The organism is Anaerostipes sp. (assembly GCF_018381315.1).
Lineage (GTDB): Bacteria > Bacillota > Clostridia > Lachnospirales > Lachnospiraceae > Anaerostipes.
The window spans coordinates 230686-278878 of the sequence record NZ_JAGZSD010000005.1 but is presented as its reverse complement, the minus strand read 5'-3'; the positions used below and the strand labels follow the sequence as shown (position 1 = coordinate 278878).

General features: G+C 41.9%; 40 protein-coding genes and 1 pseudogene (1 of these 41 cut by a window edge). 38 read left to right on the top strand and 3 right to left on the bottom strand.

Annotated elements, in window-relative coordinates; all coding sequences use genetic code 11:
* Nucleotides 1-64: 64 nt before the first annotated feature.
* From KH180_RS06270 to KH180_RS06180, 20 genes and pseudogenes are all read left to right on the top strand, one after another.
* Nucleotides 65-265 (top strand): hypothetical protein, encoded by a 201-nt coding sequence (locus KH180_RS06270; RefSeq protein WP_290757922.1) that lies wholly within the window; start codon nt 65-67, stop codon nt 263-265.
* An 8-nt stretch (nt 266-273) separates the two neighbouring features.
* Nucleotides 274-3105 carry an InlB B-repeat-containing protein gene (locus KH180_RS06265; RefSeq protein WP_290757919.1) on the top strand — a complete coding sequence of 944 codons (2832 nt, stop codon included), beginning with the start codon at nt 274-276 and terminating at the stop codon, nt 3103-3105.
* Nucleotides 3106-3293: 188 nt separating this feature from the next.
* Nucleotides 3294-3476: a hypothetical protein gene (locus KH180_RS06260; RefSeq protein ID WP_290757917.1), complete on the top strand. Its 183-nt coding sequence runs from the start codon at nt 3294-3296 to the stop codon at nt 3474-3476.
* 25 nt (nt 3477-3501) lie between these two features.
* Entirely contained in the window at nt 3502-6291 is a 2790-nt protein-coding gene (locus KH180_RS06255) for an InlB B-repeat-containing protein (protein WP_290757914.1), read from the top strand.
* A 171-nt stretch (nt 6292-6462) separates the two neighbouring features.
* Nucleotides 6463-6648, top strand: coding sequence for a hypothetical protein (locus KH180_RS06250; RefSeq protein ID WP_290757911.1), 186 nt, complete (start codon nt 6463-6465; stop codon nt 6646-6648).
* Between the two features lie 70 nt (nt 6649-6718).
* On the top strand, nt 6719-9385 hold the full coding sequence (locus tag KH180_RS06245; protein WP_290757908.1) for an InlB B-repeat-containing protein: 2667 nt from the start codon (nt 6719-6721) through the stop codon (nt 9383-9385).
* A gap of 338 nt (nt 9386-9723) precedes the next feature.
* Nucleotides 9724-10638, top strand: coding sequence for a sugar phosphate isomerase/epimerase family protein (locus tag KH180_RS06240; protein WP_290757905.1), 915 nt, complete (start codon nt 9724-9726; stop codon nt 10636-10638).
* Nucleotides 10639-10663: 25 nt separating this feature from the next.
* The gene (locus KH180_RS06235) at nt 10664-11605 is read left to right on the top strand and encodes an ROK family glucokinase (RefSeq protein WP_290757902.1); all 942 of its coding nucleotides are present in this window, start codon (nt 10664-10666) and stop codon (nt 11603-11605) included.
* 20 nt (nt 11606-11625) lie between these two features.
* Nucleotides 11626-12699 (top strand): Gfo/Idh/MocA family protein, encoded by a 1074-nt coding sequence (locus KH180_RS06230; protein ID WP_290757899.1) that lies wholly within the window; start codon nt 11626-11628, stop codon nt 12697-12699.
* A 9-nt stretch (nt 12700-12708) separates the two neighbouring features.
* Entirely contained in the window at nt 12709-13473 is a 765-nt protein-coding gene (locus tag KH180_RS06225) for an amidohydrolase family protein (RefSeq protein ID WP_290757896.1), read from the top strand.
* Nucleotides 13474-13759: 286 nt separating this feature from the next.
* A complete protein-coding gene (locus tag KH180_RS06220; RefSeq protein ID WP_290757893.1) occupies nt 13760-16177 on the top strand; it encodes a GH39 family glycosyl hydrolase in 2418 nt (805 codons plus the stop codon).
* A gap of 206 nt (nt 16178-16383) precedes the next feature.
* Nucleotides 16384-17031, top strand: a complete 648-nt coding sequence (locus KH180_RS06215; RefSeq protein ID WP_290757890.1) for a histidine phosphatase family protein — start codon at nt 16384-16386, stop codon at nt 17029-17031.
* Between the two features lie 25 nt (nt 17032-17056).
* Complete coding sequence (locus tag KH180_RS06210; RefSeq protein WP_290757887.1) at nt 17057-17716, top strand: YczE/YyaS/YitT family protein; 660 nt, start codon at nt 17057-17059, stop codon at nt 17714-17716.
* A 137-nt stretch (nt 17717-17853) separates the two neighbouring features.
* Nucleotides 17854-18312 (top strand): C-glycoside deglycosidase beta subunit domain-containing protein, encoded by a 459-nt coding sequence (locus tag KH180_RS06205; protein WP_290757884.1) that lies wholly within the window; start codon nt 17854-17856, stop codon nt 18310-18312.
* 21 nt (nt 18313-18333) lie between these two features.
* Nucleotides 18334-19458: a sugar phosphate isomerase/epimerase family protein gene (locus KH180_RS06200; protein WP_290757882.1), complete on the top strand. Its 1125-nt coding sequence runs from the start codon at nt 18334-18336 to the stop codon at nt 19456-19458.
* A 38-nt stretch (nt 19459-19496) separates the two neighbouring features.
* Nucleotides 19497-20603, top strand: coding sequence for a Gfo/Idh/MocA family protein (locus tag KH180_RS06195; protein WP_290757881.1), 1107 nt, complete (start codon nt 19497-19499; stop codon nt 20601-20603).
* 53 nt (nt 20604-20656) lie between these two features.
* Nucleotides 20657-22522, top strand: a complete 1866-nt coding sequence (locus tag KH180_RS06190; protein WP_290757879.1) for a glucose PTS transporter subunit IIA — start codon at nt 20657-20659, stop codon at nt 22520-22522.
* Between the two features lie 93 nt (nt 22523-22615).
* Nucleotides 22616-22864 (top strand): annotated as a pseudogene (locus KH180_RS16950) (ATP-binding cassette domain-containing protein); the annotation flags it as partial.
* Between the two features lie 52 nt (nt 22865-22916).
* On the top strand, nt 22917-23081 hold the full coding sequence (locus KH180_RS06185; RefSeq protein ID WP_290757876.1) for a hypothetical protein: 165 nt from the start codon (nt 22917-22919) through the stop codon (nt 23079-23081).
* A 223-nt stretch (nt 23082-23304) separates the two neighbouring features.
* Entirely contained in the window at nt 23305-26337 is a 3033-nt protein-coding gene (locus tag KH180_RS06180) for an InlB B-repeat-containing protein (RefSeq protein ID WP_290757873.1), read from the top strand.
* Between the two features lie 64 nt (nt 26338-26401).
* Here the strand turns inward: KH180_RS06180 and hydE are convergent, their stop codons facing one another.
* Complete coding sequence (gene hydE, locus KH180_RS06175; RefSeq protein WP_290757871.1) at nt 26402-27445, bottom strand: [FeFe] hydrogenase H-cluster radical SAM maturase HydE; 1044 nt, start codon at nt 27443-27445, stop codon at nt 26402-26404.
* Nucleotides 27446-27582: 137 nt separating this feature from the next.
* On the opposite strand from hydE, the gene upp reads away from it, so the two are divergent.
* From upp to KH180_RS06105, 14 genes are all read left to right on the top strand, one after another.
* Nucleotides 27583-28215 carry a uracil phosphoribosyltransferase gene (upp, locus tag KH180_RS06170; RefSeq protein WP_290757868.1) on the top strand — a complete coding sequence of 211 codons (633 nt, stop codon included), beginning with the start codon at nt 27583-27585 and terminating at the stop codon, nt 28213-28215.
* Between the two features lie 111 nt (nt 28216-28326).
* The gene (gene typA / locus KH180_RS06165; protein ID WP_290757865.1) at nt 28327-30153 is read left to right on the top strand and encodes a translational GTPase TypA; all 1827 of its coding nucleotides are present in this window, start codon (nt 28327-28329) and stop codon (nt 30151-30153) included.
* Nucleotides 30154-30258: 105 nt separating this feature from the next.
* Nucleotides 30259-30894 carry a single-stranded DNA-binding protein gene (locus tag KH180_RS06160; RefSeq protein ID WP_290757862.1) on the top strand — a complete coding sequence of 212 codons (636 nt, stop codon included), beginning with the start codon at nt 30259-30261 and terminating at the stop codon, nt 30892-30894.
* Between the two features lie 130 nt (nt 30895-31024).
* Nucleotides 31025-31513, top strand: coding sequence for a cob(I)yrinic acid a,c-diamide adenosyltransferase (locus KH180_RS06155; protein WP_290757859.1), 489 nt, complete (start codon nt 31025-31027; stop codon nt 31511-31513).
* A gap of 29 nt (nt 31514-31542) precedes the next feature.
* Nucleotides 31543-32427 carry a 4-hydroxy-tetrahydrodipicolinate synthase gene (gene dapA, locus KH180_RS06150; protein ID WP_290757856.1) on the top strand — a complete coding sequence of 295 codons (885 nt, stop codon included), beginning with the start codon at nt 31543-31545 and terminating at the stop codon, nt 32425-32427.
* Between the two features lie 12 nt (nt 32428-32439).
* Complete coding sequence (gene dapB, locus KH180_RS06145) at nt 32440-33195, top strand: 4-hydroxy-tetrahydrodipicolinate reductase (RefSeq protein WP_290757853.1); 756 nt, start codon at nt 32440-32442, stop codon at nt 33193-33195.
* 79 nt (nt 33196-33274) lie between these two features.
* On the top strand, nt 33275-34468 hold the full coding sequence (locus KH180_RS06140; protein ID WP_290757850.1) for a pyridoxal phosphate-dependent aminotransferase: 1194 nt from the start codon (nt 33275-33277) through the stop codon (nt 34466-34468).
* Between the two features lies 1 nt (nt 34469).
* Nucleotides 34470-35522 (top strand): histidinol-phosphate transaminase, encoded by a 1053-nt coding sequence (gene hisC / locus KH180_RS06135; protein ID WP_290757847.1) that lies wholly within the window; start codon nt 34470-34472, stop codon nt 35520-35522.
* 151 nt (nt 35523-35673) lie between these two features.
* On the top strand, nt 35674-36549 hold the full coding sequence (locus tag KH180_RS06130; RefSeq protein WP_290757845.1) for a DUF5688 family protein: 876 nt from the start codon (nt 35674-35676) through the stop codon (nt 36547-36549).
* A gap of 85 nt (nt 36550-36634) precedes the next feature.
* Nucleotides 36635-37810: a sporulation integral membrane protein YtvI gene (gene ytvI, locus KH180_RS06125; protein ID WP_290757842.1), complete on the top strand. Its 1176-nt coding sequence runs from the start codon at nt 36635-36637 to the stop codon at nt 37808-37810.
* On the top strand, nt 37807-38655 hold the full coding sequence (gene thyA / locus KH180_RS06120; protein ID WP_290757839.1) for a thymidylate synthase: 849 nt from the start codon (nt 37807-37809) through the stop codon (nt 38653-38655). The genes ytvI and thyA overlap by 4 nt, the downstream gene beginning before the upstream one ends.
* Before the next feature lie 9 nt (nt 38656-38664).
* Nucleotides 38665-39159, top strand: a complete 495-nt coding sequence (locus KH180_RS06115; protein ID WP_290757836.1) for a dihydrofolate reductase — start codon at nt 38665-38667, stop codon at nt 39157-39159.
* A 120-nt stretch (nt 39160-39279) separates the two neighbouring features.
* Nucleotides 39280-40350, top strand: coding sequence for a branched-chain amino acid aminotransferase (locus KH180_RS06110; RefSeq protein ID WP_290757834.1), 1071 nt, complete (start codon nt 39280-39282; stop codon nt 40348-40350).
* Nucleotides 40351-40547: 197 nt separating this feature from the next.
* The gene (locus KH180_RS06105; protein WP_290757831.1) at nt 40548-42524 is read left to right on the top strand and encodes a sodium-translocating pyrophosphatase; all 1977 of its coding nucleotides are present in this window, start codon (nt 40548-40550) and stop codon (nt 42522-42524) included.
* A gap of 74 nt (nt 42525-42598) precedes the next feature.
* Here the strand turns inward: KH180_RS06105 and KH180_RS06100 are convergent, their stop codons facing one another.
* Nucleotides 42599-43918 carry an MATE family efflux transporter gene (locus tag KH180_RS06100; RefSeq protein WP_290757828.1) on the bottom strand — a complete coding sequence of 440 codons (1320 nt, stop codon included), beginning with the start codon at nt 43916-43918 and terminating at the stop codon, nt 42599-42601.
* A 76-nt stretch (nt 43919-43994) separates the two neighbouring features.
* On the opposite strand from KH180_RS06100, the gene KH180_RS06095 reads away from it, so the two are divergent.
* Nucleotides 43995-44783, top strand: a complete 789-nt coding sequence (locus KH180_RS06095; protein ID WP_290757825.1) for a MerR family DNA-binding transcriptional regulator — start codon at nt 43995-43997, stop codon at nt 44781-44783.
* A 21-nt stretch (nt 44784-44804) separates the two neighbouring features.
* Here the strand turns inward: KH180_RS06095 and KH180_RS06090 are convergent, their stop codons facing one another.
* A complete protein-coding gene (locus KH180_RS06090) occupies nt 44805-46040 on the bottom strand; it encodes a peptidoglycan-binding domain-containing protein (protein WP_290757822.1) in 1236 nt (411 codons plus the stop codon).
* Nucleotides 46041-46224: 184 nt separating this feature from the next.
* On the opposite strand from KH180_RS06090, the gene rsmH reads away from it, so the two are divergent.
* From rsmH to cas6, 3 genes are all read left to right on the top strand, one after another.
* Nucleotides 46225-47280 carry a 16S rRNA (cytosine(1402)-N(4))-methyltransferase RsmH gene (gene rsmH, locus KH180_RS06085; protein WP_290757819.1) on the top strand — a complete coding sequence of 352 codons (1056 nt, stop codon included), beginning with the start codon at nt 46225-46227 and terminating at the stop codon, nt 47278-47280.
* Nucleotides 47281-47319: 39 nt separating this feature from the next.
* Nucleotides 47320-47853, top strand: a complete 534-nt coding sequence (locus KH180_RS06080; protein ID WP_290757816.1) for a ferredoxin domain-containing protein — start codon at nt 47320-47322, stop codon at nt 47851-47853.
* A gap of 331 nt (nt 47854-48184) precedes the next feature.
* A protein-coding gene (gene cas6 / locus KH180_RS06075; protein WP_290757813.1) for a CRISPR-associated endoribonuclease Cas6 crosses the window boundary here: on the top strand, nt 48185-48193 show its 5' end (the start). The gene runs 693 nt beyond the window's last position; the window shows 9 of its 702 coding nt (coding positions 1-9); the start codon lies at nt 48185-48187; its stop codon lies beyond the right edge, outside the window.

Here is a 48193-nt window from a genome sequence, read left to right as displayed (position 1 = left end):
ACATTACGATAAAACTGCCTGACATAGAAGATATTATAGAAAACTCAGAAGGGGGAAAAGAATCATGCAGAAAAAGAAAATCTGGACGGTTGTATTAGCAGGCTTTTTGACGGCAGCATTGGCAGCCGGCCAGGGAAGTCTGTTTGCCAAGGATGAGGCAGAGGGACAGCCAGAACAGGAACAGCAGGGAACGACAGAAGTAAATAATTGGGGGGGGGGGGTACGGAGAATGTACCTACAGAATTCAGCAGTACAGAAGAATTAACAGAGATTGTGAATCCTGATAAAGAGAAACAATATATCGGGCAGAAAATAAAACAATCGGATTCAGAAAAGAAACCTCAGACAAAGAGCGCAACAAGCAAGAAGAAAACATCAGAAAAAACGGAGACAGGACAGACAAAGCTGGATGTGAGCAAAGGAAGTATCCAGATCAAAACGGGAGGGGCAGTTGGAGGAGGACTGACCCAGCCAGAAGATAATCTGAATCCGGAAGGGTATTATATTACGGGTACAACAACAACTAATAAAATTGTTGTGGACCCTGGGGTGACGACGGATATAACCTTTGATAACCTTAGTATTACAAATCAAAACAGAGAAGAAAACTGTGTGACTGTTTCCCATGCAGATGTTTCGATTACTCTGATCGGAGAAAATAAGCTTCTCTGTGAGGAGACAAATTACGGTGGTCTAGTCAAAGAGGGGATGGATGAAACAGTATTAACACTAAAATGCGAATATGCGGGAGAGAAAGGGCATAAATGCAGGGAAGATATCTGCGGCAGTCTGGAAGCCGGAGGGAAAGCATCGCATGTAACTGCCATAGGAAGCATTACAGCTACCAGGCATATAAGCAGTGAAAGTGGTTTTTCAAATTTATACATAAAGGGCGGAATCATTAAAGCCTTTGCAGGTGATGATAATTGCGCCATAGGAGCTGCATGCTGCAGCTGGGGACTGGGAAAAGGATATACAAAAAACATCCATATTTCAGGAGGGATTGTTACGGCGATTGGAAGTACTTACTGTGCTGGAATCGGAAGCGGATGCTGGACTCCGACGGATGGGATATATATTACCGGAGGAACCGTTTATGCCAAAGGAGGAACTGATTCCCCGGGAATTGGATCCGGAGGCAACGATACCGGAATTGATACTAATAAAAATAAGGGTGTTCTTGATGTCTCAAATGTTGTAATTAGCGGAGGAGATACCATTGTTAAAGCGTTAGGAGATATTGATACAAACATGCCGGGTATTGGCTGCGGAAAGACATCCATAGGAGGAGAAAAAGGGATTACCAAAAATGTAACTGCATCTCCGGATGACGGATACCAAGGATATATTCAGGATGGAACAACAGAGACAGATTATGATTTTACAGATGACACTCCATTTTCCACTGACACCGCTATCTCTGTAGAAAAATATTATACAAAAATATACTTTGGCCCATACCGGGATGAAAATACCATCGCAAAAGATACGAAAGAACAGATTGGAGCCAACCATGTAGTCAGTAAGACCGGAGGAACTGGCTTTACAGAAAGTCAGCTGAAGGATTTGACCAAAGTTACTGGGAAGCAGGAGAATGGTTCCAATTTTTCGGCGGAAGAACTGACTTTCACAGATACCAGCCAGATTGAGAAAATCAACAAGGCTAAAACTGGCGGAAAGATTGGGGATTATCCACTGACGTTTACCACGCCGGATGGAACGGAAGTGACTGTGACTGTATCGCTGAGAGACAGCGGGACCGATGCTTCCAATTTTGACCCGGAGAATCCTACTCCGGTTATAGGCGCAAACGATTTTGAGAAAGATACCGGGGGAGATGCCTTCACAGAAGAACAGCTGAAAAAGTATGGGGAAGTCAAAGGAAAAGACAAAGAAGGAAACACGATTTCCCTGGAAGATTTTACAATAGATGCAGAACAGTTCAAAAAGATCAATGAGGCGAAAACTTCGGGAAAGACCGGAGTATTTGATCTGACTTATTTAGCGGCGGATGGTAACCTGGTAAAAGTTAAGGTGTCTTTAGTAAAATACGATGAGACTGTAAAAAATCCGGAGAGCGAAGAAAGTATTAAGGGAATGAATGTGATCAGCAAGACCGGAGGAGAAGGGTTCAGTGAAGCTCAGCTGAAAAATCTGACTAAAGTCCAGGCATTTGATGAAAATGGACATGAAATCCCGGCCGCAGATCTTGTTCTGTCTGATCCAGATGAGCTGGAAGCAATTAATAAGGCAAAGACTGCAGGAGAGACAGGAGATTTTTCTTTATCCTTTGAAACAGCGGGTAAAACGAAAGTGACGGTTACAGTCTTTTTAAGAGATCAAGGAACTGACGGAGCTGAGGAGAACCCGGAGAAGCCGGCAGCATCGATTGCGGCCAATGATGCAGTGCACAAGACCGGAGGAAACGCTTTTTCCAAAGAAGATCTGATCGGACTGTGTAAGGTAAAAGGAAAAGATGAAGCCAAGAATAATGTACAGATCAGCATAAAAACTGATGAGATGGATCGGCTGAATACTGCAAAAAAGGCGGGGAAAACAGGTGCCTTTTCTCTTACCTTTTCAGTCTCAGAAGGGATAGAAGCAAAGGTTACAGTTACTCTGACAGGAGAACACAAGGTAAGCTTTAACCCCAACGGAGGAGATTTTACCCCGAAAACCCAGACAGTAACCGGAGGTAACTGCGCGGTGGAACCGAAGGAGCCCGGGAGGGAAGGATATACATTTGAGGGCTGGTATTATAAAGATGAAAACGGCAAAGAACAAAAATGGGACTTTGGGACACCAGTCCACTCCGATATCTCATTGAAAGCCAGATGGACAAAAGAGCCGGAAGGAAATACATCATCTGAAAAAAAGGACAGCACAGATGGAAACAAAAACAGGAAAGACAAGACAAAAAAGAAAAACGAAAGCTATTACTGGGACAGTGAGGATATCACAAAGGATTACGGAAATAATGGATCTGTTGCAAAGACAGGAGATACAAAAAGTATGGCAGCAGTAATATTTATGATGATTGCAGGCGGCGGAGTCCTGTGTTTGCTGTACTATAAGATAAACAGGAATAGAAAAAATTATAAATAAAAATGATATTCTGAACTGCCTGTTTGAAACGGTGATAAACTGGTTTTGGGGTTAAGCCCTGAAACCAGTTTTTTTCTTAAAAGAACTCTAACCTTTGAATGGAGAGCTGGTCCTTAAAGACATTATGATAAAACTGCCTGACATAGAAGATGTCATAGCATAGAAAATGCAGAAGGGGGAAAGGAATTATGCAGAAAAAGAAAATCTGGACGGTTGTATTAGCCGGTTTTTTGACGGCAGGATTGGCAGCCGGCCAGGGAAGCCTGTTTGCTAAAGATGAAGCAGAGGGACAGCCAGAACAGGAACAGCAGGGAATGACAGAAGTAAAAAATTGGGGGGGGGGGTACGGAGAACGTACCAACAGAATTTAGCAGTACAGAAGAATTAACGGAGACTGTGAATCCTGATAAAGAGAAACAAAACATCAGGCAGGAGATAAAACAATCGGATCCAGAAAAGAAATCTCAGACAAAAAGCAAGAAGGCTTTAGGAAAAACGGAGACAGGACAGACAAAGCTGGATGTGAGCAAAGGAAGTATCCAGATTAAAGCAACCGGAGCAGTGGGAGGAGGACTCTCTAAGGCAGAAACCAGTTTAAATCCTAAGGGTTATTATATAACAGGAACAACAACGTCATATAAAATCATTGTAGATTCCGGTGTGACAACGGATCTGATCTTTGAAAATCTCAGCATTACAAATCAAAGCAGAAGTGAAAACTGTGTAACGGTTTCACACGCCAATGTGACGATAACGCTGATCGGCAAAAACACTTTATCATGTGGAAAAGAGAGATTTGGAGCTTTAGTGAAAGACGGAATGGATAATAAGACCCTGACTTTGCAGTGCGAGCATGCCGGAGAGGATGGCCATAAATGCAGGAAAGAAACTTGCGGAAGTCTGAATGCCAGCGGAACCACAACACATACAACTGCCATTGGAAGCAGTTCTGAAAAAGCATCGCAGGATAATGAAACAGGCTTTTCTAATCTGGTGATCAGAGGAGGGATTATCACTGCTACGGCAGGAGACCATAACTGTGCCATTGGGTCATCATGTAATTCTTACAATGCTAACAGAGGTTATACTAAAAATATTACAATTTCCGGAGGCATTGTAAATGCCAAAGGAGGAACTGCCTGTGCGGCTATCGGCAGCGGTGCATATACTCCGGCAGATGGTATTTATATTACAGGTGGTACAGTCTATGCAGAAGGAGGAGCGGATTCTCCAGGGATCGGATCCGGAGGACTGAAAGCAGATATATCACCTGTGGGAACAGTAAAATTGGATGTCTCAAATGTTGTGATCAGCGGAGGGGACACCGTTGTTGTGGCTGTGGGTGATATGGCAACAAATATGCCGGGAATCGGATGCGGAACATCTCCTAATGACCAGCCTAAAGGTGTTGCAAAAAATATTACAGCATCACCAGACTTTGGCTATCAGGGGTATATTCAGGATGGGACCTCTGAAGATGATTATAATTTCACAGATCACACGCCCTTTTCTTCCAATACTGCAATTTCTGTAGAAAAATACTATACAAAAATCTACTTTGGCCCATACAGGGATGAAAATACCATTGCCAAAGATACAAAAGAACAGATTGGTGCTAATCATGTCATCAGTAAATCCGGAGGAGCTGGATTTTTGAAAAGCCAGCTAAAAGACCTTACAAAAGTGAATGGGAAACAGGAAAATGGAACCAGTTTTTCTGAAGAAGATTTAACTTTTGCAGATGAAGAACAGATTGATGCCATCAACAAAGCAAAAATCTCCGGGAAGATCGGGGATTTTCCCTTGACATTCAAGACACCAAACGGAACCAAGGTAACAGTAACTGTGTCTTTGAGAGACAGCGGAACCGATGCTTCTGAGTTTGACCCAAAGAATCCTGTTCCGGTCATAGGAGCAAATGATTTTGTTCAGGATACCGGCGGAGATGCATTTACGGAAGAACAGCTGAAAAAGTATGGGGAAGTCAAAGGAAAAGATAAAGAAGGAAATACGATCTCCTTGGAAGATTTTACGGTAGATGCAGAACAGTTTCAAAAGATCAACGAGGCAAAGACATCCGGAAAGATCGGGATTTTTGACTTGACTTATACAGCATCGGACGGAAATCAGGTAAAGGTCCAAGTTTCTCTGGTAAAATATGATGAGACCGTAAAAAATCCGGAGACTCAGGAGAGTATTAAGGGAATGAATGTGATCAGCAAGACTGGTGGAGATGGATTCAGTGAAGCTCAGCTGAAAAATCTGACCAAAGTCCAGGCATTTGATGAAAACGGACATGAGATTCCAACCGAAGATCTAGTGCTGTCTGATCCGGATGAACTGAAGGCAATCAATGATGCAAAGACTGCCGGGGAGACAGGTAATTTTTCTTTATCCTTTGAAACAGCAGGTAAAACGAAAGTGACGGTTACAGTCTTCTTAAGGGATGAAGGTACAGATGGAGCAAAAGAAAACCCGGAGAAGCCGGCGGCATCGATTGCAGCCAATGATGCATCCCATAAGACCGGAGGAAAGGCTTTTACCGAGGAAGAACTGATAAAACTCTGTCAGGCTAAAGGTAAAGATGAAGCCAAAAATAATGCAGAAATTCATATTCATAAAGAACAGATGGAGAAGATTAATGCGGCGAAACAGGCTGGGAAAACCGGAGTATTTGAATTAACATTCTCTGTCACAGGAGGAAAAGAGGCCAGGATCAAGTTTACTTTGACAGGAGAGCACAGGGTAAGCTTTAATCCAAACGGAGGAGATTATACCCCGAAAACCCAGACTGTGGTTGGAGGAAAATGTGCAGTTGAACCAAAGGAGCCAAAAAGGGAAGGCTTTACATTTGAAGGCTGGTATTATAAAGATGAGAATGGAAAGGAACAGAAGTGGGACTTTGAGACGCCGGTTCATTCCGATATATCACTGAGAGCTAAATGGAAAAAAGATGCAGCAGTTAAGGACGTGTCTGATAAGGAGAATAATACAAAAGAAAACAGCCCCAAGAAGAAAAAAGAAAGTTACTATTGGGACAGCGAAGATATAACAAAAAATTATGGAGACAGCAGTTCTGCTGTGAAGACCGGAGATACAAAACATATGGAAACAGTAATTTTTATGGTGTGTGCCGGTATAGGAATCATGATTTTAATGTATGGAAAGAAGAATAAAAAGAACTAGCAGCAGTAAAATTTATTGTCAGATATATTAAATAGAAGGAAACTGGTTTTAAAGTTTAATTTTAGAACCGGTTTCTTTTTTCATATCTAACCTTTAGTCTGAGGGCTGGTCCTTAAAGACATTATGACAAAATTGCCTGTTATAGACAAATACAGAAGGGGGAAAGGAACCATGCAGAGAAAGAAAATCTGGACTGTTGTATTAGCCGGTTTTTTGACAGCAGGATTGGCAGCCGGCCAGGGAAGCCTGTTTGCTAAAGATGAAGCAGAGGGACTGCCAGAACAGGAACAGCAGGAGACAGCAGAAGTAAAAAATTGGGGGGGGGGGTACGGAGAACGTACCTGCAGAACCTTATAACACGGAACAAAAAATAAAAGGTAAGAAGAGTGTACCGGGGACTGCAGCAAAAGCGGAAACAGGACCGACGATGCTGGATGTAAGCAAAGGGAATATTAGAATCAAAACAACCGGTGCTGCCGGAGGGGGACTATCTTCAAATGAAACAGCACTGAATCCAAAAGGTTATTACATCACTGGTACAACAACAAGATATAATATCATTGTAGAAAAAAATGTGACGACGAAGATTACCCTTGACAATGTCAATATAACATGTGATACCTCAAATTATGATTGTATCAATGTATCTCATGCCAATGTGACAATCACATTGACGGGAAAAAATAATTTACTCTGCAATGCGGGAAACTCCAAGGATGGACTTTTTTCAAATCTGGGCAATGCCATTACGAAAGACGGAAAAGACGGAAGCTTGACAATCCAGTGTGAATCTGCTGATGAGGCGGGGCATCACTGTGACAGCAGCTGCGGGAGTCTGAATGCCACAGGAAATAAGTCTCTGTATCATGCAGGAGCCATTGGCAATTCTACAAGAAACTGCAGAACGGAGGGAGAGACAGGGTTTACAAATTTTACTGTCCGCGGAGGCAATATTGTTGCAGAAGCCGGATATCACAGCCCGGGAATCGGAGGTGCCTGTACCAGCAATTATGCCAATGGAAAAGTAGAAAATATAACTATTACCGGAGGGAATATAAAAGCGGTAGGCAACGTTTATTGTGCAGGAATCGGCGGAGGGAATAGTGCTGATATAAATGGGATTTATATCAGAGGAGGCTTTGTGGAAGCTGTAGGAGGAAACTCTGCTCCGGGTCTGGGAAGTGTAAATGCCTGTTTTCAAAATCTTGTTATTACCGGCGGAGATACTATTGTGGTGGCTATAGGAGACTCAGGCAGCAGCGCACCCGGAATAGGCTATGCCACATTTGGCTCAGGATCTGGTTCAGCAGCAGATATAATTGCATCGCCGAATACAGGGTATCAGGGATATATTCAGGATGGTAAATCATTGACAGATTATACTTTTATGGAAGGAACTCCTTTTGCCAAAGATACTGAGATAAATGTGGGAAAATTTTATACAAAGGTTTATTTTGGACCGTACCGCGATGAGAATGCCATTGAGAAGGACACAAAAGAACAGATTGGAGCCAATCATGTGGTCAGTAAGACCGGAGGGGAAGGCTTTACTCAAAAGCAGCTGAAAGACCTGACGAAAGTTACAGGTAAGCAGCAGGACGGAACGGATTTTCCCCCAGGTGATCTGGTTTTTAAGGATGCCAGCCAGATCGAGAAGATTAATCAGGCAAAAACTTCCGGGAAAATAGGCGATTACCCATTAACCTATACGACACCAAACGGCACAGAAGTGACGGTTACCATTTCCTTGAGAGACAGCGGAACCGATGTTTCAACATTTGATCCCCAAAATCCTGTGCCTGTAATCGGAGCTAATGATTTCGAGAAAGACACCGGCGGAGATGCCTTTACTGAGGAACAGCTGAGGGCATATGGTGAAGTGAAAGGAAAAGACAAAGACGGAAATACAATTTCTCTGGATGATTTTACAGTAGACCCGGAGCAGTTCCAGAAGATTAATCAGGCAAAAACTTCAGGAAAAGCCGGAGTATTTGATCTGATTTACAAAGCCCCGGACGGAAATCAAGTGAAGGTAAAAGTAACTTTGGTAGGGTATGATGAAATTGAAGAAAACCCTGATAATGGGGAAAGTATCAAGGGAATGAATGTGATCAGCAAAACCGGAGGAGAAGGATTTTCTGAGAAACAGCTCAAAGATCTGACAAGAGTGAAAGCATTTGATGAAAATGGACATGAAATTCCTGCCGAGGATCTTGTGCTGTCCGATCCGGAAGAACTAAAGGAGATTAATAAGGCTAAGAAGTCAGGTGAAACCGGAGACTTTTCTCTGTCTTTTGAGACTGCTCAGGGGACGAAAGTTACCGTTACCGTTTATCTGAGAGATGACGGAACTGACGGGGCGAAAGCGGATCCGGAACATCCGGAATCAATGATCGCGGCTAATGATGCGGAGCATAAGACCGGAGGAAACGCATTTACCAAGGAAGATTTAATTAAACTCTGCAAAGCAAAAGGGAAAGACGGATTTAAGAATAATATAGAACTTGATATCAGCCAGGATGAGATGGATCAGCTAAATGCGGCAAAAAAAGCGGGAAAGACAGGAACCTTCAGTCTGACTTTTTCTGTTGCAGGAGGAAAAGAGGCTAAGGTTACTGTTACTTTAACCGGAGAACATAAAGTAAGTTTTAATCCTAACGGAGGAGATTATACTCCAAAAACCCAGACAGTTCCCGGAGGAAAGTGCGCTGTGGAACCAAAAGAACCAAAGCGGGATAGCTACATATTTGAGGGGTGGTACTATAAAGATGAGAACGGGAAAGAGCAGAAATGGAATTTTGAAACGGCTGTTCACTCAGATATTTCTTTAAAGGCAAAATGGAGCAAAGTCTCAGAAAGTAATACCTTCGCTGACAATAAAGACAAAGATGAAGGAGAAAAAAATAGCAAAGATAAAAAGAAAGAAAAAAAGAATCGTTATTACTGGGATAGCCAGGATATTACAAAAAATTATGGGAAAAGTGATACTGCGGCAAAAACAGGGGATACAAAAGATATGGTTGTTGTAGTGATAATGACAGCCTCAGGTCTGGGAACGCTGTATCTATTTTATAGAAGGAGCAGGAAAGCATGATTGGTCTCGTTTTATGAACCGATCCCCATCAAGTAGACAATTGAAAAACTATAAATTTTTCCTGCCAGTGGCTAACCCCGCTGGCAGTTTTTTTTGCCGATCGTAAATAGTTCTCATTTCTCCATAGGTGTCAAGACGCCGAGATTTCTCAATAATACAGTTAGGATAAAAAAACATACTTTTTTTTGTCTTTTTCTTTTTGCTATTTCCAGCAGAAGAAAAAGAGGATAATTTTCATATATCTTTTTGATAAGAAGGCAGAAGATAAGAATCTCCTTTTGAATTAAAATGAGTTATAAGTTAAGACGCTAGTTAGAAAAGTCGAAAGGAGAAAGAATATGAAATTAGGATTTATTACAGCAATCTGCGATGGAATGACACTGGAAGAGGTTGTCGATTTTGCAGCAGAGAATCAGCTCGAATGTTTAGAAGTTGCCTGCTGGCCGCAAGGTGGAGCACAAAGAAGGTATGCAGGTGTCAGCCATATTGATGTTGTCAATCTAACAGAGGAAAAGGCTGCTGAAATAAAAGAATTGTGCGCATCAAAAAATGTAGAAATTTCTTCTCTGGCATATTACCCAAATACAATGGATCCAGACTTAGAGAAAAGGCAGGGTTATATCGAACATCTCTATCACTTGATTGATGCATCGGCAATGCTGGATGTAAATATGATAACCACATTTGTCGGGCGTGATCCCGCCAAAAATGTAGATGAGAATATGAAACTTGTAAAAGAGGTGTGGCCTCCCATTGTAAAGTATGCAGAGAAAAAGAGTGTTAAAATTGCAATTGAAAATTGTCCAATGCTTTTTACAGAAGATGAGTGGCCGGGAGGACAAAATATCATGACAACTCCTGCAAATTGGAGAAAAGTATTTGATATTATTGACAGCCCAAACTTTGGTATCAACTATGATCCGTCCCATTTTGTATGGCAGATGATTGATTATATTACGCCGATGTATGAATTCAGGGACAGGATCTTTCATGTACATTATAAAGATATCAAGATATATGAAGACAAGCTTGCTGATGTGGGAACAATGGCAACACCGCTTGAATATATGTCGCCAAAACTTCCGGGGCTTGGGGATGTTGATTGGGGCAGATATGTATCTGCATTAACAGACATTGGATATACGGGGAATACCTGCATTGAAGTAGAAGATAAAGCTTTTGAAAATAATCTTGAAGACGCGAAGAAAGCAGTCATTCTTAGTGCAAAATATCTGAGAAATTTTGTGATTTAATACTTTCGCAGAAAGGTATAAGAAAATGAATAATTATGTGTTTGGTGTTGATATCGGTGGGACAACAGTAAAAATCGGATTGTTTAAAATGCCGGAAGAGATTGTGGAAGTATGGGAAATTCCAACTAGAACAAAAGAAAAAGGAAAATATATTCTTTCTGATATTGCAAAAGAAATTTTAAGCAAGATTGAAGAAAAAGGAATCTCTAAAACAGAGGTAGAAGGAATCGGTATGGGAATTCCAGGACCAGTGAGCGCAGATGGAGAGGTTCTTAAATGTGTTAATCTCGGTTGGGGAATATTTAATGTAGAACAGGAAATGGAAAAGTTGACTGGTTTTAGGGCCAAAGCCGGGAATGATGCAAATGTTGCGGCATTAGGTGAAATGTGGAAAGGAGGAGGATGTGGATACAAAGATATCGTCATGATAACACTTGGAACAGGTGTTGGAGGAGGTATCATTATTGACGGACATATTTTATCTGGAATTAACGGTGCAGCAGGAGAAATTGGGCATATTCCAATGAAAGGCGGAGAAAAAGAAACTTGTGGATGTGGAAAAAAAGGATGCTTAGAACAATATGCATCTGCAAATGGTATCGTCCGCATCACAAAAAGATACTTAGAAGAAAATCCTGATATATACAGTAGTTTAAGAACAATGAAAACATACACATCGAAAGAAATATTTGAAGAGGCAGTAAAAGGGGATCAAGCTGCGCTTTGTATGGTAAATGAAGTGGGAAGTATGCTTGGAAAGGCATTATCAGCAATATCTTGTGCGGTGAATCCAGGGGCTTTTGTAATCGGCGGAGGTATGTCAAAAGCAGGGGATATTCTGATAAATACGATAAAAAAATATTATATGGAATACGCATTCCATGCAGCAAGGAATACGATATTTAAACTTGCCAAGCTTAGTAATAACGCAGGGATATATGGAGCAATAAAATTAGTTCTGGAATAGAACACAAGGAGGATATCATTATGAGTTATAAATATGCAGTGATAGGATATGGTTTTATTGGAAGGAGACATGTAAACACTTTAAAAGAATTTGAGGCGTCTGACTGCGTTGCAGTATGCGATCTGAATCTAAGACGGTTAAAGGAAGTACAGGAAATCTATCCGGATATGTCAGTATACGAAAGCGCAGAAGAACTTTTTGCTAATGAAAAACTGGATGGAGTGATCATTTCTGCAAATAATAAAGCACATAAAGAACTTACCATTATGGCAGCAGAACATGGATGCAATATTATTTGTGAAAAACCTGCGGCACTTACCGTTGCAGAATATGATGAAATGATGGAGGCTGTGAAGAAAGCAGGGGTGTCCTTTACCGTTCATCAACAGCGAAGATTTGATAAAGATTTTAATACAGTAAAAAAATGTTATGATGAACATCTTGTAGGGGATATTTATACCATCCAAAGTTCACTGTACGGCTTTAATGGAAACATGCATGACTGGCATATTTATAAATCTGAAGGTGGTGGAATGCTGTATGACTGGGGAGTTCATCTCATCGATCAGATTCTTTATATGGTAGAGGGAAAATTAAAGACAGTTTATGCAGATGTCCGCAATGTCATCAACAAAGAAGTAGATGATTATTTCAAAATTCTTCTTCGCTTTGAAAATAATGTGACGGCTGAAATTGAACTTGGAACCTATTTCCTAAACGATCAGCCGGGATGGTTTGAACGTCATTGGTTTGTTGGAGGCAATCAAGGTTCTATGAATGTGAATAAGTTTGATCCGGAAGGTAAGATTGTAAGAACAACAAGACTTCTTGAAAATGTAGATGAAGATCAGGATAAATCAGCAGCTTCCTATGGACCAACACGTTCCTTTGGAATCCCATCTCCTGGATTGATTGCTGCGGAGCCTTTGCCAAAAGTAAATGTAGAACAATCTGATTATTTTGTAAACTATTTTAAATCATTGGATGGAAAAGAAGAAATGTTAGTGAAACCAGAAGAAGTAAGAAGAGTCCTTTGTGTGATGGAAGCAGTACGTGAATCTGCGGAAACAAAACGAAGTGTTGACTTTGAATAGGAGAAAAACATGAGAATTGATGCACATGTACATATTGCGGTAAAAGAGGGTGAAAACCCCATGTCAAATCCAGAAAATGTCATTCGCTCTATGGATGAAAACGGGATTGATAAAATCGTCTGTTTTACATTTGGGACAGGATTAGACAACCAAAAACGTTTAGCAGATGCAGTTGCACCTTACAGAGACAGAATGATTCCATTAGCATATGTAGGTCCCAGGGAAAAGGACTGTGCAGAGCAGCTGTTGTATTGCTTAGATGAACTTGGATTTCAGGGAGTAAAGCTTCATCCTTACGTTTCAAACTTTTGTGTAGCAGATATTGAAATGTTAAGACCGATTTTTGAAATTTTAGAAAAAAAACGCTCCTACGCAGTGATTCATTGTGCAAGTGAAGATTTCAGGAATCATCCGTCGATGTTTGAGCGTCTTGGAAATTCTTTTCCACACGTATTGATCCAGATGGCACATATGGGAGAAGTGATGTCAACAAAATATGCAGTTGATGTAGCAAAACGTGTTCCAAACATTTATCTGGACACTGCGATCTGCTCCTATGCTGCAGTCAACAGAGCTTTGGCCAACTGCCCGGACAAAGTATTTATGGGATGTGATTATCCTTTTTACAAATTTGAAATGGAAATTCACAAACAACTTCTTGTTGCAAAAGATACAGGAAAGAACCAGGAAATTGAAAATATTATGGGTGGAAATTTTACTCGTATTTTTGATATTGATGAAAATAATAATATTAAACATAAACTATATACATAAAACAATGAGTTATTTTCCATTATCTCCAGCCGGCTCTGGAAAGGCCTCCTTCCGACAATGAAGAAAAACTATCGTAGGACGGCACCTTCTGTTTAGCTGTCATCCTTATCCAGTAGATACTATGTCCATGTGGAACATATCATGCATACTTTCTTTTTTAGCCGTATCACTGAAACTATGTGATGCGGCTTTGCTGTATGAAAATAAGTGAAAAACTGTAATATATCGTGTATAATAAAAGCATTATAAAAACCAGATGAAAACTTTATGGTGTGAGGAAGTGGCGATGGAAAAAAATTATATGCAATCGGACGCAATCGTGGAGTTTGAATTTATAGAAGAACAAAATATACAACCTCATGACCACGAGAATCCGGAAATACTTTTTGTTTTGGAGGGAGAACTACATGTAAAAACAGACAAGCAAGAGTATGAACTTTCCAATGAAGACTTTTTGCTCATCAATGCAGACCGTTTACACAGTTACACAGCAAAGAGAAAGCTCCTTGCAGTTCGGTTTCAGATTTCTATGGCAAAGCTGAGAGAATTACTGCATCAGAATATAGTCTTGTTCTGGTGTTGTTCTGTGTTAGAAAAGTCAAAATCCTATGATGAGATGCGAAAGCTGCTCAAGGAAATATTATTTTGTAATGTCAACAAAGGATCAAAAGATGAATTTTATGTAAAAAGTCTGCATTACCAGTTATTGAGTGTGCTTTGCGGGGAATTTCTCTTAGATGCCAAGGGTATGAGCGGCGATTTTGCAGAAGAAAGAGATCACGCAGGCAGGGTATTGGATTATATCCGGGCAAATTATCAAAATAGGATTTCTCTTCAGGATGTGGCAGATGAGCTTTTTCTCTCACCCACATATCTGTCGAAGTATATCCGGAAAAGCTGTGGGAAGGGGTTTGTTGATCTGACCAATTCCGTTCGACTGTCTCATGTGATGGAAGATCTTATGTACACAGATTTACCTGTGATAAAGATTGCAATGAATAACGGGTTTGCGTCTGTTGCGGCTTTGAATAAGGTCTTTAAAGAAACATATCAGACAACACCTTCTGCGTATCGCAAGGAAAAGAGATTGAATACGAAGAAAGATAACAGTACATATATGGAAAAGACAGCCATGTATTTGCATAAATATTTAGAACGGGATCATCACGCAAAAGAAGAAAATGAAATGTTTCTTTCACTGCCGCAAAAAGAGTATCAGGCAATCACTTTAGAAAGTCTGATGAATGCGGGGCAGGCAGCAGATTTATTAAAAGCATCCACACAAAGTAAGATTTTGTATTGTAAAAGACAGCTTGGAATTCAATATATCCGTTTTTGGAATGTGTTTGAGGAAGAGATGCATTTGAAACGTGTTTCTGGAAGTGAGAAATTCAATTACGGACGGCTAGATGAAATATTAGACTTCTTAGTTAAGCAGCATCTTCGTCCTTACATAGAATTACGATCTAAACCGCTCAGGCTTTTGCGGACGGCGAATAAACTTTTTCATGAGAAGGGCTATGAAGAAGATATTGAAGATAAAAAAGAGAGTTCTGAATTTTTTGATGATTTTTTTACCCATCTGATCCGTCGGTATGGACGGGAAGAAGCAAATACATGGATTTTTAGTTATAGCATTGCAAATGACACAAAGTTTGAAAATTCTAGTTTTATCGGAAAACTCACGAATGAACAGCTCTGGGATGATTATCTGCAGGAATTTGATATAGTGGCAGCTTCTTTGAAAAAGAGATTCCCAGATGCACAGATCGGCGGAGCGGGATTGCCGGCCCAACATTATGAATATAAACGTATGAAACAGTTTTTTGTACGCTGGAAAAGTCGAAAGTATCTTCCGGATTTTATCAGTATTACCAGTTTCCCTTACCATCTTGTTCAAGAAAGCGGAACATGGTATGAACAGAGGAGGACAGATTTTAATTTTGTAAAAGAGGATGTCCAATTAGTGAAAGCAGCAATGGAAAGTTCTGGTTTTGGTAATATAAAACTTCATCTTACAGAATGTAATCTGACGTTATCGGATCGTAACTGTATCAATGATTCTGTAATCCGTGCCGCATTTATTGCAAATACAGCGGCACAGATTTATGACAAAGTAGATTTCTTTGGAATATGGAATACATTGGATACCTACTCAGAGTATTCAGACTCTGCCAATTATCTGTTTGGGGGAAATGGCATTCTTACAAAAACAGGGATTGCGAAACCAGCATGTTTTGTTCTTTATTTTATGAAGCAATTGTATCGGAAACTTGCAGCTCAAAAAGACGGATGCCTGATCACAATGAATGAATACAAGCACTATAAACTTTTGGTACATCATCTGGTGAATATGAATACTGCTTATTATTTAAAAGAAGAAGATCAGTTATCACCGCTTAGTATTGAACAGATGACGAAATCAAAGGAACGAAAGATCATTCATATCAGTATTGATGATATTCCAGAAGGCTGCTGGCAGATTCGGAGATACTGCTTGAACCAGGAAGCAGGGTCTATTTTAAATGAATGGTTAAATCTCGACCGTGATACAGAACTTCGAATGGAAGAACTAAATTATCTTGAGAAAGTTTGTCCGCGTATGTTTATTCAAAAACAGGTTACAGATAAAAACAGGCTGGAGTTCGACATTGCTTTAGAGCCAAATGAAGTACAATATCTTCATATTACAGAATTTAATTAAAATTTCATATACGAAGAAAGAAAAACACTTTGTCTCAGGATGAGGTGTTTTTTTGTATATGATATCTTGTCATTTTTTGTTTCCTGATCGTGTGAATTCAAATTTTCGCTAAAAATTGATCCTGTTATGAACTGTGAGAAGATAGAGGATGATTCTTGGAGGGATTATAATAAAAGCAGAAAGATTGATAAAAAAGGGAGGTAACGATGAAGAAAAAAGTAACATTCTATTATATAAGACATGGGGAAACATTGTTTAATGTTTTCAATCGTATGCAGGGCTGGTGTGACTCGCCACTGACGGAAAAAGGAATCAGCAATGCAAAAGAAGCAAAGAAAATGCTGAAAAACATATCTTTAAAGGCAGCTTATGTTTCCACCAGTGAAAGATGCAGGGATACTTGCGCAATTATTCTGGAAGGAAGAGAGATTCCTACATATGAAAGAAAAGGTCTGAAAGAAGTGAATTTTGGAACTTGGGAAGGAGTAGAAGTTGACAAACATCTGGATGAAATCAACCGACGCCGAGGTAACGGTATACACTGGGATGACTGTGGTGGTGACAATAATGACACCTTTGGAAAGAGGATCAGAGAAACTTATAACGAAATTTATGAAGAGTGTGAGGATGGCGACCGGATTCTTATTGTATCTCATGGTGCAGCATGGCTTTGGATGCAGGGAATTTTATTAGGAATTGACAGTGGAGAATTCGGGAGATTAAAAGAAGATAAAGGTCTTACAAAATTACCAAATGGATATAATGGTATTTTTTCCTGCACAGATGGTCAGTGGAGGCTCGAAGAGGTTCCAGGGCTTACAAAAGAAGAAATAAAAGGCCTTTATGAGAATTGATAAAACGGGAAAGGAGAGTGGGCCATTGGTAAAAAAAATATCTGCAAAACGCGTTGCTGTCTACGTTGGAGGTATGGTAAGTGTATCTCTTGGAATTGTGTTATGTGCACAGTGTGGGCTGGGAATTTCACCAATCAGCAGCATAGCATTTGTTTCAAAGGAAATACTGCCGTTTTCTTTTGGGCAGCTTACGATGCTGTTTCATCTTATGAATATTTTGCTTCAAATGTTGCTGCTGCAAACAGTGACAGATAAAAAGCTTCTTCTGCAGATTCCGGTTGCTTTTATTTTTGGGTGGCTGATTGATCTGATAAAGACAATGATTATAATTGATCAAAACCAAATTCTGCTGCAGCTTTTAGCCTTGGCATGCAGTATTTTTTTTACGGCACTTGGAATGGTTATGATGGTGAAGATGAATCTGGTTCAGAATCCACCAGATGGACTTGTAAAGTGCTTGGCAGTGGTATCGGAGAAAAAATTTGGTCATGTAAAAATTTTTTATGACATTGTCTGTGTGGTTATTTCTATTGCAATCGGGATGCTTTTTCTGCATCATCCATACGGAATGGGGATTGCTACCATAACATCTGCTTTACTCGTTGGAAAAACTGTGATATGGATCCAGAAAACGATGGAAAAAAGAGTGACAGCAAGAATTCATATTGAAAAATTGAAATCATGATATGGAAGAAGTAAATGTATGAAATTTCAACATGATTTGATATGGTATTGGCTAAGATTACGGAAGTTTAAAACTTTAAAAAAAGATAAGATAAAGATAACAAAAAGAAGTGCAAAAGGAATAAAGGAGGAAGTTCAATGTATGACAACTTTTTAATTCGAAAAGATAGTCTGAAAAATGATGTTGATGAAAATGGAAATGTGGTCGGTTTTCAATTCGCAGCAAGAAATGCAAATTATAGAGGGGTTTATCTTTCACTGCATAATGGCTATTACATAAAAGTAGATGGAGTGCAGTACAAAAGAGATGTACAGACATTTGAGATTAACGGAAAGGCTTCAAGAACCTTTGAAGAGATTAAAACGGCTGTCTGGGAACATTGGGATTATGATGATGAAGGAATTGTTCACGTAAAAAAAGATGGTGGACTTGCACCCGGGAAACATTTCATTGATTTTCAACAATCTATTCTGGCAGCTTACGGATATCTTCCAACAGATGAGGAATGGGTAAAATGTCCGCCGGAACCTGGTATGGGAGCAGGGTCAGACAAGACGAAGAATATTGTTCGCTATGAATTAGAACTGCAGGACTAGCACAAACAGGAGGAAAAACAGATGGGAATTAAAAGAGGCGTTGATTTTTACAGTTATCAACAGGCACAATTTTTTAAAGAGTTAGATTTAGAAGGAATGTTAAAGGAAGCATCCAGTATCGATGGGGTAACCGGAATCGAAGTTTTGGATGAGCAGTCACTGCCTTATCCGGATCCATCCGATGCGTTTGTAGAAAACTGGCATGCCATGTGCAAAAAATATAAGCTTGAACCAGTTACGATGGATGTGTTCTGTGACGTACTACAGTTCAGAGATCATGTCATGAGTTTTGAAGAATGTGCAGAACGATTAAAACATGATATCAGATTAGCGAAAAAGTTAGGTTTCAAAAATGTCCGTACACTTGCGACGACCAATATTGAGATTCTTGAACTGGCACTTCCAACAGCAGAAGAATGTGATATCAGAATTGCAAAAGAAATCCATGCACCAATTCCTTTGAATGGACAATATGTCAAAGAAATTCAGGAAGTTGTTGAAAAAACAGGAACCAAACATCTGGGAATTGTACCAGACTGGGGGATTTTTGCATACCGGCCGTCTGAAGTGACACTTGACTGGTATGTCCGCCAGGGAGCAAAGAGAGAAACTTGTGAACTTGTGGATCAATTCTGTATGGATAATTATACAGGGAAATCAGATGCACTCAGCAAAATTGACCTTTCTATGTATACGGGCGGAAATGTAGAGTCTTTCTTCCATGCATATTTGAAAAATGGAGAAGCTCCAGAAGATTTAAAACCAGCATTTGAGATGATGGAACGAATGGTGAAAGAAAAAGTACCAGATTATAAGGACATTGATTTTGAAGTAATGGGACAGGCGCTGCTTCTATCCAGAGCCAAACCTGAAGATTTAATACCACTCCTTCCAATTATTGTAAATTTTCATGGCAAGTTTTATAACATGTCAGAGGCAGAGGGACATCCGGGTGTTTATATAGATAAAGCTCTTGATTATGAAGGGCCGATCAAAGTGTTAAAAGAGTATGGATATGACGGATATATTAATACAGAGTATGAAGGACAGAGAAGGTTCCAGGACCGTACAGAAAAAGAATTGATCAGTGAAGTCGATCAGGTAAGAAAACATCAATCTATGTTAAAGAGATTGATTGAGGAATAAATAACAAACTATGTGATCATAAAAGGAGGAATATTAAAATGGAAATGTTGAAGTTAGGTATCATTGGTACAGGTGGAATTTGTAATAATAAACATATACCTTCATTGGCTAAGGTTGCAGATCAGGTGGAGATTGCAGCACTCTGCGATCTTGACGAAGAAAAAGCAAAGGCGACAAAAGAACAACATGGTATTATCAATGCTAAAGTTTATACAGACTATAAGGAATTACTCGCAGATCCTTCTATTGATATTGTTCACGTCTGTACACCAAATGTGGCACATTGTCAGATTACAGTAGATGCTTTTGAAGCAGGAAAACATGTACTTTGTGAAAAACCAATGGCAGCAACTTCTGCAGATGCGCAGAAAATGATAGATGCATGGAAAAGGTCAGGAAAAAAGTTTACGGTAGGATACCAAAATAGATTTCGTCCGGATGTACAGGTCCTTAAAAATTCTTGTGACGCAGGGGAATTAGGTGATATTTATTATGGAGAGGCCAATGCAATTCGTCGAAAAGCAGTTCCTACCTGGGGGGTATTTCCAGACAAATCAAAACAAGGCGGGGGTCCGTTAATTGATATCGGAACACATGCGCTTGACATTACTTTGTGGTGTATGAATAATTATGATGTTGACAGCGTAAGCGGACAGGTATTTTATAAGCTTGGAAATCTGCAATCTGCAGCAGAAGGAAATACATATGGTGCCTGGGATGCAGAGACGTTTGAAGTTGAAGACTCTGCAATGGGATTTATTAAGATGAAGGATGGTTCTTTAATTAATTTACGTGCATCATGGGCCCTGAATTATATGGATGCCCGCGAAGCTTCCACAACATTATGTGGTACACTGGAAGGTGCAGAAATCAAGCATGGAGGAAGCTATCCTCAGTCAGAACTTTATTTTAATCAGACACGTCATGGTAAAATGATGAGTCAGAAAATGGATGGAGAAGCTCTGGTTGATTATTTTGATGGGGTAAATGAAGCTCCAGGTGTAGTGGAAGTAAAGCAATGGATTGCTGCCATTCGTAATGATACAGAACCGTGTGTAAAACCAGAAGAAGCATTTAGAGTAACACAGATTCTTGAAGCAATCTATCATGCATCTGATACAAATAGCACGATTAAGTTTGATTAATTTTGAGCCGTCATAAAGATTATTTCTTGAAAGAGAAAGGAAAAGGTATATAAATGGCAGATATGGACATTGCAAAGCAGATTATTGATGCTGTAGGCGGAGAAGGGAATGTAAAGACACTTGGGCACTGCATGACCAGGCTGCGTTTCACTCTTAAAAGTGAAGCGAAGGCAGATGATGTGGCAGCTAAGCAGATTAAAGTTGTAAAAGGTCTTTCCAAATCAGCAGGACAATACCAGCTGATTCTTGGAACAGGTATTGTAGATGAGTATTTTGATCTTATTACGTCAAGCTATACATTTGGTGAAGAAGATTATTCTGGTGTAAGGGAAGAAGAAGATTTTGGAGAAGATAAAAAGAAAAATCCTATTATAAACGCACTTAGCAATGCTCTTGGAATTGTGTCAGGAAGTGTAGGTTCAATTCTTGGATGTATTATGGGGTCGTTGATGATCAGTGCAATACTTTCCCTTCTAACTTCGTTAAATCTTGTTAGTACACAAAGTAGTACATATGCGTTTTTTTCTACCATTTCAGCGGTATGCTTATATTCACTTCCTGTATTGATCGGTTTCAGTGCCGCAGAAAAACTGCAGACAAATAAGTATATGGGAGCATTGCTGGGAGCAATTATGATTTATCCAGATATGATGGATGCGATTGCTGAAGGAAGTGTAAGTGTTTTTGGATTATCTATTCAAAATTTCTCTTACGCCTCTACGATTGTTCCAATTATTCTCGCAGTCTGGCTTTTAAAATATGTAGAGAAGTTAGCTAAAAAACTCTGTCCTGATATGGTTGCTATTTTTGGTGTTACATTGATCGAGCTGTTGATCACAGTTCCATTGGTATATCTTGTTGTAGGACCGATCGGTGTTCTAATCACCAATGTGATTTCTAATTTTGTACTTTTTATTTATGCACATGCTGGTATCCTTGCTCCAGCAGTTGCAGGAGCAATCATGCCTTTGGCAGTTATGGCAGGAGTTCATTTGGGATTGTTCCCAATTGCAACTTTAATGATTTCAGATGTAGGATTTGATCCGATTGTCCATCCTGCACTTATGGTATACAATATGAGCGTTGCTGGTGCATCTTTTGCATATGGCTTAAGATCCAAAAAAGTGGAGGATAAAGCCATAGGAGTTTCTTCTGGATTATCTGGCTTATTGGGTATTTCAGAAGCGGGGCTATTCGGTGTTGTCCTTCCTAACAGACGAGTTTTAGTGACCACAGAAATTGGTATTTTGATTTCTGGTGTGATAACGGGGATTGTAAGTTACAAATGTTATGTTCCGCTTTCTCAATCCATATTTGCGATTCCGGCAGCAGCGCATGGTGACTTTAATCTTATAGCATGTGGAATTTCACTTGTCAGTGGTGTTGTTGCAAGTTTCGTTATTACTTATTTATTTGGTGTCAATTCAAAGAAAAAAGCAGAAGAAAATCTTGAAACAGCAGAAGTTACAGATGATGTGATTGTCGCACCGGCAGATGGTGAGATGATTGATATTGCAACAGTATCCGACCCTATGTTTGCAGAGAAAACTATGGGAGAAAGTACAGCATTTCAATTTGCTGGAGACAAGGTTGTTCTATGTTCGCCTGCAAATGGTACGCTTAGTGCATTGTTCCCAGTTGGCCATGCTTACGGAATCACCATGAAAAATGGTGTTGAATTAATGGTGCACTGTGGTGTCAATACTGTTGAATCCAACGGAGAAGGATTTCGGATTTTAAACAAAAAGAAAGGGGATCTTGTTAAGGCAGGAGATCCGATTGTAGAAGTGGATTTGAAGAAATTATCAGGAAAGTACGACATGACGACAATGCTGGTTGTTACAAATGACAATGGCAAAGAATTAAAGTTTGTAGAACCAGGAGTTGTGAAAAAAGGTCACTCTGTACTTTCTATATAAATAGCGGATATTTATCAGGCATTTTAAGTATTCGTTAAACATTATAAGAAATCAACCTTTTGGTTGATTTCTTTTTTAGTGCCTTGATCTACAATGATCATATCAAATATCAATCATTTGAAAAAGGTGTTTCAAAAGAAAAAAGTGATAAAAGACTTATCTTTCCAGCGTAATCAAGGGGAAATCCTCTGCCTGCTGGGGCCAAACGGCGCAGGGAAAAGTACTACAATCAATATATTAAGAGGGGTTCTTGAAGATGACAGAGGCAATGTTTTGTATCATGAAAGGGATATCAAAACATGCAGGAAGGAATTTCAAAAGTATCTGGAGGTTGTACCCCAGGATAATGTTTATTTTTTCGGCTCCCTGTATGGATTAAAAAAAGAAGAATGTAATGATCTACATGGGTCTTATGGTCATCAGTATATTGGCTGCGGTATATTTGGCGGGGATGCCAAAGACAGCAGGAAATATTACGTTAGTATCAAAAAGCAGCATCTCCCTGCCCCAGAGCCAGAACATCCTTACAAAGCTGAAAAAGTTCCTCCAAAAGCGGTGAGTCCCTGGCGAAAACAGGAGATACAAAAAAAATATATCATATGTTCCTGATGATAACGACAGGTGCAGCTATACTTTATATAATGAACAAAAGAAAGAGATGTAAAAAAAGCTAAATTAACATTTGTTTTTTTACAAAGTGTTCTAACCTTTATAGTAGGAGCAGGTCCTTAGTGTTATTATGTTACAACGATCTGTTGATATAATAAAGGGGGAAAAGGAACATGCAGAACAAAAAAATCTGGAGTATCATTTTTGCATTTTTTCTGATTGTCACAATCATAACCAGTCAGGGAATTTTATATGCGGAAGATACAGCAGAGGAATCTACAGAGCAGGGAACTCAGGAACTGGCAGAAGAGACAACAGCGGCAGAGGATGAATGGCAGGATGAAGAGACAGAAAATGCTGAATTATCAGCAGCGGAAGATGCAGAGGGGAGTACAGCGGCTGATATCAGCGGGGAAAAGCAGGATAATAAAGGTGAACCCAGCCATTCCCTCATTTTGCAGAAGACGGATCCAAAGAGAAATAAAACGGCCGCTGATGCAGTACCAAAGACAGAAGACGGACAGACAGCACTTAATGTGAGCAAAGGCAGTATACAGATCAAATCCAGCGGAGCTGCAGGAGGCGGGCTTTCTCAGGCTGAAACTAAATTGAATCCTAAAGGCTACCAGATTACCGGAACTACAACAGAAAATAAGATTGTAGTGGATCCTGGGGTAACAACAAATCTTACCTTTGATAATGTCAGCATTACCAATCAGAACAGGAGTGAAAACTGTGTAACTGTTTCCCATGCAAATGTGTGCATTACATTAATTGGGAATAATGCACTTTCCTGTGGGAAATCAGAATACGGGGCGCTGATAAAAGATGGAATGGATGAGTCTGCTCTGATTCTGCAGTGCGAGCACAGCGGAGAATCCGGGCATAAATGTTCTGCAGGGACTTGTGGAAGTTTAGATGTAGAAGGAACGGACTATCATGTAACAGCCATTGGCAATATGCTGCTGAACAGAGATGTACAGGATGAGACAGGATTTTCTAATCTGACGATAAAAGGCGGTATTATTACAGCAAAAGGGGGAGAACATAACAGTGGTATTGGTGCAGGATGCAACAGTTATGCAGTTAAAAAAGGATATACAAAAAATATTCGTATATCAGGAGGCGTTGTTAATGCAATAGGAGGCAAAAACTGTGCAGGTCTGGGAAGCGGATCATGGACACCGGTTGACGGCATTTATATTACCGGGGGGATTGTCTATGCATCCGGAGGCTTGGATTCACCAGGCATTGGATCCGGAGGAAGCGGGTCAAATTCACCTGCCTATAACGGAAAAGCAAAGGTTGATATCAGCAATGTTGTGATCAGCGGAGGAGACACTGTTGTAAAAGCGGTTGGTGACGAAGACAGCGATATGCCGGGAATCGGATGCGGAAAACCGCCGGCAGGAGATCCGAATGGAAAAGCATCGAATGTTACAGCATCTCCTGATACAGGATATCAGGGCTATATTCAGGACGGTACGTCAGAAAATAATTATAATTTCTCCGATGATACTCCCTTTTCCTCTAAAACATCAATCTCTGTTGAGAAGTATTATACAAAAATTTATTTTGGACCGTACCGCGATGAAAATACGATTGCAAACGATACCAAAGAACAGATTGGTGCCAATCATGTGATAAGTAAGAGCGGAGGGAGCGGGTTCACGGAAAGCCAGCTGAAAAATCTTACCAAAGTCAATGGAAAGCAGGAGAATGGGATTGATTTTCCGGCGGAAAAGCTGGCTGTTAAGGATAAAAAGCAGATTGATAAGATCAACGAGGCTAAGGCCCTCGGAAAGATCGGAGATTACCCGTTGACATTTACAACACCAAGCGGGACAGAAGTAACTATAACTGTATCTTTAAGGAACAGTGGAACCGATGCATCCAAGTTTGATCCCCAAAACCCGACTCCGACCATTGGAGCAAATGATTTTGAGAAGGAGACCGGAGGGGATCCCTTCACAGATGATGAACTGAAACAATATGGAGAGGTTAAAGGTAAAGATAAAAACGGAAATACAATCCCTCTGAATGATTTTACTGTAGATTCAAAGCAGGCTTTAAAGATTAATGAAGCAAAGACCTCCGGAAAAGGAGGGGTGTTTGACCTGACATACACAACAGGGGACGGAAGTACAGTAAAAGTGAAAGTATCTCTGATAGGATATGATGAGGCCACGGAAGATCCGGAAAATGGGGAAACCATCAAAGGAATGAATGTGATAAGCAAAACCGGAGGGGAGCAATTTACAAATGAGCAGTTAAAAGAGCTGGCAAAAGTCAATGCGGTTGATGAAAACGGAGATGAAATTCCGAAAAATGACCTGCTGTTTTCAAACCCCGATCAGGTTGCAGCTATTAATGAGGCAAAGACAGCCGGGGAAACCGGAGACTTTTCACTATCTTTTCAGACTTCAAAAGGAACAAAAGTAACAGTCACAGTTTACCTGAGGGATGATGGCACAGATGGAGCCAAAACGGATTCGGAGCATCCGGAGGCATCAATCGCAGCCAACGATGCAGCCCACAAAACAGGAGGAAACGCTTTTACCGAAGAAGAATTGATTGTGCTCTGCAAAGCAAAAGGAAAAGACGAAACAAAGAACAATGCAGTTATCAGTGTTAACAGAGAAGAAATGGACAAGCTGAATGCAGCAAAACAGGCAGGAAAGACTGGTACATTTTATTTGACATTTTCTGTTGCCGGAGGAAAAGAAGCAAGAGTCAAGGTTACTTTAACCGGAGAGCATAAGGTAAGCTTTAATCCAAACGGGGGAGATTATACTCCAAAAACCCAGACGGTTGTAAGCGGTAAGAATGCTGTAGAGCCAAAAGAACCAAAGCGGGAAAGATACACATTTGATGGATGGTATTATAAAGGCGAGAGTGCAAAAGAGGAAAAATGGAATTTTGAGACCCCGGTCCACACAGACATGGAGTTAAAAGCAAAATGGACCAAGGATACGGGCTCAAACATATCTTCTGAAAATGCCGGAGGAAACAAGAGCGGAAAGAAAAACGGCGGTTACTACTGGAAAAGCGAGGATATTACCAAAAACAACGGAAACAGTGGCAGAAGCGGGTCTGCTGCAAAGACAGGAGACACAAAAAATTCGGCTTTGGTATATTTTATGATGGCCTCAGGTGCAGGCATTCTGTACCTGTTATATAGAAGAAACAGAAGTCAAAAGAGCTAGATCATGGAAAAACAGCCAGGGATTTGTATATTTCCCTGGCTGTTTTCAATAAGCTGTAAGCATTTTATTCACGGTAATCTCCACGGCAAAACTCCAGATGATAGCCAATGCTCTCCATCCTGCGGCCGAGACATCCCACGCACTCGGCAGCTTCATCGCCGGTGCAGATCTTGTTGTCATAAAGGGCATAGTCTTTTCGGACATCAATCGGGGAAAGATTGGGCATCACCACGTTTGCTCCGGCTAAAATTCCTTTTTCCCGTCCTGTAGGATCAATAGTTCCAAGGGCCGTGGTAGAAGGAAGAAGAAGATGGTGATTCATCAGGCGCAGGACGCTGATCAGGAAGGTGGTAAGTTCAGCCGTACCTGACGGCTCGTCCTTAAACGGCGTATCATGATGAGGTACAAACGGGCCGATTCCTACCATTTTGGGATCCAGTTCTTTAATGAAAAGCAGATCTTCCGCCAGGTGGGCAGCTGTCTGTCCGGGAGCCCCTACCATAAAGCCGGTGCCTACATGAAAGCCGGCTTTTTTTAAGTCCCAAAGACACTGTTTCCGGTGAGCCAGAGACATCTCTTCGGGATGAAGATGCTGGTAATGTTCTTCGGTTGCAGTCTCATGGCGGAGAAGATAACGGTTTGCACCGGCTTCATGGAGAGCCTGGTAGCTTTCTGATGAGCGCTCTCCCAGAGACAGGGTGATGGCACAGTCCGGATAAGTACGGCGCATTAAGGAAACAATGGAAACCATACGTTCATCAGTGAAATAAGGATCTTCCCCTCCCTGAAGAACAAAGCTGCGGTAGCCAAGCCCATAACCGCATTCACAGGCGGAGAGGATCTGTTCTTCAGTCAGACGGTAACGGCTGACATTTCCGTTGGAACGGCGGATACCGCAGTAACGGCAGTCATTTTTGCAGTAGTTGGTAAATTCTATGAGCCCCCGCGGGAAAACTCCTGTACCGTATATTTTCTGTGCCTCTTTGCGGGCCAGGGATGCAAGGTACTCGGCATCTTCTTTTGTTCTTTGTTCTATGAGACAGATAAAGTCTTCTTTCGACAAAATCTGATCGTTATATAATCGATCAATCAATGAAAACTGGTTCATACAGATCAGGTTCCTTTCTCAGCATATTTGTGAGCATATCATACCATAATAAAAATAGAATAGAAAGCATTTCTATACCTGTCTGTTTGTGATAAAATTTTTATTGAAACTACAGGAGAGAAAGAAAGGAAATGACTATGAATGAGAATGTAACTGTTTTTAGCCATCCGCTGATCAAACATAAGATATCCCAGCTCAGGGATGAAACATGCAAAACAAAGGAATTCAGGGCGCTGGTGGAAGAAATTTCTATGCTCATGGGGTATGAGGTGCTTCGGGATCTGGAGATGGAAGAAATAGAGATCAAGACGCCTCTGGAGACAACAATGGCACCGATTATAAAAGGGAAAAAGCTGGCTTTGGTCCCGATTTTAAGGGCGGGACTTGGCATGACCGGAGGGATCCTTTCTTTAGTGCCGTCTGCGAAAGTAGGGCATGTGGGTATGTACAGGGATGAAGAGACCCTGGAACCTAAAGAATATTACTGCAAGCTTCCGGAAGGCATCGACCAAAGGATGATCCTGATTGTAGACCCCATGCTGGCAACGGGAGGATCAGCAGATGCTGCTGTGCAGTTTGTAAAGCAGAAGGGCGGAAAGCAGATTAAATTTGTTTCTATTATTGCAGCACCGGAGGGCGTAGAGAGACTGTCATCTGCCCATCCGGATATTCAGATATACTGTGGTGAGATCGACAGAGAGCTCAATAAAAACGGCTATATCCTTCCGGGACTCGGGGATGCCGGAGACCGCATCTTCGGAACAAAATAAAAAATGAATGACGGAAATGCTTTGGGAAACAATGAGAGTAATATTTGAATCTTATACCCGTATGTGCTAAACTACAAAAGTTGACGTTTTTTAAAGGAAAGTGAGTAAAAGATGGTAAGAGAAGATATTAGAAATATTGCGATTATTGCCCATGTCGATCATGGAAAGACCACATTGGTGGATGAACTGTTAAAACAGAGCGGTACCTTCCGTGAAAATCAGGAAGTGGAAGAAAGAGTCATGGACTCTAATGATATTGAGCGGGAGCGCGGTATCACGATTTTGTCGAAAAATACCGGAGTCCGTTATAATGATGTAAAGATTAATATTATTGATACACCGGGACATGCTGATTTCGGCGGAGAAGTAGAGCGCGTGCTGAAGATGGTAAACGGTGTTGTACTTGTTGTGGATGCTTTTGAAGGTCCCATGCCGCAGACCAAATTTGTGCTGAAAAAGGCATTGGAACTGGATCTTTCTGTGATTGTATGTGTAAACAAGGTAGACCGTCCGGAAGCGAGACCCCACGAAGTGGTAGACGAGGTACTGGAATTACTGATGGAGCTGGATGCTGACGATAAGCAGCTGGACTGTCCGTTTGTATTTGCATCTGCAAAAGGCGGATATGCAGTTACAGATCTGGATAACGAAAAGAAGGACATGAAGCCTTTGTTTGACACGATCATTGAACACATAGAAGCTCCGGAGGGAGATCCGGAAAAGCCAACCCAGGTATTAATCAGTACGATTGACTACAATGAATACGTAGGAAGGATCGGTGTCGGTAAAGTAGACAACGGTTCTATTAAAGTAAACCAGGAATATATGGTTGTGAATGCCCATGAGGCAGAGAAACAGCAGAAAGTCCGCATCACCAAATTATATGAATTTGAGGGGCTTAGCAAAGTGGATGTGAAGGAAGCCGGGATCGGCTCTATTGTTGCAATTTCAGGTATCTCTGATATCCATATCGGGGATACGATCTGTGACTTGGATGAGCCTGCGGCTATTCCGTTCCAGAAGATCTCAGAGCCTACGATTGCCATGCAGTTTATGGTCAATGACAGCCCTTTGGCAGGACAGGAAGGCAAATATGTCACCAGCAGACATTTAAGAGACAGACTGTTCCGGGAGCTGAATACCGATGTCAGCCTGAGAGTAGAAGAAAGTGATACAACAGACAGTTACAAAGTGTCAGGACGGGGAGAGCTTCATTTATCTGTTCTGATTGAAAATATGCGCCGGGAGGGCTATGAGTTTGCAGTGAGCAAAGCAGAAGTCCTCTATAAAGAAGATGAAAACGGCAAAAAACTGGAGCCTATGGAGATTGCTGTTGTGGATGTGCCCGAAGAATTTTCAGGGGCCGTGATCGATAAGTTGAGCCAGAGAAAAGGGGAGCTTCAGGGAATGAGTTCGGCTAAGGGCGGCTATTCCAGACTTGAATTCTCTATCCCGTCCAGAGGCCTGATTGGCTACCGGGGAGAATTTCTGACCGATACCAAGGGCAACGGTATTTTAAATACGGTATTCGACGGTTATGGACCTTATAAGGGAGATATCCAGTACCGTAAGCAGGGTTCCCTGATTGCCTATGAAACAGGAGAGACTGTAACTTATGGATTGTTTGCTGCCCAGGAGAGGGGAACCTTGTTTGTGGGAGCAGGCGAGAAGGTTTACAGCGGTATGGTCATCGGCCAGAACGGCAAGGCGGAGGATGTGGAAGTCAACGTCTGTAAGACAAAGAAACTTACCAATACCCGTGCTTCAGGCTCTGATGACTCACTGAAGCTTTCTCCTCCTAAGCTTTTAAGCCTGGAACAGGCATTAGAGTTCATTGATACGGACGAACTTCTGGAGATTACACCGGAAAATATCAGGATCCGAAAGAAGATTTTGGACCCTACGATGAGGAAAAGACAGGCATATAAGAAAAAATAATGTCAAAACCTTCCGAATATTTTGTCGAAGGATTTTTCTTCTAATTGCTACCAATTTGGAATACTCTGTATAGTACACGAATTGATACAAGAAGGGAGAAAAAGTATGACAGAAAAAGGAATCAATAATAATCAAGTGGAGGTAGCGGGCGAGATCATATCCACCTTCGAATACAGCCATGAGATTTTTGGTGAAGGTTTTTATATGGTCAAACTTTTAGTAAACAGATTAAGCGAAGCGACTGATGAAATACCATTGATGATTTCCGAACGTTTAATAGATGTGACAAAAGACTGCCGGGGCAAATATTTAAGGGCTTTCGGGCAGTTCCGCTCTTATAACAAGCATGAAGAAAACCATAATCATCTGATTTTATCCGTTTTTGTCAGGGATCTGGAATTTCTGGATTCTATGGAAGACGTGAAGCCGAATCAGATCCAGCTGGACGGATTTATCTGCAAACAGCCGGTATACCGGATGACACCTCTCGGCAGGGAGATTTGTGACATTCTGCTGGCTGTGAACCGTTCTTACGGCAAGTCCGATTATATTCCCTGTATCTGCTGGGGAAGAAATGCCAGGTTTGCCGGAAGTCTGGAAATCGGAGCCAGGATTGAACTGGTCGGAAGGATCCAGAGCCGCGAATACCAAAAAAGAATCAGTGAATTTGAGGTTGTTAAGAGAACAGCATATGAAGTTTCTGTGAACAAACTTGAAATGAAGGTTCTTGAAGAAGAGTAAACCTCCTGAATACCAGGCATATCCGGTAATTCGCCATAAATTGCGGAGTGTCCTGTGGGTATGGATTTTTCGTTGGAATGGTGATATAATAAAGCGATATTACTAAAGGAAGATTCTTTGAGGTGAAAAGATGAAAGGACGAGTGGAAGTTTACTGCGGACAGGGCAAAGGGAAGACATCGTCTGCCTTAGGGCACTGTATCAAAGCAGCAGGACAGGGGAAGCAAGTCATTATTGTTCAATTCCTGAAAGGAAAAGACACGGAAGAAATCAGCTTTATCAGACGCCTGGAACCAGAGATCCAGCTGTTCAGCTTTGAAAAGTATGATCAGCACTACATGGATTTAACTCCTGAACAGAAAAAAGAACAGGAGCACTTCATCGGCAACGGCCTCTGCTATACCAAAAAGGTCATCGACACAAGACAATGTGATGTGTTAGTGTTGGATGAGGTACTCGGACTTTTAGATCTCGGACTTCTCTCAGAGAAGGAGCTGGTGTCGCTGGTCGCCGGCAGAGACGAGGAACTGGAAGTCATCATGACGGGGAGAAGCCTGCCTGATTCATTGAAGGACTGGGTGGATGACATCTACTGTATCAGCACAATAAAAGAATCATAAGCTTACATAAGAGATTAGGAGGAATGTATATGGCTATTTTTACTGGAGCCGGCGTTGCATTGATCACGCCGATGAAAGAGGATTTATCAGTAGACTACGATCAGCTTGAGAGGGTCATTGATGATCAGATCAAGAACGGGACAGACAGCATTATCATCTGCGGGACCACAGGAGAAGCATCCACAATGTCCCATAAGGAGCAGATAGAGGTGGTTGCCGCATGTGTTTCCTGTGTCAACAAGCGGGTTCCGGTTATTGCCGGTGCAGGCGCTAATTGCACAGATGAAGCCCTTCATCTTGCCAAGGAGTCGGAAAGAGTCGGAAGCGACGGGCTTTTAGTTGTAACTCCATACTATAATAAAGCAACCCAGGCCGGTTTAGTTGAATATTACGAAAGTGTTGGAAATGCAGTAAACATTCCGATCCTTATGTATAATATCCCGGGCCGGACAGGAGTAAATATCCAGTCCAAAACTGCAGCAAAGATTTTTAAATCTGTAGAAAATATCGTAGGAATGAAAGAAGCCAGCGGAGACCTTTCTCAGGTTGCAGATACTCTTTATCTGACAGACGGCGAGATTGACATGTACTCCGGCAATGATGACCAGATACTCCCGATCTTATCACTTGGAGGAAAAGGTGTGATTTCTGTATTGTCAAACATTGCACCGCAGGAAACTCATGATCTGGTAATGAAGTTCTTAAACGGAGATATAAAGGGCAGCCAGGAGCTTCAGATGAAGTACATGGATGTTATTCATAAACTTTTCTGTGAAGTGAATCCTATTCCTGTCAAGAGAGCGATGGCAGAGCTTGGATACGGAGCCAATGCTGTCAGAAGGCCTCTTACTGAGATGGAAGAAGGCCATGCCCAGGAACTCATCGAAGCTATGAAAAAAGTTGGAATTCTTTAAGGAGCAGCACGAATGATAAAAGTAATGATGCACGGCTGCAACGGAGCTATGGGACAGGTTATCAGCAAGATCATTGATGAATCTGACAGCGCTGTGATGGCAGCCGGAGTGGACTTTAAGGACGATGGACATAATCCATATCCGGTATTTAAGAATCTTGAGGACTGCAATGTGGATGTAGATGTTATTATTGACTTTTCATCCTCAAAGGCAACAGACCATCTGCTGAACTATGTAGCAGAGAAACAGATTCCTCTTGTACTCTGTACAACCGGACTTAATGAAGAACAGATAAAGAAGGTTCATGAGACAAGCAAAAAGACAGCAGTTTTAAGATCTGCAAATATGTCTCTTGGTGTGAATATTCTGTTAAAGCTTGTAAATACGGCAGCAAAGGTGCTGGCAGATGCAGACTTTGACATTGATATTGTAGAAAAGCATCATAAGCTTAAGGTGGATGCGCCGTCAGGAACGGCACTTGCCCTGGCAGATGCAGTAAACGAAGCACTCAGCAATGAATATGAGTACGTTTTTGACCGGAGCCAGAGGAGAACGGAACGTCCGAAAAAGGAAATCGGAATTTCTGCAGTCCGCGGAGGAACCATTGTCGGTCAGCATGATGTGATTTTTGCCGGGCAGGATGAGGTCATCGAATTTCATCACACGGCATATTCCAAGGCCATTTTTGGAAAAGGAGCGGTCAGCGCTGCAATTTATCTGGCAGGAAAGCCGGCAGGCATGTATGACATGAGCGATGTGATCGGTTAAATAGTATTTGAAACCAAAGGCGGTACGGTAATCCAGCGTACTGCCTTTTTGTGAACATACGAAAGAAAGAGTGAATTTTATGTTATCAAAAAAAGTGTTAGAACTGTCCGGGCAGCATTCTGTGATCCGGGATATATTTGAATTTGGGATGGAGAGAGCAAAAGAAGTAGGACCTGAAAATGTATTTGATTTCAGCATCGGAAATCCTTCTGTTCCCGCACCAAAAGAAGTGGATGAGACAGCGGTAAAATATATAAAAGAAGGAGATCCTGTAGCGGTTCACGGTTATACAAGCAATGCAGGTATCTTTGAGGTCAGGGATGCTCTGGCAAAATCTTTAAACAGCAGGTTTGGGACTGATTACCGGGCAGAAAATATCTTTATGACCATCGGCGCAGCGGCAGCTATCGGTATTTGTTTTAAAAGTCTTGTGGACGGGCCGGAGGATGAAATTATCACCTTTGCTCCGTATTTCCCTGAGTATCAGGTGTATGCACAGGGGGCAGGGTGTAAGCTTAAGGTGATTCCGGCAGAGACAGATACATTTCAGATTGATTTTGACAGACTGAGCGCAGCCATAAATGAAAATACAAAAGCTGTACTGATTAATTCTCCGAACAATCCATCGGGAGCGGTTTATTCAGAAGAGACTATTAAAAAACTGGCAGAACTTCTGAGAAAAAAGCAGGAAGAGACAGGGCACAGTATTTATATTATATCAGATGAGCCATACAGGGAGATCGTGTATGACGGAGTGAAACTGCCGCATGTTCCTTTTTATTATGACAACACACTGGTCTGCTATTCCTTCAGCAAGTCTCTTTCCATACCGGGTGAGCGGATCGGGTACATCATAGCGCCCTGTGAAGCAGAGGATTTTGACCATCTTCTGCCGGTTTTTATCGCTGCGGGAAGGCTGCTTTCTTATGTAAGTGTCCCTGCCTTATATCAAAAGGTTGTGGGAGACTGTGCAGACCTTACATCGGATCTGTCCGTATACCAGGCAAATAAGGATCTGTTTTATCATGCACTGACCGAGATGGGATATGAATGTGTGGAGCCGGGAGGAGCATTTTACCTGTTCCCGAAAGCTTTAGAACCGGATGCAAATGCATTTTGTGAGAGAGCAAAAAAATATGATCTTTTGATGGTTCCGGGGGACAGCTTTGGATGCCCGGGTTATGTAAGGATTTCTTATTGTGTGCCTACAGAACGTATTGAAAAGGCGCTGCCGCTGTTTCAGAAACTGATTGATGAGTATAAGGAGAGATAACATGAAGTCTTGGAGAGATAGTGTAAGAAATGTGATTCCGTATACTCCGGGGGAACAGCCGAAGGAAGACGGAGTGATTAAACTGAATACCAACGAAAATCCGTATCCTCCCTCTCCGAAGGTTTTGGAGGCCATGAAAGATATTAAGAATCTTAGGAAATATCCTGATCCGGCGGCAGCTGATCTGGTGAAAGCCATAAGTTCTTATTATGGACTCGATAGTGATGAAGTGTTTGTGGGGGTAGGTTCCGACGATGTTTTGGCAATTGCCTTTCTGACCTTCTTTAATTCGGAAAGGCCGGTTTTGTTTCCTGACATTACATACTCTTTTTATGATGTGTGGGCAGACCTGTTTCAAATTCCGTATGAGACAAAGGCTCTGGATGAAGGATTCGGCATTTGTGCGGAGGACTATTACGGAGAAAACGGGGGCGTGATTTTTCCAAACCCCAATGCACCGACAGGTGCACTTTTAGAGCTTGAAACAGTCAGAGATATTTTAGATCATAACAGAGATGTTCTTGTGATTGTGGATGAAGCTTATATTGATTTTGGAGGAGAAAGCGCAAAAAGCCTGATCCCTGAATACGACAACCTTTTAGTAGTGCAGACGTATTCCAAATCCCGTTCACTTGCAGGGCTCAGAATCGGTTATGCCATGGGAAACAAAGAGCTGATCAAAGCAATGAATGATGTAAAATATTCCTTTAATTCTTATACAATGAATGAGCCGTCCATCGTCATGGGAAAAGCAGCGATTGAAGATGAGAAATATTTTCAGGAGACGAGAAATAAGATCATGAGAACAAGGGAATGGTTCCAGAAAGAATTGAAAGAGCTTGGGTTTTCATTTGCAGATTCCAGTGCAAACTTTGTCTTTGCATCCCATCCCGGTATACCGGCCAAAGAACTTTTTGAGGCGGCGAAGAAAGAAAATATCTATGTCCGCCACTTTGATAAGCCGAGAATCAGCAATTATTTAAGAATTTCTATTGGTACTGATGAAGAAATGCAGTCTCTGGTCAGATTTCTAAAATCCAAAGTAACGAAATAGAAGATCAAAGGCAGGCGGCCGGAGAAATATTCCGGTACCGCTTGCTTTTTTTCTCAGGATAAGCTAAGATAATATTGTAATTATTTCAAAATTATGGAATATACGGGGAGGGGTATGGCGTAGAATTCCGTTCCACATGGAAGGAGCGCTTATGTTGACCAGGCAGGAATTTTTTGATTATGTAGAAGAGCATATTTTAGAATATGTCAGAGATCCGAAAGATAAGAAAGCCGTTATGAGGCAGGTAACAAAGAATAACAATACCAGCCTGAACGGCCTGTGTATCGGAAGAGAGGAAGAGACGTGCCAGCCCATTATTTACGTGGATACTTTTTATACAGAGTATCAAAGCGGTGTTGATTTGGGAGAGCTTTTGTGCAGGATGGGCGCTCTTTATGAGGAAAGCAGAACAGACTGTCCGATCCAGCCGGAGCTGTACAGAGATTATCATTATATGAAAGATCATCTGTTCTTCCGGCTCGTAAACTATGAGAAGAATAAAAAACAGCTGGAGGACTGTCCTTTTGAGCGTGTGGAGGATCTGGCAGTTACCTTCCGCTGGTTTGCCCATCACGACAGAGATGGAATGGCCAGTGCCCTTATACGCAGCCAGGATCTCAAGCTTTGGGGCATCACCGAAGAACAGCTTGGAAAGGATGCCAGAGAGAACACGGAAAAGGTTTTTCCTCCTCTTCTCCGCCCTATGGAACAGATCTTTCCGCAGATGAGAGGGAGCAGAGGAAAGCTTTATGTTTTATCCAACCGGGAAGGGCTTAACGGTGCCGGCACTGTACTGTACCGGGGAATCCTGGACAGATTTTCAGATAAGGTCCGGGGAGGGTTTTATATTCTTCCCAGCAGTATTCACGAGGTGCTTCTGGTGCCGGCAGACGGTGAAAGCGACCCGGCGGCGCTTGCTGAACTGGTCAGGGAAGTCAACCGCACGGTGGTAGAGGGGGATGAGATTCTTTCGGACAGGGTTTACTATTATGAAAAGGGGCAGAATCTATTTATGACGAAAGTGTGAATTTTGCATCTGCAGGGGCTGCGACCTTGTCATCGGAAGTCGGGTACTTTATAATAGATGTAATTAAAAATCTGGGGTGATGAAAATGAGACGTTGGGAAATATACTTAGAAATTTTTATGGAGCTTATTGTGATTGCAGGAGGGGCATTCCTTCTGATATTTGTTTTGCCGAAGTGCATCGGCTTTTTATGGCCGTTTGTGGCTGCGTGGATCGTAGCGATGCTGGCTCATCCTGTCATTGCTTTCCTGGAAGACAAGATCCGCCTGCCTAAGAGATTTGGTTCGGCATTGATTATTATCGCAGTGATTGCAGGCCTTATTGCTTTGATCTCTTTTGTAGTCAGCCAGCTGGCCCAGCAGATCGTCGGATTTGCAGCCAGTCTTCCTGACCTGAGACAGACAGTCCAGACCCAGCTGATGAACTTAAAGGAGCAGATATTTCATTTGATGGAGTCCCTGCCGTACGGTTTTGGGGATAAGCTCGATACGATGCTTGGTTCCACAGATAAAGTACTGGATAAGGCAGTGGGAGCTATCGGCAACTATGGAATGGAACATTCAGGAAATGTTGCCAAGGGGATGACCAGCGGATTTATCGGAACCGTCGTTATGTTCTTTGCCTCTTATCTTTTTATTGTGGATAAGGAAAAGATCATGCAGGGATATGAAAAACATGTTCCGAGGATGGTACGCCATAAGATCGGCATCTTTTATCACAATACCCTGGGAGTACTGGCCAGTTACTGCTGGGCCCAGGTGAAGATTATGGTTATCATCATTGCCATACTTTGGATCGGGTTCATTCTTGCGGGGATCAGCTATGCGTTTTTCCTGGCTGTTGTGATCGCTATCCTGGATGTTCTTCCGATCCTTGGGACAGGGACAGCCATTATACCGTGGGCACTCTATAAGATTCTCACAGGAGATATCAAGACAGCCGTGATACTGCTGATTATCTATGTGATCTGCCTTGTGACCAAGCAGGTGCTTCAGCCTAAGATGATGGGAGACAGCATGGGGATTTCTCCGCTGACCACTCTGTTTTTGATTTACATTGGATTAAAGCTTTCCGGCATCGGAGGCATGTTATTGGCTCTGATCCTGGGCATCTTTGTTTACAATCTGTATAAACTTGGAGTTTTTGACCGGAAGATTGCATTTTTCCAGCGGAGGATCGAGATGCTGACGATTAACAGTGAGAAGGAAGAAGAGCAGATCAGGGAAGAACTCGAGAGAGAAGAAAGAGAGGGTAAGGAATGAGTTACGCAGATACTTTGTTTATAAATATGTGCCGGGATATTTTAGACAACGGCACCAGCACAGAGGGAGAGAAAGTCAGACCCAAATGGCCGGACGGGACGCCGGCTTACACAATAAAGCAGTTTGGGGTGGTCAACCGGTATGATTTATCCAAAGAATTTCCGGCGCTGACGCTCAGAAAGACATTTGTTAAATCTGCTGTGGATGAACTGCTTTGGATCTGGCAGAGAAAGTCCAACAGCATTCATGATTTAAAGAGCCATGTGTGGGATGAATGGGCAGATGAAGACGGATCCATCGGCAAGGCATACGGTTATCAGATGAGAGTGAAGCATCAGTATGCAGAGGGAAAGATGGACCAGGTGGACAGGGTGATTTATGATCTGAAACATAACCCGTACAGCCGCAGGATTATGACGAATATTTACGTTCACCAGGATCTGCATGAGATGAAACTTTACCCATGTGCCTACAGCATGACGTTTAATGTGACGAAAAAACCGGGACAGGATAAGCTTGTACTGAATGGTATTCTCAACCAGAGATCCCAGGACATTCTGGCAGCAAACAACTGGAATGTTGTCCAGTATTCTGTATTGATCTATATGCTTGCCCAGGTATGCGGCATGGAGCCGGGAGAGTTTGTGCATGTGATTGCAGATGCCCATATTTATGACAGGCATATTCCGGTGATTAAAGAGCTGATTCAGCGTCCGGTTTATGATGCACCGAAGTTTACACTGAATCCGGATGTGAAGGATTTTTATGAGTTTACTCTGGATGATATTAAGATAGAAGATTACAAGGCAGGAGAACAGATTAAGGATATTCCGATTGCCATATAGGAGAAGGTTATGAATTTAATTGTAAATGCAGATAAGAACTGGGGAATAGGAAAAGAGAACCAGCTTTTGGTCCATATCCCCAACGATATGAAGATGTTCCGCCAGACCACCACAGGCAAGGTGGTTGTCATGGGCAGAAAGACACTGGAGAGTTTTCCCAACGGAATGCCTCTGCCAAAGAGAACCAATATTGTACTGACAACAGATCAGGACTATGACGGCAGAGGAGCAGCTGTAGTCCACAGCACAGAAGAACTGTTTGAGGAACTGAAAAAGTACGATAAAAATGATATTTTTATCATCGGCGGTGAGAGTATTTACAGGATGATGCTTCCTTACTGTGACACGGCATATGTAACCAGGCTGGATTATGCCTATGATGCAGACACGTATTTTCCGAATCTTGATGAACTGGAAGAATGGAAAGTTGTTGAGGAGAGCGAGGAGCAGACTTATTTCGACCTTGAGTATGTATTTTTAAAGTATAAGAAGATGAAAGATTGACAGAAGATTCAAAAAGTTTCATAATTATATCCAAAGGGCACACCGTATTTTAGGTGGACGTGTTTGCGCCCGATATGCTGAGGTATAAAAATTACATAGAAACAGGAAGGAAGAGATAACATGTTAGATATCAAAGTTGAAAAGACCCAATGTCCGAAAGAAAAACCGGGAAAAGATGATCCGCTGCTGTTTGGAACCATTTTTACAGATCATATGTTTGTGATGGACTATGATGAGGAAAAAGGATGGTTTGATCCGCGCATCGTTCCATATACTGATCTTACACTGTCACCGGCTGCAACGATCTTTCACTACGGGCAGGGCGTCTTTGAAGGACTGAAGGCATACAATTCAGAAAACGGAAATGTTAATTTATTCCGTCCGGATATGAATGCCAAGAGATCTAACCGTTCATCTGACAGGCTGTGTATTCCGGAAATCCCGGAAGAAGACTACATCCAGGCGATTGAGCAGTTAGTTGCTCTGGACAAAGACTGGATTCCGAATGAGCCGGACCATTCTTTATATATCCGTCCGTTTATTATCGGAACAGATCCGTTCCTGGGCCTGAAAACTTCCAGATACTATAAGTTTATTATCATTCTTTCACCGGTAGGTCCTTATTATCCGGAAGGATTGGATCCTGTCAGCATCTGGATTGAAGATGATTACGTAAGGGCTGTCCGGGGCGGCATTGGAGAGGCTAAGACCGGAGGAAATTATGCAGCCAGCATTCTTTCCCAGGTGAAAGCGCATGATGAGGGATATTCTCAGGTACTCTGGCTGGACGGAGTGGAAAGAAAATATATTGAAGAAGTAGGGGCCATGAATATCTTCTTTAAGATTGACGGAAAGGTAGTGACACCGAAGTTAAACGGAAGCATTCTTCCTGGAATCACAAGAGATTCTGTTATTCAGCTCTGTAAAGAGTGGGGATACGAAGTAGAAGAAAAGAGGATTTCCATAGATGAGATCTACGAAGCCCATAAAGCAGGACTTTTAGAAGAAGTATGGGGTACTGGAACTGCAGCAGTTATTTCACCGGTAGGAAAGTTCCGCTGGGGAGATGAGGTCATGCAGGTAAAAGACGGAGGCATCGGCGAGCTGAGCCACAAGCTTTATGATACCGTAAGCGGAATCCAGCTGGGCAAGATCAAAGATACTCACGGATGGATTGTTGAAATCAAATAATTATTTCGGCTGGGAGGTGAACTTCATCTTCCAGCCTTTTATTCTGTGCCCTGCCGGGGATCTCCTTTATGAAAGGAACTCTTTTTTTAATTGAAATATTGTATTCTTGAAATGTCTTTGGTATAATATAAAAACGTGACTAAAAGTCATAAACTCAAATTATTATATTTAAGAGGAAAGTGAAAGGAGATTGGACAATGGAAATGTACATTGCGATTGCAGCCGGAATCTTATCTCTGGTTGTTGCATTTGCACTTATGTCAAAAGTAAAAGGTGCTGATGAAGGAAATGATCAGATGAAGGAAATCGCCGGAGCGATCAACGAAGGGGCCCATGCGTTCTTAAGGGCGGAATACAAGCTGCTTGTGGTATTTTGTATAGTAGTATTTGTATTAATCGGCCTTGGAATTCAAAGTTGGGTATCAGCAGTCTGCTTTTTGGTTGGAGCATGTTTTTCTGCATTAGCAGGTTATATCGGTATGCACACAGCTACAAAGGCAAACGTAAGAACAGCAGAGGCAGCAAGATCAGGCGGGATGAGCAAAGCTTTATCCATCGCATTTTCAGGCGGTGCCGTAATGGGTCTTACAGTAGTAGGTCTCGGACTGTTCGGTGTTACAATGGTTTATAAGATTACTGGAGACGTCAGTGTGCTGACAGGATTCAGTTTGGGAGCATCTTCTGTGGCACTGTTCGGACGTGTGGGAGGCGGTATTTATACAAAAGCTGCTGACGTAGGAGCTGATCTTGTAGGTAAAGTAGAAGCTGGTATCCCGGAAGATGATCCGAGGAACCCGGCAGTTATCGCTGACAATGTAGGTGATAATGTAGGTGACGTTGCAGGTATGGGTGCCGATTTATATGAATCTTATGTAGGTTCTATTGTATCTGCTATTACAATCGGAGTTGTTGCATTCAGCCTTAAGGGTGCTGTATATCCATTAGTGCTTGCAGCCATCGGTATTGCCGCATCTATTCTCGGAGTTATTTTTGTAGTCAATACAAAGAGCCAGAATCCTCACAGAGCATTAGATGGAGGTACATACTTCTCAAGTATTATCGTTTTAATTGCAGCATTTTTCTTAAGCCGTCAGTTCTTTGGAAACCTGGATACATTCTGGGCAATCCTCGGCGGTGTTCTTGTTGGAAATATCATCGGTAAGCTTACTGAGATTTATACATCCAGTGACTACGGCGCAGTTAAAAAGATTGCAGACCAGTCTGAGACAGGATCTGCAACAACCATTATTTCAGGACTTGCAGTAGGTATGGAATCTACAGCATTCCCGATCATCTTTATCTGTATTGCAGTTATCGTTGCTTATCAGTTTGCAGGTTTATACGGAATAGCTCTTGCGGCAGTCGGTATGCTTTCTACAACCGGTATCACAGTAGCAGTCGATGCTTACGGCCCGATTGCGGACAATGCCGGAGGTATTGCTGAAATGGCAGAACTTGATGAGTCTGTGCGTAAAATCACTGATAAACTTGATGCAGTTGGAAACACAACGGCAGCTATGGGTAAAGGATTTGCCATCGGTTCAGCGGCGCTGACAGCACTTGCACTGTTCTCCGCTTATTCACAGGCAGTAAGCTTAACTACCATCAACTGTCTGGATCCGAAGGTTATCGTAGGTGTGTTAGTCGGAGGAATGCTTCCGTTCTTATTCTCAGCATTCACAATGCAGTCTGTAGGTAAGACTGCAAACGAAATGATCGTAGAAGTACGCCGCCAGTTCAAAGAGATTCCGGGAATCCTTGAAGGAACAGGAAAACCGGATTACAAAACCTGTGTTGAGATTTCTACATCAGCGGCATTAAAAGAAATGCTGCTTCCAGGTGTCATGGCGATTGTTTCTCCATTGATTATCGGAGTTCTGTTAGGTGTAGAGGCACTCGGCGGACTGTTGGTAGGATCCCTGGCATCAGGTGTTATGATGGCGATCTTCATGGCAAATGCCGGAGGAGCCTGGGATAATGCGAAAAAGTATATTGAAGAAGGAAATCACGGCGGAAAAGGCAGCGATGCTCATAAAGCAGCAGTTGTCGGTGACACTGTGGGAGATCCGTTCAAAGATACATCAGGACCGTCTATCAACATCTTAATCAAGCTGATGACGATCGTAGCATTAGTATTTGCACCGTTATTCTTAAGTATCGGCGGAATTTTATAAGAGATATAAAAATAGAGTCAGGCTTTGAATGCCTGGCTCTATTTTTGTTTCTCATTATAACTACTATAGATCTGTTAGTTTTCTGCAGCTGTTGCCTGATATGTCTGAGGCTTCAGCGGTTTTTTCATCATAAGTACAGCAACAGCAGTCACAGCGGCTTCAGCGGCAATGATGCCGGTCCATAGGGCCTGCCTTCCAAAGACGGAAGGAAGAAGAAAGATAAAGGCTACATTGACGACGAAACTTCTGAGGGAAGCGATGATCAATGCCCTGGATGTTCTCTTGGATGCCAGATGATAGGTAGTGAAAATCATGTTGACTGCAGCAAACAAAAACGAAATTCCATAGACAGACAAGCTTTCACTGGCAAGGCGCACAAGAGCGGGTTCCCGGTTAAATATGTGAACGATCGGTTCGCCGAACAGCAGAAGGACTGCATATAAGAAAAGAGCCAGAAGAAAGTTTAGGATAATCCCCTTTCGGAAAAAATACCTTTCCAATTCTTTTTTTCCTTCTCCCACAGAGCGGCTGATCAGCGGCTGGATTCCGTCGGATACTCCGATAAAGATGCAGAATACTAAGGTCAGGAGATAACACACTACAGAAAATGCAGAGACTCCTATATTGCCAAGATACCGGATCACAATCAGATTATAGCAGAAAATTGTGATAGGCTGGCTCATCTGTGTAATCAGCTCCGGTATGCCCCGGCGGAGAATTTCCACAGCATAATACTTTTTCAGGGGCAGGAGTTTTAATTTCAGCCTGCCTTTTCCCCGTACAAAATGGGGAAGCATGATCATGCAGGAAATGACCTGGCCCAGTCCGGATGCGATGGCTGCTCCGTGGATTCCCATATGTAACACAAAAATAAAAAGCCAGTCAAGGAACACATTGCTTAATGCACCGGCTGCCATTCCAACAAGGCCGAGCCTCGGGCTTCCGTCGTTGCGGACAAACGCCGCAAGCACCATGGCCATACAGAAGAAAATTCCAAATAATATATAATAGCGCAGATAATCTGAAGTAAGGGAAAGAAGGCTGCCCTCTGCTCCGAGGAATACGGCAATACGATCTGAAAAAAGAAAACTAAATACAGTCATAAAACCTGAAAATATTAACACAAGAAAAATACTGTTCATAAAGGAGTGAACAGCTTTTTTATCATTTCCCTGTCCTATAAAGATGGATGTAATAGTCGCTCCTCCCATAGCGATCATCATAGCCACTGCGGTCAGGATACAGATAAAAGGAACTGCCAGATTAATAGCTCCCAGCCCGGATGAACCAATTCCCCGGCCTACAAAAATACCGTCAACTACAAAATACAATCCGGTCACCATGGATGCACAGACCGATGGGACAACAAATTGATAAAATTTATTTTTGTTCATTTCATAAAAACCTCCAAAATTCTGTTATACTAAAAGTATAAAGTATCCCATAATGGGAGAGTCAAGGAGAAGTGAAATGGAAGATTATTTAACGATCGGAGAAGTTTCTAAAATGAAAGGAGTAGGCATCAAATCACTAAGGTATTATGACAGAATTGGTATTCTGAAGCCGGCATACATTAATCCCAAAACAGGATACCGTTACTATGCCATTAATCAGATGCTGATGGTGGATCTGATCCTTCTGTGTCTGGGATTAGATATCCCTTTAAAAGAAATGCAGGAATATATGGATGAAAAGAACCATCTGGATGTCGAAAGCCTGCTGAAGGACGGACGGAAAAAAGCGGAGGAGAAGGCGGCAAAAATACAGGGGACACTGTCACAGATAGACGGACTGGAAAAGAGAATCAGAGGATCAGATGAAATACGGAAAAAGGGGAGAGATCTCTATTATAAATCCATAGATAAAAGGATGATTATTGCGCTGCCGTGGAAATATCCTTCCGCAGATGATAAAGCCTATATGAGTGAAATTACAAAATTGTACTCATTATCCCAGGAGCTGGGATTGACTGTATTTTACCAGCAGGGTCTTATCCGTTATATAAAAGGCACAGAGGATCTGTATTATATATTTATGGAAATACAGCAGACAGATATTGAAGATCCCAGGATATTCTGTCTGCCGGAGGGCACCTACCAATGCAGTGTCTCAGATACGACCAGAATTGAAGAAGAACATATAAGGGAAGAAGAGGAGGAAGTCCTCATCGTTGAAACAGACTTTTATTTTGACAGACAGCCCAAAGACAAATATTTTTTGGAGTTACAGATATTAAAAAGAGAAGGCAGAGGGATTTAAACTCCCGCTGCCTCTTTTTTGCTATGGATTCAGTTCTGCGATCCGGCTGACCGCAACATAGATCTCACTGATCTTATACCAGGTAGGATAGTCAACGACTCCTGTCTGGCCCAGACCGAATACATTCTGGAATATCCTTACGGCATTGGCAGTCTGCTGGCCGAAAGTGCCGTCTACCGGTATCGTAGGGATGGAAGGATAATCCTGCGCGATTCGGTTTAACTGCTCCTGCATCTGACGAACTTTGTCACCGGTGGAGCCGATGGTCAGATCATGCCCCGGCCATGAGGAAGGAATACCGGAGATCTGTTCCGCAGTATTAATATAGATGCTTTCTCCGTAATAATATCTGAGAATTTCAATTGGAGTGTAGCCCTGTTCCCCCAGATATTGAGAGCCCCACTGTGTCATCCACTCAGGGCAGGTTACCCGTTTGCCGTCACAGTATTGGGTAAGGATCGGCTGGCGTACATTAGGACGGGACAGATAGCTTGCAAAAATTTCATCCACAATCGTATTAATGGAATCATATGTTGTCTTGCCGTTCATCCACTTGTGGTCATAAGCAGTGGAAGAAGTGATCGTAAAGTCATGGCCTTTATTTCTGTACCATTCTGTGTAAACTCTGTTTAAAGTGAAGGACATGATTGCAAGAATATTCGCTTCCAATGCCGCCCGTGTCCAGGTAGAATAGACTTCACATGCCGCCACATTTTTAATGTAATCCTTGTAGCGCACATAATAATTCTGGGCTGTCTGGTCGCTGATAGGTCCGTCATGGACAATGATGAACTCCGGAATAACCACACGGCTTAATACGATTTCTCCGGTTTCACTGACAGGTTTAATCTCGTCCTCGGCAATTTTGGGAGGGTATTCACCCCACAAAGTATGCGGTCCTATGACGATATTATCCAGATCTGTTGTTGATGTTTCCGAGGGAATCAGACTTACATTCTGCAGGCCGTTTGTATTTGCCAGGACCTGAGCCCCGGAGATAGTGATTGGTTCATAGTCAGGTGCAGTCACATGCAGATTGTATTCTGAATATGGCTGGTTTTCGCTCGGAGAAAGACTGTATTCTACGGGAGGGGCATCCAGTGCAATCTCTTCAGTCTGTCCGTTCTGATTGGTACTGACCTGCTCTAGCACCTGATCGGATTCACCGGTATACGAAATTGAAACTGTGGCATTCTGAACCGGAATATATCCAATGGTAGAGTTTACTTGAATTTTTAAGTTGCCTTTGTCTGCCATTTAAAAAATCCTTTTTCTTTTACTATATGCGGGGGTAAAAAAAATATACCGCTATGATATGGCTTCATATTTCCCGTTTTTACGAAATGTGGTAACATGGGAAGAGAAGGCAGAGGAAGAAGTCTTTCAGAACAAACCAATATACGGATAAAAAGAAAATACGAAAAATATGAAAGAGGTAGTCATGGAGAGTAAGGAAGAAAAGCAAAAGCATAAGAGACGTGTCCGCTACAGCGGCACACATCCGAGAAATTATAAAGAAAAATATAAAGAACTCCACCCGGAGAAGTATCCGGATACAGTGGCCAAAGTGATTCAGAAAGGCAGCACGCCTGCCGGCATGCACATCCCGATCTGTGTAAAAGAAATTCTTGAGTTTCTTCAGATTAAACCAGGACAGACCGGATTGGATGCAACGTTAGGATATGGCGGACACACACAGGAGATGCTGAAATGTCTCAAATCCAAAGGGCATATGTATTCTCTGGATGTGGACAGTATAGAGATAGAAAAAACAAGAGAGCGTCTTAAAAATCTGGGCTTTGGACCGGAAATACTGACAATCCGCCAGCTCAATTTTGCAAAGATTGATGAGATTTCAGAGGAAGCAGGGCTGTTTGATTTTGTCCTGGCAGATCTGGGCGTTTCTTCTATGCAGATTGACAACCCGGACAGAGGATTCTCCTACAAGACAGAGGGTCCGCTGGATCTTCGCCTGAATCCTGAGAAGGGAGTGTCAGCAGCTGACAGGCTGAGAGATATTACCAGGGAAGAACTGCAGGGAATGCTGGCTGAAAATTCAGATGAACCCTATGCGGATGTAATCTCCCGTGCAGTAGTTTCCAAGATCAAAAAGGGGACTGCCATTGATACCACAACGAAACTCCGGGAAGTGATTGAGGAAGCTTTGCAATTTATTCCGGAGAATGAGAGAAATGAAACTGTGAAAAAAACATGTCAGAGAACGTTTCAGGCCCTGCGCATTGATGTTAATAATGAGTTCGAAGTACTGTATGAATTCTTGGAGAAGCTGCCTGATATTATGGCAAAAGATGGACGGGCTGCCATACTGACATTTCATTCCGGAGAAGACAGGCTTGTCAAAAAGTCCTTTAAACATTTTCTGCGGGAAGGCGTTTATAAAGAGATTTCCACCGAAGTCATCCGTCCTTCTGCTGAAGAATGCAGGCTGAACAGCCGGGCACGTTCAACGAAAATGAGATGGGCTGTAAAAGCCTGAATAAATTTGGAAAATAGCAGGACATAGGAGGATATACAGATGATTTATAGGGAAAAGGATTTAGAAATGGAAGGGGTACTTCAGACTGCAAGGCAGATATGTGTGGCGGCAAGGACAGCACCGAAGACAAGGGGAATGGATTTTATCCACACCGCAGTTGTCACCGGAGAACATCTCTTAAAGCTTGCAGATGAAACAGAAAGACTGGGAAAAGAACAGGGGCAGGATTTCTACGTAAGAGATGCAGAAAACTTACGAAAAAGCCAGGCTGTTGTCTTAGCAGGTGTTTCCTATCAGCAGAGGGGCCTGAATGAATGCTGTGGGTACTGTAACCAAACAAACTGTGAAGGGTGCAGAGAAAATCAGAGCGTCTGTGTGTTTGACCCGATCGATCTTGGAATTGCATTAGGCTCAGCAGTCAGTGTGGCCTCTATGGAACGTGTGGATAACCGGATTATGTTTTCTATAGGAAAAGGAGCTTTATCACTGGGATTACTCGGACCTGAGGTGAAGATCGTTTTGGGAATACCTCTTTCTGCTTCAGGAAAGGCACCTTATTTTGACCGGAAATAGCCATAGGATTGCTTTCCGTACAATTTCTTTTAATTGTACGGGAAGCAGCATTGAATCTATCTACATTTAGAGATATAATAAAAACAACAAGGAAATGAAAACAGCCCCATAAATACTTTTAAAGACAATGTTTTAAACCTTTTGCTGTTAATTTTATTCTAATTATATGAATTAATGATATATATTGTTAAAAAAAGCTATAAAAAGTTGTATTTTTTTGAAAAATATAGTAAAATAGAACAATAGAATGGTTTATGTATAAAAGAAACTAATGAACCATATCAAAACACATATGATATGAGGGTAAAATGCAAAAGGAAGGGGTGGGGCAGTGGATTTA

Bases quoted from the DNA above. Each gene is read 5' to 3' on its own strand.
- KH180_RS06100 (WP_290757828.1), bottom strand. From the start codon at position 43,918: ATGAACAAAAATAAATTTTATCAATTTGTTGTCCCATCGGTCTGTGCA.
- KH180_RS06105 (WP_290757831.1), top strand. From the start codon at position 40,548: ATGGAAATGTACATTGCGATTGCAGCCGGAATCTTATCTCTGGTTGTT.
- KH180_RS06250 (WP_290757911.1), top strand. From the start codon at position 6,463: ATGCAGAGAAAGAAAATCTGGACTGTTGTATTAGCCGGTTTTTTGACA.
- upp (WP_290757868.1), top strand. From the start codon at position 27,583: ATGAATGAGAATGTAACTGTTTTTAGCCATCCGCTGATCAAACATAAG.
- KH180_RS06115 (WP_290757836.1), top strand. From the start codon at position 38,665: ATGAATTTAATTGTAAATGCAGATAAGAACTGGGGAATAGGAAAAGAG.
- KH180_RS06140 (WP_290757850.1), top strand. From the start codon at position 33,275: ATGTTATCAAAAAAAGTGTTAGAACTGTCCGGGCAGCATTCTGTGATC.
- KH180_RS06080 (WP_290757816.1), top strand. From the start codon at position 47,320: ATGATTTATAGGGAAAAGGATTTAGAAATGGAAGGGGTACTTCAGACT.
- hisC (WP_290757847.1), top strand. From the start codon at position 34,470: ATGAAGTCTTGGAGAGATAGTGTAAGAAATGTGATTCCGTATACTCCG.
- KH180_RS06200 (WP_290757882.1), top strand. From the start codon at position 18,334: ATGGGAATTAAAAGAGGCGTTGATTTTTACAGTTATCAACAGGCACAA.
- KH180_RS06190 (WP_290757879.1), top strand. From the start codon at position 20,657: ATGGCAGATATGGACATTGCAAAGCAGATTATTGATGCTGTAGGCGGA.
- dapB (WP_290757853.1), top strand. From the start codon at position 32,440: ATGATAAAAGTAATGATGCACGGCTGCAACGGAGCTATGGGACAGGTT.
- thyA (WP_290757839.1), top strand. From the start codon at position 37,807: ATGAGTTACGCAGATACTTTGTTTATAAATATGTGCCGGGATATTTTA.
- KH180_RS06235 (WP_290757902.1), top strand. From the start codon at position 10,664: ATGAATAATTATGTGTTTGGTGTTGATATCGGTGGGACAACAGTAAAA.
- KH180_RS06215 (WP_290757890.1), top strand. From the start codon at position 16,384: ATGAAGAAAAAAGTAACATTCTATTATATAAGACATGGGGAAACATTG.
- KH180_RS06230 (WP_290757899.1), top strand. From the start codon at position 11,626: ATGAGTTATAAATATGCAGTGATAGGATATGGTTTTATTGGAAGGAGA.
- KH180_RS06195 (WP_290757881.1), top strand. From the start codon at position 19,497: ATGGAAATGTTGAAGTTAGGTATCATTGGTACAGGTGGAATTTGTAAT.
- KH180_RS06220 (WP_290757893.1), top strand. From the start codon at position 13,760: ATGGAAAAAAATTATATGCAATCGGACGCAATCGTGGAGTTTGAATTT.
- rsmH (WP_290757819.1), top strand. From the start codon at position 46,225: ATGGAGAGTAAGGAAGAAAAGCAAAAGCATAAGAGACGTGTCCGCTAC.
- KH180_RS06225 (WP_290757896.1), top strand. From the start codon at position 12,709: ATGAGAATTGATGCACATGTACATATTGCGGTAAAAGAGGGTGAAAAC.
- hydE (WP_290757871.1), bottom strand. From the start codon at position 27,445: ATGAACCAGTTTTCATTGATTGATCGATTATATAACGATCAGATTTTG.
- KH180_RS06185 (WP_290757876.1), top strand. From the start codon at position 22,917: ATGATCTACATGGGTCTTATGGTCATCAGTATATTGGCTGCGGTATAT.
- KH180_RS06160 (WP_290757862.1), top strand. From the start codon at position 30,259: ATGACAGAAAAAGGAATCAATAATAATCAAGTGGAGGTAGCGGGCGAG.
- KH180_RS06110 (WP_290757834.1), top strand. From the start codon at position 39,280: ATGTTAGATATCAAAGTTGAAAAGACCCAATGTCCGAAAGAAAAACCG.
- typA (WP_290757865.1), top strand. From the start codon at position 28,327: ATGGTAAGAGAAGATATTAGAAATATTGCGATTATTGCCCATGTCGAT.
- KH180_RS06130 (WP_290757845.1), top strand. From the start codon at position 35,674: ATGTTGACCAGGCAGGAATTTTTTGATTATGTAGAAGAGCATATTTTA.
- KH180_RS06240 (WP_290757905.1), top strand. From the start codon at position 9,724: ATGAAATTAGGATTTATTACAGCAATCTGCGATGGAATGACACTGGAA.
- KH180_RS06270 (WP_290757922.1), top strand. From the start codon at position 65: ATGCAGAAAAAGAAAATCTGGACGGTTGTATTAGCAGGCTTTTTGACG.
- ytvI (WP_290757842.1), top strand. From the start codon at position 36,635: ATGAGACGTTGGGAAATATACTTAGAAATTTTTATGGAGCTTATTGTG.
- KH180_RS06180 (WP_290757873.1), top strand. From the start codon at position 23,305: ATGCAGAACAAAAAAATCTGGAGTATCATTTTTGCATTTTTTCTGATT.
- KH180_RS06245 (WP_290757908.1), top strand. From the start codon at position 6,719: ATGCTGGATGTAAGCAAAGGGAATATTAGAATCAAAACAACCGGTGCT.
- KH180_RS06095 (WP_290757825.1), top strand. From the start codon at position 43,995: ATGGAAGATTATTTAACGATCGGAGAAGTTTCTAAAATGAAAGGAGTA.
- dapA (WP_290757856.1), top strand. From the start codon at position 31,543: ATGGCTATTTTTACTGGAGCCGGCGTTGCATTGATCACGCCGATGAAA.
- KH180_RS06205 (WP_290757884.1), top strand. From the start codon at position 17,854: ATGTATGACAACTTTTTAATTCGAAAAGATAGTCTGAAAAATGATGTT.
- KH180_RS06090 (WP_290757822.1), bottom strand. From the start codon at position 46,040: ATGGCAGACAAAGGCAACTTAAAAATTCAAGTAAACTCTACCATTGGA.
- KH180_RS06260 (WP_290757917.1), top strand. From the start codon at position 3,294: ATGCAGAAAAAGAAAATCTGGACGGTTGTATTAGCCGGTTTTTTGACG.
- KH180_RS06155 (WP_290757859.1), top strand. From the start codon at position 31,025: ATGAAAGGACGAGTGGAAGTTTACTGCGGACAGGGCAAAGGGAAGACA.